54 protein-coding genes (2 of these 54 only partly in view) are annotated in these 57,082 nt (G+C 63.2%); 23 read left to right on the top strand and 31 right to left on the bottom strand.

Annotation, left to right across the window (positions count from 1 at the left end; genetic code table 11):
* The 4 genes from QN413_RS07125 to QN413_RS07110 form a co-directional block, all read right to left on the bottom strand.
* Window positions 1–731, bottom strand: partial view of a branched-chain amino acid ABC transporter permease gene (locus QN413_RS07125; protein WP_323495919.1) — the 5' portion only. Its footprint begins 565 nt before the window's first position; only the first 731 of its 1,296 coding nucleotides appear in the window; it begins with the start codon at window positions 729–731; its stop codon lies off the left edge, out of view.
* A 2-nt stretch (window positions 732–733) separates the two neighbouring features.
* Entirely contained in the window at window positions 734–1,681 is a 948-nt protein-coding gene (locus tag QN413_RS07120; protein ID WP_323495918.1) for a branched-chain amino acid ABC transporter permease, read from the bottom strand.
* A gap of 102 nt (window positions 1,682–1,783) precedes the next feature.
* Window positions 1,784–3,019: a branched-chain amino acid ABC transporter substrate-binding protein gene (locus QN413_RS07115; RefSeq protein ID WP_323495917.1), complete on the bottom strand. Its 1,236-nt coding sequence runs from the start codon at window positions 3,017–3,019 to the stop codon at window positions 1,784–1,786.
* Between the two features lie 182 nt (window positions 3,020–3,201).
* Window positions 3,202–4,845, bottom strand: a complete 1,644-nt coding sequence (locus QN413_RS07110) for a 3-(methylthio)propionyl-CoA ligase (protein WP_323495916.1) — start codon at window positions 4,843–4,845, stop codon at window positions 3,202–3,204.
* A gap of 163 nt (window positions 4,846–5,008) precedes the next feature.
* On the opposite strand from QN413_RS07110, the gene QN413_RS07105 reads away from it, so the two are divergent.
* The 5 genes from QN413_RS07105 to QN413_RS07085 are packed head-to-tail and all read left to right on the top strand — an operon-like array spanning window position 5,009 to window position 8,621.
* Complete coding sequence (locus QN413_RS07105) at window positions 5,009–6,577, top strand: protein adenylyltransferase SelO (protein ID WP_323495915.1); 1,569 nt, start codon at window positions 5,009–5,011, stop codon at window positions 6,575–6,577.
* Entirely contained in the window at window positions 6,574–6,990 is a 417-nt protein-coding gene (gene msrB, locus QN413_RS07100; protein ID WP_323495914.1) for a peptide-methionine (R)-S-oxide reductase MsrB, read from the top strand. The genes QN413_RS07105 and msrB overlap by 4 nt, the downstream gene beginning before the upstream one ends.
* Window positions 6,987–7,526 carry a septation protein A gene (locus tag QN413_RS07095; RefSeq protein ID WP_187051838.1) on the top strand — a complete coding sequence of 180 codons (540 nt, stop codon included), beginning with the start codon at window positions 6,987–6,989 and terminating at the stop codon, window positions 7,524–7,526. The genes msrB and QN413_RS07095 overlap by 4 nt, the downstream gene beginning before the upstream one ends.
* Entirely contained in the window at window positions 7,523–7,810 is a 288-nt protein-coding gene (locus QN413_RS07090; protein ID WP_323495913.1) for a BolA family protein, read from the top strand. The genes QN413_RS07095 and QN413_RS07090 overlap by 4 nt, the downstream gene beginning before the upstream one ends.
* A 25-nt stretch (window positions 7,811–7,835) precedes the next feature.
* On the top strand, window positions 7,836–8,621 hold the full coding sequence (locus tag QN413_RS07085) for a peptidylprolyl isomerase (protein ID WP_323495912.1): 786 nt from the start codon (window positions 7,836–7,838) through the stop codon (window positions 8,619–8,621).
* Between the two features lie 75 nt (window positions 8,622–8,696).
* Here QN413_RS07085 and purL read toward each other — a convergent pair whose 3' ends face one another.
* On the bottom strand, window positions 8,697–12,773 hold the full coding sequence (gene purL / locus QN413_RS07080; protein ID WP_416352151.1) for a phosphoribosylformylglycinamidine synthase: 4,077 nt from the start codon (window positions 12,771–12,773) through the stop codon (window positions 8,697–8,699).
* A gap of 133 nt (window positions 12,774–12,906) precedes the next feature.
* Between purL and map the strand changes: the two genes are divergently transcribed.
* Genes map through pgm form a run of 4 tightly spaced genes read left to right on the top strand, consistent with a single transcriptional unit; the run spans window position 12,907 to window position 18,756 of the window.
* Window positions 12,907–13,731 (top strand): type I methionyl aminopeptidase, encoded by an 825-nt coding sequence (gene map / locus QN413_RS07075; RefSeq protein WP_323495911.1) that lies wholly within the window; start codon window positions 12,907–12,909, stop codon window positions 13,729–13,731.
* Between the two features lie 29 nt (window positions 13,732–13,760).
* Entirely contained in the window at window positions 13,761–16,364 is a 2,604-nt protein-coding gene (locus QN413_RS07070) for a [protein-PII] uridylyltransferase (protein WP_323495910.1), read from the top strand.
* A 30-nt stretch (window positions 16,365–16,394) separates the two neighbouring features.
* Window positions 16,395–17,081, top strand: coding sequence for an HAD family hydrolase (locus tag QN413_RS07065; protein ID WP_323495909.1), 687 nt, complete (start codon window positions 16,395–16,397; stop codon window positions 17,079–17,081).
* Between the two features lie 13 nt (window positions 17,082–17,094).
* Window positions 17,095–18,756: a phosphoglucomutase (alpha-D-glucose-1,6-bisphosphate-dependent) gene (pgm, locus tag QN413_RS07060; RefSeq protein WP_323495908.1), complete on the top strand. Its 1,662-nt coding sequence runs from the start codon at window positions 17,095–17,097 to the stop codon at window positions 18,754–18,756.
* Between the two features lie 42 nt (window positions 18,757–18,798).
* Here pgm and QN413_RS07055 read toward each other — a convergent pair whose 3' ends face one another.
* Genes QN413_RS07055 through QN413_RS07045 form a run of 3 tightly spaced genes read right to left on the bottom strand, consistent with a single transcriptional unit; the run spans window position 18,799 to window position 21,877 of the window.
* A complete protein-coding gene (locus QN413_RS07055) occupies window positions 18,799–19,848 on the bottom strand; it encodes an amino acid ABC transporter permease (protein ID WP_323495907.1) in 1,050 nt (349 codons plus the stop codon).
* Window positions 19,845–20,837, bottom strand: a complete 993-nt coding sequence (locus tag QN413_RS07050; protein WP_187051831.1) for an amino acid ABC transporter permease — start codon at window positions 20,835–20,837, stop codon at window positions 19,845–19,847. The genes QN413_RS07055 and QN413_RS07050 overlap by 4 nt, the downstream gene beginning before the upstream one ends.
* On the bottom strand, window positions 20,834–21,877 hold the full coding sequence (locus QN413_RS07045; protein ID WP_323495906.1) for an amino acid ABC transporter substrate-binding protein: 1,044 nt from the start codon (window positions 21,875–21,877) through the stop codon (window positions 20,834–20,836). Before QN413_RS07045 ends, QN413_RS07050 begins: the two co-directional genes overlap by 4 nt.
* A 136-nt stretch (window positions 21,878–22,013) precedes the next feature.
* On the opposite strand from QN413_RS07045, the gene QN413_RS07040 reads away from it, so the two are divergent.
* Window positions 22,014–22,418: a DoxX family protein gene (locus QN413_RS07040; RefSeq protein ID WP_323495905.1), complete on the top strand. Its 405-nt coding sequence runs from the start codon at window positions 22,014–22,016 to the stop codon at window positions 22,416–22,418.
* An 18-nt stretch (window positions 22,419–22,436) separates the two neighbouring features.
* Here QN413_RS07040 and def read toward each other — a convergent pair whose 3' ends face one another.
* The 6 genes from def to smc form a co-directional block, all read right to left on the bottom strand.
* A complete protein-coding gene (def, locus tag QN413_RS07035) occupies window positions 22,437–22,976 on the bottom strand; it encodes a peptide deformylase (protein ID WP_323495904.1) in 540 nt (179 codons plus the stop codon).
* A gap of 19 nt (window positions 22,977–22,995) precedes the next feature.
* Complete coding sequence (locus tag QN413_RS07030; RefSeq protein ID WP_323495903.1) at window positions 22,996–23,406, bottom strand: hypothetical protein; 411 nt, start codon at window positions 23,404–23,406, stop codon at window positions 22,996–22,998.
* A 99-nt stretch (window positions 23,407–23,505) separates the two neighbouring features.
* Window positions 23,506–23,769: a hypothetical protein gene (locus QN413_RS07025; RefSeq protein WP_323495902.1), complete on the bottom strand. Its 264-nt coding sequence runs from the start codon at window positions 23,767–23,769 to the stop codon at window positions 23,506–23,508.
* A 165-nt stretch (window positions 23,770–23,934) separates the two neighbouring features.
* Window positions 23,935–26,043, bottom strand: a complete 2,109-nt coding sequence (ligA, locus tag QN413_RS07020) for an NAD-dependent DNA ligase LigA (protein WP_323495901.1) — start codon at window positions 26,041–26,043, stop codon at window positions 23,935–23,937.
* A 38-nt stretch (window positions 26,044–26,081) separates the two neighbouring features.
* The gene (locus tag QN413_RS07015) at window positions 26,082–27,179 is read right to left on the bottom strand and encodes a cell division protein ZipA C-terminal FtsZ-binding domain-containing protein (protein ID WP_323495900.1); all 1,098 of its coding nucleotides are present in this window, start codon (window positions 27,177–27,179) and stop codon (window positions 26,082–26,084) included.
* Between the two features lie 13 nt (window positions 27,180–27,192).
* A complete protein-coding gene (gene smc / locus QN413_RS07010; RefSeq protein ID WP_323495899.1) occupies window positions 27,193–30,708 on the bottom strand; it encodes a chromosome segregation protein SMC in 3,516 nt (1,171 codons plus the stop codon).
* Between the two features lie 94 nt (window positions 30,709–30,802).
* Here smc and QN413_RS07005 point away from each other — a divergent pair, with 94 nt between their 5' ends.
* Both QN413_RS07005 and QN413_RS07000 read left to right on the top strand, forming a co-directional pair.
* Window positions 30,803–31,561: a hypothetical protein gene (locus QN413_RS07005; protein ID WP_323495898.1), complete on the top strand. Its 759-nt coding sequence runs from the start codon at window positions 30,803–30,805 to the stop codon at window positions 31,559–31,561.
* 71 nt (window positions 31,562–31,632) lie between these two features.
* On the top strand, window positions 31,633–32,325 hold the full coding sequence (locus tag QN413_RS07000; RefSeq protein WP_187051812.1) for a mobilization protein: 693 nt from the start codon (window positions 31,633–31,635) through the stop codon (window positions 32,323–32,325).
* Here the strand turns inward: QN413_RS07000 and QN413_RS06995 are convergent.
* The 8 genes from QN413_RS06995 to QN413_RS06960 form a co-directional block, all read right to left on the bottom strand.
* Window positions 32,295–32,828, bottom strand: a complete 534-nt coding sequence (locus QN413_RS06995; RefSeq protein ID WP_323495897.1) for a disulfide bond formation protein B — start codon at window positions 32,826–32,828, stop codon at window positions 32,295–32,297. The two genes, QN413_RS07000 and QN413_RS06995, sit on opposite strands and share 31 nt — an antisense overlap.
* Window positions 32,825–33,922 (bottom strand): sulfate ABC transporter ATP-binding protein, encoded by a 1,098-nt coding sequence (locus QN413_RS06990; protein WP_323495895.1) that lies wholly within the window; start codon window positions 33,920–33,922, stop codon window positions 32,825–32,827. Before QN413_RS06990 ends, QN413_RS06995 begins: the two co-directional genes overlap by 4 nt.
* Before the next feature lie 16 nt (window positions 33,923–33,938).
* On the bottom strand, window positions 33,939–34,841 hold the full coding sequence (gene cysW / locus QN413_RS06985) for a sulfate ABC transporter permease subunit CysW (RefSeq protein ID WP_323495894.1): 903 nt from the start codon (window positions 34,839–34,841) through the stop codon (window positions 33,939–33,941).
* Entirely contained in the window at window positions 34,838–35,728 is an 891-nt protein-coding gene (gene cysT / locus QN413_RS06980; protein WP_187051808.1) for a sulfate ABC transporter permease subunit CysT, read from the bottom strand. The genes cysW and cysT overlap by 4 nt, the downstream gene beginning before the upstream one ends.
* Complete coding sequence (locus QN413_RS06975) at window positions 35,725–36,738, bottom strand: sulfate ABC transporter substrate-binding protein (protein ID WP_323495893.1); 1,014 nt, start codon at window positions 36,736–36,738, stop codon at window positions 35,725–35,727. The genes cysT and QN413_RS06975 overlap by 4 nt, the downstream gene beginning before the upstream one ends.
* Complete coding sequence (locus tag QN413_RS06970; RefSeq protein ID WP_323495892.1) at window positions 36,735–37,280, bottom strand: RBBP9/YdeN family alpha/beta hydrolase; 546 nt, start codon at window positions 37,278–37,280, stop codon at window positions 36,735–36,737. Before QN413_RS06970 ends, QN413_RS06975 begins: the two co-directional genes overlap by 4 nt.
* A 20-nt stretch (window positions 37,281–37,300) precedes the next feature.
* The gene (locus QN413_RS06965) at window positions 37,301–37,942 is read right to left on the bottom strand and encodes a peroxiredoxin (protein ID WP_323495891.1); all 642 of its coding nucleotides are present in this window, start codon (window positions 37,940–37,942) and stop codon (window positions 37,301–37,303) included.
* 123 nt (window positions 37,943–38,065) lie between these two features.
* Window positions 38,066–39,004, bottom strand: coding sequence for a LysR family transcriptional regulator (locus QN413_RS06960; protein WP_323495890.1), 939 nt, complete (start codon window positions 39,002–39,004; stop codon window positions 38,066–38,068).
* Window positions 39,005–39,151: 147 nt separating this feature from the next.
* On the opposite strand from QN413_RS06960, the gene QN413_RS06955 reads away from it, so the two are divergent.
* Window positions 39,152–39,781 (top strand): FMN-dependent NADH-azoreductase, encoded by a 630-nt coding sequence (locus QN413_RS06955; RefSeq protein ID WP_323495889.1) that lies wholly within the window; start codon window positions 39,152–39,154, stop codon window positions 39,779–39,781.
* 42 nt (window positions 39,782–39,823) lie between these two features.
* Here the strand turns inward: QN413_RS06955 and QN413_RS06950 are convergent, their stop codons facing one another.
* Window positions 39,824–40,378 (bottom strand): NAD(P)H-dependent oxidoreductase, encoded by a 555-nt coding sequence (locus QN413_RS06950; protein WP_323495888.1) that lies wholly within the window; start codon window positions 40,376–40,378, stop codon window positions 39,824–39,826.
* A 114-nt stretch (window positions 40,379–40,492) separates the two neighbouring features.
* Here QN413_RS06950 and QN413_RS06945 point away from each other — a divergent pair, with 114 nt between their 5' ends.
* Window positions 40,493–41,476, top strand: a complete 984-nt coding sequence (locus tag QN413_RS06945; RefSeq protein ID WP_323495887.1) for a ketopantoate reductase family protein — start codon at window positions 40,493–40,495, stop codon at window positions 41,474–41,476.
* A 79-nt stretch (window positions 41,477–41,555) separates the two neighbouring features.
* Here QN413_RS06945 and QN413_RS06940 read toward each other — a convergent pair whose 3' ends face one another.
* The 3 genes from QN413_RS06940 to QN413_RS06930 all read right to left on the bottom strand — a co-directional run bounded on the left by QN413_RS06940 (window position 41,556) and on the right by QN413_RS06930 (window position 44,574).
* Window positions 41,556–42,113, bottom strand: coding sequence for a DsbA family protein (locus QN413_RS06940; RefSeq protein ID WP_323495886.1), 558 nt, complete (start codon window positions 42,111–42,113; stop codon window positions 41,556–41,558).
* A 54-nt stretch (window positions 42,114–42,167) separates the two neighbouring features.
* Entirely contained in the window at window positions 42,168–43,106 is a 939-nt protein-coding gene (gene epsC / locus QN413_RS06935) for a serine O-acetyltransferase EpsC (protein WP_323495885.1), read from the bottom strand.
* Window positions 43,107–43,236: 130 nt separating this feature from the next.
* A complete protein-coding gene (locus QN413_RS06930; RefSeq protein WP_416352150.1) occupies window positions 43,237–44,574 on the bottom strand; it encodes an MFS transporter in 1,338 nt (445 codons plus the stop codon).
* A gap of 163 nt (window positions 44,575–44,737) precedes the next feature.
* On the opposite strand from QN413_RS06930, the gene cyoA reads away from it, so the two are divergent.
* The 9 genes from cyoA to QN413_RS06885 all read left to right on the top strand — a co-directional run bounded on the left by cyoA (window position 44,738) and on the right by QN413_RS06885 (window position 54,051).
* Window positions 44,738–45,817: a ubiquinol oxidase subunit II gene (gene cyoA / locus QN413_RS06925; RefSeq protein ID WP_323495884.1), complete on the top strand. Its 1,080-nt coding sequence runs from the start codon at window positions 44,738–44,740 to the stop codon at window positions 45,815–45,817.
* Between the two features lie 100 nt (window positions 45,818–45,917).
* Complete coding sequence (gene cyoB / locus QN413_RS06920) at window positions 45,918–47,921, top strand: cytochrome o ubiquinol oxidase subunit I (protein WP_323495883.1); 2,004 nt, start codon at window positions 45,918–45,920, stop codon at window positions 47,919–47,921.
* Window positions 47,922–47,949: 28 nt separating this feature from the next.
* Window positions 47,950–48,567 (top strand): cytochrome o ubiquinol oxidase subunit III, encoded by a 618-nt coding sequence (cyoC, locus tag QN413_RS06915; RefSeq protein WP_222620388.1) that lies wholly within the window; start codon window positions 47,950–47,952, stop codon window positions 48,565–48,567.
* The gene (gene cyoD, locus QN413_RS06910) at window positions 48,564–48,965 is read left to right on the top strand and encodes a cytochrome o ubiquinol oxidase subunit IV (protein WP_187051797.1); all 402 of its coding nucleotides are present in this window, start codon (window positions 48,564–48,566) and stop codon (window positions 48,963–48,965) included. The genes cyoC and cyoD overlap by 4 nt, the downstream gene beginning before the upstream one ends.
* Window positions 48,962–49,678, top strand: coding sequence for an SURF1 family protein (locus QN413_RS06905; protein ID WP_323496057.1), 717 nt, complete (start codon window positions 48,962–48,964; stop codon window positions 49,676–49,678). Before cyoD ends, QN413_RS06905 begins: the two co-directional genes overlap by 4 nt.
* Window positions 49,679–49,682: 4 nt before the next feature.
* On the top strand, window positions 49,683–51,023 hold the full coding sequence (locus QN413_RS06900; RefSeq protein ID WP_323495882.1) for an ATP-binding protein: 1,341 nt from the start codon (window positions 49,683–49,685) through the stop codon (window positions 51,021–51,023).
* A complete protein-coding gene (locus tag QN413_RS06895) occupies window positions 51,013–51,582 on the top strand; it encodes a response regulator transcription factor (RefSeq protein ID WP_323495881.1) in 570 nt (189 codons plus the stop codon). The genes QN413_RS06900 and QN413_RS06895 overlap by 11 nt, the downstream gene beginning before the upstream one ends.
* 40 nt (window positions 51,583–51,622) lie before the next feature.
* Window positions 51,623–52,891: a rhodanese-like domain-containing protein gene (locus QN413_RS06890; RefSeq protein WP_323495880.1), complete on the top strand. Its 1,269-nt coding sequence runs from the start codon at window positions 51,623–51,625 to the stop codon at window positions 52,889–52,891.
* 152 nt (window positions 52,892–53,043) lie between these two features.
* Entirely contained in the window at window positions 53,044–54,051 is a 1,008-nt protein-coding gene (locus tag QN413_RS06885) for a tripartite tricarboxylate transporter substrate binding protein (protein ID WP_323495879.1), read from the top strand.
* Window positions 54,052–54,078: 27 nt separating this feature from the next.
* On the opposite strand, the gene QN413_RS06880 is transcribed toward QN413_RS06885, so the two are convergent.
* The 5 genes in view from QN413_RS06880 to ssuD are tightly spaced (at most 34 nt apart) and all read right to left on the bottom strand, a layout consistent with a single transcriptional unit that may run on beyond the window.
* A complete protein-coding gene (locus QN413_RS06880; protein ID WP_187051788.1) occupies window positions 54,079–54,294 on the bottom strand; it encodes a TOBE domain-containing protein in 216 nt (71 codons plus the stop codon).
* 34 nt (window positions 54,295–54,328) lie between these two features.
* Window positions 54,329–55,150: an ATP-binding cassette domain-containing protein gene (locus QN413_RS06875; protein WP_323495878.1), complete on the bottom strand. Its 822-nt coding sequence runs from the start codon at window positions 55,148–55,150 to the stop codon at window positions 54,329–54,331.
* A 1-nt stretch (window position 55,151) separates the two neighbouring features.
* A complete protein-coding gene (locus QN413_RS06870) occupies window positions 55,152–56,129 on the bottom strand; it encodes an aliphatic sulfonate ABC transporter substrate-binding protein (protein WP_323495877.1) in 978 nt (325 codons plus the stop codon).
* 14 nt (window positions 56,130–56,143) lie between these two features.
* Window positions 56,144–57,028, bottom strand: a complete 885-nt coding sequence (gene ssuC, locus QN413_RS06865; protein ID WP_323495876.1) for an aliphatic sulfonate ABC transporter permease SsuC — start codon at window positions 57,026–57,028, stop codon at window positions 56,144–56,146.
* Between the two features lie 2 nt (window positions 57,029–57,030).
* A protein-coding gene (gene ssuD / locus QN413_RS06860; RefSeq protein ID WP_323496056.1) for an FMNH2-dependent alkanesulfonate monooxygenase crosses the window boundary here: on the bottom strand, window positions 57,031–57,082 show its final stretch. 1,130 nt of this gene lie beyond the right edge of the window; only the last 52 of its 1,182 coding nucleotides appear in the window; the start codon falls outside the window, past its right edge; it ends in the stop codon at window positions 57,031–57,033.

Raw genomic sequence — 57,082 nt, 5'->3', positions numbered from 1 at the left:
TTGACGGCTGCCAGCGAGCCACCGATACCGGCAAAGAAGCCGGCGACGACAAAACTGAGGTAGCGCACGCGCTGCGTGTTGTAGCCGATGAATTCAACGCGCTCGGGGTTGTCGCGTACCGCATTGAGCATGCGCCCGAGCGGCGTACCAGTGAAGGCGAACATGAGGCCGGTGGCAATGAAGCAGTAAACAGCGATCAGGTAGTAAACCTGGATCTGGGGACCAAAGTTCCAACCGAAGAAGGTCCCGTAGGTGCGGTTGGTGGTGATGCCCCCCTCGCCGCCGAAGAACCCAGGAAACATGAGCGACATGGCCGCGACCAATTCGCCTATGCCAAGGGTGATCATCGCGAAGGTCGTGCCGGACTTTTTAGTCGTCACGTACCCCAACAGCATCGCAAAGAACATTCCCGCGAATCCACCGATGAACGGAACCAGTACCAGCGGAATAGGGATCCTGCCTTGTGCGGCAAGATTCATTGCATGGACAGCGATGAATGCACCAAGACCTGTGTACACCGCATGCCCAAAGCTCAGCATGCCGCCTTGGCCCAGGAGGATGTTGTAGCTCAGGCAGATGATGGTCAGGTAGCCCATCTGCGACAGCATGGTGAGCGCAAGGCTGCTGCGAAACACCAGCGGTGCAACCAAAAGCACCAACGCGAACAACGTCCAGATGACCAGGCGCCCGATGTTCCAGGGCTTTAATCGATAGGAGGCAGGAGACACCATGATCAGCCCTCCCGCTTTCCGAGCAGGCCCTTGGGCCGGAAGATCAGTATCAACACCAGCATCAGGTACGGCAGGATCGGCGCCACCTGCGCAACGCTGAGTTGCAGCAGTTCATGCCCGAAAGTCTGGTCGGTTACTTGGATGCCGATTGCCTGCAGTCCGCTTGCCATCGACTGGTCTATGGCTACCGCGAAGGTCTGCAACGAGCCAATCAACAACGACGCGAGAAACGCCCCCGCCAGCGAACCCATCCCGCCCACTACTACCACCACGAAAACGATCGAGCCCACAGCGCCGGCCATGCCCGGCTCAGTGACGTAGGTGTTGCCGGCAATGACGCCAGCCAGGGCCGCCAGCGCCGCGCCGCCACCAAAAACCATCATGAAGACACGCGGTACGTTATGCCCGAGCGACTCAACCGTTTCCGGGTGGGTCAGCGCGGCCTGGATCACCAGACCGATGCGGGTGCGCGTCAGAAGCAGCCAGACCGACAGCAACATCAGCAACGCGAGCAGCATGATGAACGAGCGCGATCGTGGGAACTGCGTACCGAACATTGTGAAGAGCGGCCCCTGCAGTTGGGACGGCAAGCCGTAAGGCACGGTGGCCCGCCCCCATACGAGCTGTACCACTTCGAGAATCAGATACGACAAGCCGAAGGTCACGAGCAGTTCCGGGACATGCCCGAACTTGTGCACGCGGCGAAGGCAATAGCGCTCGAACGCAGCGCCGATCACGAAGACCATCAATGGTGCGATCAGCAGTGCCGGCCAGAAGCCGACGATGCCTGACAAGGTGTACGCGAAATATGCACCCAGCATATAAAAGCTGGTGTGCGCAAAGTTAAGCACACCCATCATGCTGAAGATCAGCGTAAGGCCCGAACTGAGCATGAAAAGGAGCAAGCCGTAGCTCAACCCGTTTAGAAGCGAGATAGTAAAAAATTCCATGAAGGCGTCGTTGGTGCCGGTTGCAGCGTGTAGATCCAAAAACAACGCCGGGAAGCGACTCGCATCGCTTGCCGGCGTTCTTGCGTCATGACAGCCTGACGATTACGGACGTTTCATCTGGCAGCTGGTGGGCGTGCTGGCAATGTAGGGCTCGAGGTACTTCACCGGCACGAAGGAGAAGCCCGTCTTCTCATCGTTGTAGGTGTGAGTGCCGCCGTTCTTTTCCCATTTGGAAATCCACATGCCCTGCTGCATCTGGTGATCGCTCTTGCGCATTTCAGCTTCGCCGTTGAAGCCATTGAACTTGAGACCCTCGAGTGCAGCCGCGACCTTGACCGGATCCGTCGACTTCGCCTTGGCCATGGCGTTACTCAGCATGACAAGGCCGTTATAAATCGAGAAGGTATAAAAATCGTCGTCGAACTTCTTCTGAAAGTCCCGCGCCAGTTGCCCCATACGGCCGGTGTATTCGGAGTGGTTGTAGGCAATCTGGTAGACCTGCAACGGCGTCTTGGCCGCTGCCAGTGCGGTCGGGGTGCCCGAGACGCCGGCGTAGTAGGCATACACGGGAATGGTCATGCCTGCGTCGTTCAACGCCTTGACGAACAGGGTCATGTCTTGACCCCAATTACCGGTGACGATGGTGTCGGCGCCCGACTGCTTGATTTTGGCGACGTAGGGCGCGAAGTCCTTTACTTGGCCAAGGGGCACGAGGTCATCACCGACGATCTGAGAATCGGGTCGCTTACGCGCCATGCCTTCCTTGAAGTACTTGGCGACCTGCTGGCCGTGGGAGTAATTCTGGTTCAGCAGATAGACTTTTTTGACCTCGGGTCGATCTTTCATGAACGAGGTCAGCGCCTCCATCTTCATACTGGTGTCGGCGTCGAGCCGAAAGTGCCAGTAGTTGCACTTATCGTTTGTCAGGCTCGGGTCCACAGCGGCGTAGTTAAGGTAAATCACCTCTTTGCCGGGGTTGCGATCATTGAATTTGCCAACCGCGTCGGACAGCGGCACTGCGACATTCGAGCCGTTGCCTTGCGTGACGTACCGGTATCCCTGATCAGTGGCCGATTTGAGCAGGCTGAGCGCTTCCTGCGGCGAGCTTTTGCTGTCGAAGCCTTCGATCTCGAATTTGATACCTGCTGGGTTTTCGGCAGCCGTCAAGTTCGCCGCGACGAATTGCCAACTTTTCAACTGGTTCTGTCCGACGTTGGCGAAAGGCCCCGAAAGACCTTCGATCATCGCGATCTTGACGGTTTCTCCCTTCTGGGCGAAAGCGCCGGCAGCGCTGACAAGCAGTACTGTGGCGGCAATGAGTTTGAGTGTGTACTTCAATCTGGTCTCCTGGTGTGGCCTGAGGGCGTGTTGCGCCGGGCAAGGTTACAAGCGTTTTCACCCCCATCCGTCAGGGAATGCCCGTAAGCGGGAAAGCACAAAGGGCCATTCTTATCACCCATGCGACATGCAAGTTCTACCGTTCGGTAGAAACGCGCGACACCCCCGCGCAAATCGCTTGCTCAGACGCTCGGCAGCTTGTAGTCCTTCAGTTGCTCCCGCAACTTCGTCTTGAGAATTTTCCCCGTAGCGCCCAGCGGGATCGCATCGATGAACACCACGTCATCGGGAATTTGCCACTTGGCAGTCTTGCCTTCATAGAACTTCAGCAACTCTTCGCGTGTGACCTCGCCCCCAGGCTTCTTGACCACGACAACGATCGGCCGCTCATCCCACTTCGGATGCGCCACGCCCACGCAGGCCGCCATCGCGATGGCTGGATGCGCGACGGCGATGTTCTCGATGTCGATCGAGCTGATCCATTCGCCGCCTGACTTGATGACATCCTTGCTGCGGTCGGTGATCTGCAAGTAACCGTCGGCGTCGATGGTCGCCACGTCGCCTGTCGGGAACCAGCCGCGGTGCTGGGCGTCGAGGATGAGCGGGTCACCGCCCTCGCCCTTGAAGTATTCCTTGACGATCCACGGACCCTTCACCAGCAAATCCCCATACGCCTTGCCGTCCCATGGCAGCTCCTCGCTTGCGCCGTCGACGATCTTCATGTCGACGCCGAAGATCGCGCGGCCCTGCTTCATGCGGATGAGGGTCTGCGCCTCGGGTGGCAGCGAAAGATGCTTGTTCTTCAAAGTGCACAGCGTGCCGAGCGGGCTCATCTCCGTCATGCCCCATGCGTGCAGCACCTCGACGTTGTACTGGTCCTGAAAGGCCTTGATCATGGCCGGCGGACAGGCCGAACCACCGATCACCGTGCGGTTCAGTTTGGAGAACTTCAGCTCGTTGGTCTGCATGTGGCCGAGCATCATTTGCCAGACCGTCGGCACGCCTGCCGCGAAGGTCACGCCTTCGGATTCGATGAGTTCGAAGATCGACTTGCCGTCCATCGCCGGCCCCGGAAACACCAGCTTGGCACCCACCAGCGCCGCCGAGTACGGAATGCCCCATGCGTTGACGTGAAACATCGGCACCACCGGCAATACCGAGTCGCGTGCCGAGATGCACATCACGTCGGGCAACGCCGCAGCGTAGGCGTGAAGGATGGTCGAGCGGTGGCTGTAAAGCGCAGCCTTCGGGTTGCCCGTGGTGCCGCTTGTGTAGCACATGCTCGACGCCGAGTTTTCGTCGAAGGTCGGCCAGTCGTAGACGGTCGAATGGGTACCCATCCACGCTTCGTAGCTCACCAGGTTCGGGATACCGGTATCGGCGGGCAGCTTGTCGGCATCGCACAGCGCGACGTATTTCTTGATCGATGGGCAACGCGCGTGCACCGCCTGCACCAGCGGCAGAAAGGTCATGTCGAAGCACAGGATCTGGTCTTCAGCATGGTTGGCGATCCAGGCGATCTGGTCGGGATGCAGTCGCGGGTTGATGGTGTGCAGCACGCGGCCGGTACCGCTGACGCCGTAATAGAGCTCCAGGTGGCGATACCCGTTCCAGGCCAGCGTGGCGACGCGGTCGCTGAAGATCAGTTGCTCTTCATCCAGCGCGTTGGCGACCTGGCGGGATCGGGATGCGATCTGGCTCCAGGCGCTCCGGTGAATGTCGCCTTCGACCCGACGAGAAACGATTTCGGCGTCGCCGTGGTGGCGCTCGGCAAATTCGATCAGCGACGAGATCGAAAGTGGTTGGTCTTGCATCAAACCCAGCATGGGGAAATTCCTTAAAGATCGAAAAGCGAAAACGAAAAATAGCAAAAGAAATCGTTGCGGGAGTATTGCGCAGTGCAGCAGCGCGCCGATGGGGGAATGCCCCATGTCGACGCTCGGGTCCGTGCGGCGCGTGCGGCCTTTTCAACTGCCGGACAATGGAAGCATGACTTCGTCTTCCATTGCCGAGCTTGCTGTCGTTGCCCCGCTGGCCGATTCAGACAGCGGGTTGCACTTCGACAATCGATTCGCCGCGCTCAGCTCGGCTTTCTTCACCCGGCTGCAGCCAACGCCCTTACCCGATCCGTACTGGGTTGGCCGCAGCGACGCGACCGCGCGACTGCTCGGGCTCGACGCCGACTGGTTCGCCTCCGACTCGGCCCTCGGCGTGCTCACCGGCAACGCCCTGCTTGCCGGGATGGCGCCGCTCTCGAGCGTCTACAGCGGCCATCAGTTTGGCGTGTGGGCTGGCCAGCTCGGGGACGGGCGCGCGATCCTGCTCGGCGAAACCGCTGCGAACCCCGAAACGTCGGGATTCGAATTGCAATTGAAGGGCGCCGGCCTCACGCCCTACTCGCGCATGGGCGACGGCCGGGCGGTGCTGCGGTCGAGCATCCGCGAGTTCCTCTGCAGCGAGGCGATGCACGGCCTGGGCATTGCGACCACGCGCGCGCTAAGCGTGACCGGCTCCGATGCCCGTGTGCGGCGCGAAGAAATCGAAACTGCCGCGGTGGTCGCGCGTGTCGCGCCGAGCTTCATCCGGTTCGGTCACTTCGAGCACTTCGCTGCCAATCAGAAAGAAGGCGAGTTGCGGACACTGGCCGACTTCGTGATCGACAACTTCTACCCGGCCTGCCGGACGACGGACCGATTCGGCGGCAACGCCTACGCCGCCTTTCTCGAGGCCGTCAGTGAGCGCACAGCCGCGTTGATGGCGCAATGGCAAGCGGTCGGCTTTTGCCACGGCGTGATGAACACCGACAACATGAGCATCCTCGGGCTCACGATCGACTACGGCCCGTTTCAGTTTCTCGACGGCTTCGATCCGCAGCACATCTGCAACCACAGCGACACCAGCGGCCGCTATGCCTTCAACCAGCAGCCGAACGTCGCTTACTGGAATTTGTTTTGCCTGGCGCAAGCGCTTCTGCCGCTGATCGGCGAGCAGGAGGTCGCGGTGGCCGCACTGGAGTCGTACAAAGCGGTGTTTCCAAGCGCGTTCGAAGCGCGGATGCGGGCCAAGCTCGGGCTCGAAGGCCTGTCGGAGCCGGCTGAAGGCGACCGCGCGCTGATCGAGGGAGTGCTGAAAATGCTGGCCGCAGAGAAAGTCGACTGGACGATCTTCTGGCGTCGCCTGTCGCACCATGTCGGCGCGGCCAATGGCGAAGGCGCCGCCGCTGCCACGGCTGAACCCGTGCGCGACCTTTTCATCGATCGCGAGAGCTTCGACGCCTGGCTGCTATTATTTTCGAGGCGTCACGCCGGCGTCGCGTCCGACGCGGCAGTCCACTTGATGCTCGCGACCAACCCGAAGTTCGTGCTGCGGAACCACCTCGGGCAGCAGGCGATCGAACTGGCGCAAGGCACTTCGCCCGGTGCCGGCAAAGACTTCAGCGGCGTCGAGCGCTTGTTCAGACTGCTTGAAACCCCATTTGAAGAACATCCCGGCTTCGACCAATATGCCGGTTTCCCGCCCGACTGGGCTTCCTCCATCGAAATCAGCTGCTCCTCATGACCACACCCGTCCAGAAAACCGACGCCGAATGGAAGGCCATCCTGGCCGAAAAAGGCGCTGAATCCGTCGCCTTCGAGGTTACGCGCCATGCGGCCACCGAGCGCCCCTACACCGGCAAGTACGAAGCCGAATGGGCCGACGGCACGTATCACTGCATCTGTTGCGGCGCCAAGCTGTTCGAAGCCGGCAAGAAGTTCGACGCCGGCTGCGGCTGGCCCAGCTTTTCCGAAGAAGCCGTGCCGGGCGCGATCAAGGACATCGTCGACCGTTCGCACGGCATGACGCGCACCGAAAACGTCTGCGCGAACTGCGGCGCGCATCTCGGTCACGTGTTTCCAGACGGCCCGACCGACACCGGCCTGCGCTACTGCATGAATTCCGCCTCGCTGGATTTCCAGAAAAAGCCTGAATGAAGCTCGTCCTCGACTTCTTTCCCATCCTGCTGTTTTTCGGTGCGTACAAGCTTTCCGACATCTACACCGCGACCGCCGTGCTGATGGGCGCGACCGCTCTGCAAATGCTCATCACCTACTTCAGGGAGGGCAAGCTACAGACGATGCAGAAGGCGACGCTGGTGTTGATCCTGCTGTTCGGCACGCTGACGCTGGTGTTGCACGACGACCGCTTCATCAAGTGGAAGCCGACGGTCTTGTATTCGGCCATGGCGGTTGCGCTGGCCATCGCCTACTGGGTCGCCAAGAAGAACTTCCTGCAGATGATGCTGGGCCAGCAACTGCAATTGCCCGACCGCATCTGGACGCACCTGAACATCGCGTGGATTTGCTATTGCCTCTTCATGGCGGCGATCAATGGTTATGTGGCGGCGTACTTCACGACAGAGGCTTGGGTCAATTTCAAGCTGTGGGGCTACGTGTTCCCGATCGCGTTTTTGGTCGCGCAAGGCCTCTACATTTCGCCGCATCTGAAATCGGACGAGCAGTCATCGTGAACACCGAGACGACCGTGACCATTGCGCTTCCGACCACTGCTTCGCTGGAGGCAGCATTGCGTGAAGCCTTGCAGCCCACATCGCTCGAAGTCCTCGATGAAAGCGCCTCGCATGCTGGCCACTCGGGCGCCAACGCCGAGGGCTACGGCACCCATTTCAGGGTGCGCATCGCTTCGCCGTTGTTCGACGGAAAGTCCCGTTTGGCGCGCCATCGCCTTGTGTATCATTCCTTGGAGAATTTCATCGCACAGGGCCTTCACGCCATTGCCATCGAGACCCTTTAGGGTCCTCACTTTCCCACCTTCTCCAATGAAAAAACAAATCCTGAAGGCCGTCACGGCCACGGTGCTGATCGGCACGTTTTCTTTTGCAGCACTGGCGCAAAACGCCGCCATCGTCAACGGCAAGGCAGTCCCTAAAACCCGCATGGACATGCTTGCCCAGCAACTTGCCGCCGCGGGCCGCCCGGTCACCCCCGAAATGCAGCCGCAACTTCGCGAGGAAGTCATCACCCGCGAAGTGTTCATGCAAGAGGCGCAAAAGCAGGCGCTCGATGCCAATGACGACTACAAGGCGCAGCTCGAACTGGCGCGCCAGGCCATCATGATTCGCCAGCTGTTCGAAAACTTCAAGAAGACACATCCGGTGACCGATGCCGAAGTGCAGGCCGAGTACGACAAGTTCGTCGCGGCCAACGGCGGCAAGGAATACAAGTCACGACATATCCTGGTTGAAACGAAAGACCAGGCCGACAAGATCATGGCGGACCTCAAAAAGGGCGGCAAGTTCGAAGACATTGCCAAAAAGCAGAGCAAGGACCCAGGTTCGGGCGCGAAGGGCGGTGACCTCGACTGGGCCAATCCGGGAAGTTTCGTTCCTGAATTCTCGGAAGCGCTGATCAAGCTCAAGAAGGGCGAGACCACATCGGAACCGATCAAGTCGCAGTTCGGCTATCACATCATCCGGCTCGACGACGTGCGCCAGGCGCAGTTGCCGAAGGTCGACGAAGTCAAGCCGCAGATCACGCAACAGTTGCAGCAGCAGCGCCTGCAGAAGTACCAGGAAGATCTCCGCGCCGCGGCCAAGATCGAGTAAGCGTCGAAAAGAGCGCCGCGGAACACTGCGGCACAAAGAAAAAGCGGCCCGCGGGCCGCTTTTTTTATGGGCCGTTCACCCAACCCACTTGCGCGCGTTGCGCCAAAGTTCCGACCACGGGCTCAGCGCACTTCGGTCGCCCGATGTCCAGCTCATTTGCACGTTGCGTGACACCCGCTCCGGGTGGGGCATCACTGCCGTGAACCGGCCGTCGGCCGTCGTCACCGCCGTCAATCCGCCGGCGCTGCCGTTCGGGTTGGACGGGTACTGCTCGGTCGGCTGGCCATGGTTGTCGACGAAGCGCATCGATGCGATGGCCTTGACTGCGTCGCCGCGGTGCTTGAAGTTGGCGTAGCCCTCGCCATGCGAAACCACGATCGGCAGCTTGGCCCCCGCCATGCCGGCAAAAAACAGGCTCGGCGATTCGAGCACTTCGACCATCGACAGGCGCGCTTCAAAGCGTTCGCTCTGGTTCGTCGTGAAGCGCGGCCAGGCTTCGGCACCGGGAATGATGTCGGCCAGCTCGGCGAACATCTGGCAGCCATTGCACACACCGAGTCCGAAAGTGTCGGTACGGCTGAAGAACGACTGGAACTGCGCCGAGAGCTTCGGGTTGAAGGTAATGCTGCGCGCCCAGCCGATGCCTGCACCCAGCGTGTCGCCGTAGCTGAATCCACCACACGCGACCACACCCTTGAAGTCCGCCAGGTCGGCACGGCCGGTCTGCAGGTCGGTCATGTGGATGTCGAACGCCTCGAAGCCGGCTTCGGTGAAAGCGTAGGCCATCTCGACGTGCGAGTTGACGCCTTGCTCGCGGAGGATGGCGACTTTGGGGCGAGTCTTCAGGTAAGCCGGTGCGGCGCTCAGGCTGTTGCCCTCACCCCAACCCTCGCCCACTGGAAGAGGGAGCGAGACACTGAGGCCGGGGTCCAGTGGGTCGCCGGCTGCGGCGTGCTCGGCGTCGGCGCAGGCGGGGTTGTCACGCTCCCGGGCGATCTTCCAGCTGACCGAGTCCCAGACCTGATGAAGGTCGTGCAGCGTCGCGCTGAAGACCGACTTCGCATCGCGCCAGACTTCGATTTTTCGCTTGCCGACTTCCATCGTCGACGTGGCCGGCCGCGTCTTGCCGACGAAGTGGCTGTGCGCACTCAAGCCATGCGTGCGCAGCAGTTGCATCACCTCGTTGCGCTCGGCGGTGCGCACCTGCAGCAACATGCCGAGCTCTTCGTTAAAGAGCGCCTTGAGCGTGAGCTCCTCGCGCCGCGCGCTCACCTGCGTCGCCCAGTTCTTGGCATCGCCGGTTTCCATGCGGCTGTCCGAAATGCCGTCTCCCTCGGTGATCAACATGTCGATGTTGAGTGCAACGCCTACATGGCCGGCGAACGCCATCTCGCAGGCGGACACGAACAGCCCGCCATCGCTGCGATCGTGCATCGCCAGGATCTTGCCGTCGGCACGCAAGGCGTTCACCGCGTTGACCAGTGCGACCAGTTGCGCCGGATCGTCCAGGTCGGGCACGATGTCGCCACTCTGGCCGAGCGTCTGCGAAAGGATGCTGCCGGCCATGCGGTGTTGGCCGCGCCCGAGGTCGATCAGCACCAGCGTCGTGTCGAGTTCGGTGGCATCGAGCTGCGGCGTCAGCGTGCCGCGCACGTCGGTCAGCGTGGCGAAGGCGGTGACGATCAGGCTTACCGGCGAGGTGACCTTTTTCTTCGCGCCGCCGTCACCGGAGGCGCCTTGTGGTTCGGTCCACTGCGTGCGCATCGACAGCGAATCCTTGCCCACCGGAATCGACACGCCGAGCGCCGGGCACAGCTCGAGGCCCACCGCCTTGACGGTTTCGTACAACGCCGCGTCTTCGCCAGGCTCACCGCACGCCGCCATCCAGTTGGCAGACAGCTTGACGCGCGACAGCTCGATCGGCGCCGCCAGCAGATTGGTGATGGCCTCGCCGACCGCCATCCGGCCAGAAGCCGGCGCGTCGTAAGTGGCCAGCGGCGTGCGCTCGCCCATGCTCATCGCCTCGCCGGCAAAGCCTTTGTAGTCGGCCAGCGTGACGGCGCAGTCGGCCACCGGCACCTGCCACGGACCGACCATCTGGTCGCGGTGCGTTAGGCCACCCACGGTGCGATCGCCGATGGTGATGAGGAAGCGCTTCGAGGCTACGGTCGGATGCGAGAGCACGTCGATCGCGGCCTTTTGCAGGTCGACGCCGGTAAGTTCGAGCGGCTTGAATCGGCGGGCGACGGACTTGACGTCGCGGTGCATTTTGGGGGGCTTGCCAAGCAGGACGTCCATAGGCATGTCAACCGGTGCGGTTGCTGCGCTTTCATCGGCCACGATCAGCTGCCGGGACTCGGTCGCCACGCCCACGACCGAAAACGGACACCGCTCGCGCTCGCAAAACGCCTGGAAGACCTCCAGCGATTCCGGGGCAATCGCCAGCACGTAGCGCTCCTGGCTTTCGTTGCACCAGATTTCCTTCGGCGCCATGCCGGACTCTTCGAGCGGTACCGCACGCAGGTCGAAGCGAGCGCCGCGGCCGGCATCGTTGGTCAGTTCGGGGAATGCATTGCTCAGGCCGCCGGCGCCTACATCGTGGATCGCAAGGATCGGGTTGGCCGCGCCCTGCTGCCAGCAATGGTTGATGACCTCCTGCGCGCGCCGCTCGATCTCCGGATTGCCGCGCTGCACGGAGTCGAAGTCGAGTTGCGCCGCGTTGGCGCCAGTCGCCATCGAGCTTGCGGCGCTGCCGCCCATGCCGATGCGCATGCCGGGGCCGCCGAGCTGGATCAGCAGCGAGCCAGCCGGAAACAGGATCTTCTTGGTCTGGATGGCGTCGATGCTGCCGAGGCCGCCGGCGATCATGATCGGCTTGTGATAACCCCGTTGCACCGTGTCGACGTCGCTGGCGATCGCCTGCTCGTATTCACGAAAGTATCCGAGCAGGTTGGGCCGCCCAAATTCGTTGTTGAAGGCGGCTCCGCCCAGCGGGCCTTCGGTCATGATTTGGAGGGGACTCGCGATGTGCGCGGGCTTGCCATAGGGGGCGGCATCCGGCGCGGGATCCGGCCAGAGCCTGGACACGGTAAAGCCGGTCAGGCCGGCCTTGGGCTTGGAGCCCCGGCCGGTCGCGCCTTCGTCGCGGATTTCACCGCCCGCGCCTGTCGATGCGCCCGGAAATGGCGAAATGGCTGTCGGATGGTTGTGGGTCTCGACCTTCATCAGCACGTGGTGCAGTGCGTCGTCCTTCTGGTAGCTACCGGAAGCGTCGGCCATGAAGCGCTCGATCTGCGAGCCTTCCATCACCGAGGCGTTGTCTGAATACGCCACCACCGTGTGCTGAGGGTTCTGCTTCTCCGTGTGGCGAATCATCGAGAACAGGCTTTGAGGCTGCGCCTTGCCGTCGATGGTGAAGTCGGCATTGAAGATCTTGTGGCGGCAGTGCTCGCTGTTGGCCTGCGCGAACATCATCAGCTCGACGTCGCTCGGGTTGCGCCCGAGCTTGGTGAAGGCGTCGACCAGGTAGTCGATTTCGTCGTCGGCCAGCGCCAGGCCGAAGGTCGTGTTGGCTGCGGCCAGTGCCGCCCTGCCCCCGACCAGCACGTCGACCTGCACCATTGGCTGCGCCGGCAGTTCCGCGAACAGTGCGGCAGCACCTTCGACGCCTGGCAGCACCGACTCGGTCATGCGGTCGTGCAGCAGCGCGGCGACCGCCACCAGCTTTTCGTCGCCGATCACCGGCGCCTTGCCGATGAGGGGTGATTTCAAACTCAAGTGGTATTGCGTGACGCGCTCGACGCGGCGTAGGGCGAGCCCGCAGTTATGCGCGATGTCGGTCGCTTTCGAAGCCCACGGCGAGACCGTACCGAGCCGCGGGGTGACGACCAGCGTGGTAGAACTTTTCGGCGCCAGGAAGGGCTCGCCGTAGGTCAGCAATGCGGCCAGATGCTCGCGCTCCGCGGCCGTCGGCGCGGTGTCGGTGACGACCAGGTGCACGAATCGCGCGGCAAGCCCGTCGATCTTCGGCTCGATGACCTGCAGCCGGGGCAGCAACTGGCGCGCTCGAAAGTCACTGAGTGCGGTCCCGCCCTCGAACAAGGTCACGACAGGAGTCACTAAAGAAGTGGCGGTGGGAACGGACTGCGTCACGATGATGGCCTGGGCCGGGAGACCGACCGGAGAAAAGGAAGAACAAAGAAGAACTTCAGACCGGATGGCCGCTGACTGGGGCCATCCGCATGAGCCTTCAAGTTTAACGGGGGGCCGATGGGATAATTGAGGCATGAGCATTACCTACAACAACGCCGAAGGCATTGCCGCGATGCGCGTGGCCGGCAGGCTGGGCTCCGAGGTGCTGGACTACCTCACGCCCTTCATTCAGCCCGGCATCACGACCAACGAAATCGACCGCCTGGCGGCCGAGTACATGGTCGAGCAAGGCACCACCTCCGCGACAGTCGGCTACATGGGCGCCAGCAGCGTGCCCTTCCCTAAATCGCTGTGTACCTCGGTCAATCACGTGGTCTGCCACGGCATCCCGAACGACAAGCCCCTCAAGAAGGGCGACGTCATGAACATCGACGTCACCGTCGTCAAGGACGGTTGGTTCGGTGACAACAGCCGGATGTTCGTGATCGGCGACGCGTCGATCGCGGCCAAGCGCCTGTGCGCCATCACCTACGACGCGATGTGGCACGGCATCCTGCAGGTGCGTCCCGGCGCGCATTTGGGAGACGTCGGGCACGCCATTCAGAAGTTCGCTGAAGGGCATGGTTTCTCGATCGTCCGCGAGTTTTGCGGACACGGTGTCGGCCGGCACTTTCATGAAGAACCGCAGGTGCTGCACTATGGCCGCCCCGGCACCATGGAAGAACTCAAGCCCGGCATGATCTTCACCATCGAGCCGATGATCAACGCCGGCAAGCGCGACATCAAGGAAGACGCCAAGGCCGGCCAGTACGACGGCTGGACCATCGTCACGCGCGATCATTCGCTGTCGGCCCAGTGGGAGCATTCGGTGCTGGTGACCGAAACCGGCTACGAGGTGCTGACTCTGTCGGCCGGCAGCCCGCCGCCGCCTTCGTTCGTCACCGCCACCAAAACCTGATCGATGACAGCCCGTTCGACCGACATGGTGTGATCGAAGCTCCGAACATCGACGTGGGGATGCTGCGCGAGTCGTATCGCGCAGACAAGCTCGCCCTGTTCGACACGCTGCGCTTTGCCCGTGCACCGACTCGCAGCGTGCACGGTGTGTTGCGCCAGCTGTCGGCATTGGCCGACGAGACGCTGCGCATGCTCTGGCAAGACGCTGATTTCGGCAATGAGCTGGTGCTGGCAGCCGTCGGCGGTTTCGGTCGCGGCGAGCTCTTTCCGTATTCCGACGTCGATGTGCTGTTGTTGCTGCCGGCCAGCCATGCCGACTCCATCGACCCCGGCCGCATCGAGGCTTTTATCGGCCGCTGCTGGGATGCCGGTCTCGAGATCGGGTCGAGCGTTCGCACCATCGACGAATGCTTGGGTGAGGCCGAAAAAGACGTCACGGTGCAGACGTCGCTGCTCGAATCGCGGCTGATCGCCGGCGACAAGAAGCTCTACACCAGCTTTCGCAAACGCTTCACGGCGGCCATCGACCCGCAGGCTTTCTTCGCTGCCAAGTCGCAAGAAATGCGGCATCGGCATCAAAAGTACGACAACACGCCCTACGCGCTGGAACCCAACTGCAAGGAATCGCCGGGAGGGCTGCGCGACCTGCAGACCATTCTGTGGATGACAAAGGCGGCCGGCTTCGGCAGTCGCTGGGACGACCTCGCCAAAAGCGGCTTGGCGACCGTTTTCGAAGTTCAGCAGATCAAGCGCAACGAGGCGCTGCTCAGCCTGATTCGCGCGCGCCTTCACGTGATCGCCAACCGGCGCGAAGACCGGCTGGTGTTCGACTTGCAGACGGCCGTGGCAGCCACCTTCGGCTACGAGGGCATTTCGCAGCGCAAGGCCAGCGAGGCGTTGATGCGGCGCTATTACTGGGCGGCCAAGGCGGTGACGCAGCTGAACCAGATCATGCTGCTCAACATCGCCGAGCGACTGCAGCCGCAGGCCGATCAGCCAACCCGTATCAACGACCGCTTCTTCGAGAAAGGCGGGTTGATCGAGATCGCCAGCGACGACCTGTACCAGCGCGATCCGCACGCGATTCTCGAAACGTTCCTGCTGTATCAGAAGACCATCGGAGTGAACGGCCTTTCGCCGCGCACGCTGCGGGCGCTGTACAACGCGCGCCGCGTCATGGACAGCAAGTTTCGCAACGACCGGGTGAATCACATCACCTTCATGCGCATGCTGCTGGAGCCGCGCGGCATCACGCACGCGATGCGGCTGATGAACCAGACGTCGGTGCTGGGCCGCTACCTGCGCGTGTTCCGGAGCATCGTCGGGCAGATGCAGCACGACCTGTTCCACGTCTACACGGTCGATCAGCACATCCTCATGGTGCTGCGCAACGTAAGGCGCTTTTTCGTGGCCGAGCACGCGCACGAGTACCCGTTTTGTTCGCAGCTCGCGGCCGGCTGGGACAAGCCGTGGGTGCTCTATGTGGCGGCCTTGTACCACGACATCGCCAAGGGCCGCGGCGGCGATCACTCCACGCTCGGTGCGCGCGACGTGCGGCGTTTTTGCCAGCAGCACGACATCGGCCGCGAAGACACGAAGCTCATCGAATTTCTGGTGACCGAGCACCTGACCATGAGCACGGTCGCGCAAAAGCAGGACCTGAGCGACGCGGAAGTCATCGGCGCTTTCGCCAAGCGTGTCGGCAGCGAGCGTTACCTGACCGGCCTCTACCTGCTGACCATCGCCGACATCCGCGGCACCTCGCCGCGTGTCTGGAACGCGTGGAAAGGCAAGCTGCTCGAAGACCTGTACCGCGCCACGCTGCGTACGCTCGGCGGCCACATGCCGGATGCGGGTGCCGAGATCGAAGCGCGCAAGCACGACGCCCTGGTGCAACTGGCTTTGTATGCGGAGCGTTTCGAATCGCACAAGGCTCTGTGGGAGACGCTCGACGTCGGCTACTTCATGCGGCACGACGCGTCGGAAATTGCCTGGCATGCCAAGCAGCTGTCGCGTCACGTGCCGATGCGCGGGGTGCCGATCGATCCGTCGACGCAGCCCATCGTGCGGGCTCGGCTGTCGCCCATCGGCGAGGGACTGCAGGTGGTCGTGTACACGCCCGACCAGCCCGATCTGTTCGTGCGCATCTGCGGCTACTTCGACCAGTCGTCGTTCAGCATCATCGACGCCAAGGTCCACACCACGAGCAACGGCTACGCGCTCGATACCTTCCAGATCGTGACCGCCTTCGCGCCGGAGCACTACCGCGACCTGATGAGCATGGTCGAGACGGGCCTCGCCAAGGCGCTCGAAGAAACCGGACCGCTGCCCGCGCCGAGCAAGGGCCGCGTGTCGCGCCGCGTGCGCAGCTTTCCAATCAACCCGCGCATCAGCCTGGTGCCGGACGACAAGGCGCAGCGCTGGGTTCTCAACATCTCGGCGAGTGACCGTGCAGGCCTGTTGTATTCGGTGGCACGGGTACTGGCGCACCATCACCTGAATCTGCAACTTGCCAAGGTTACGACCCTGGGCGAGCGGGTGGAAGACAGCTTTTTGATCAGCGGCCCCGAGCTGCAGGGCCAGCGCGCCCAGCTGGCCATCCAGACCGAGTTGCTCGAAGCGCTCGCGCCCTGATCAGCCACCGAACATTCCGGAGTTTTTTCGATGACCGAGCCCACCGACACCGTCTACCTCATCGATGTCGACAACACGCTGCTCGACAACGACCGGATCATTGCCGACCTGCGGCAACATCTCGAAGAGGCCTTCGGCATGGCCAGCGCCGATCGTTACTGGGAAACGCTGGAAACGCTGCGGACCGAGCTTGGCTACGTCGATTACCTCGGCGCGCTGCAGCACTATCGCAACGACGAGAGCCTGCGTGGCATGAAGGACTCGCGCTTGCTGCTGATGTCCGGCTACCTGATCGACTATCCGTTCGCCGACCGTGTGTATCCGGGCGCACTGGATGCGCTGAAGGCGCTTCGGCAACGCGGCCCTGTCGCCATCGTGTCGGACGGCGATGTCGTCTTTCAACCGCGCAAAGTGCAACAGGCTGCGCTCTGGGACGCCGTCGAAGGCCGCGTCCTGATCTACGTGCACAAAGAGCAGATGCTGGACGCCATCGCCGCCGCCTACCCTGCCCGGCACTACGTGATGATCGACGACAAGCTGCGCATCCTGTCGGCCATGAAGGCCGTTTGGGGTGCGCGCCTGACCACCGTTTTCGTGCGCCAGGGCCATTACGCGCTCGACACGCAAGCCCTTGCCGCCTATGCGGCCGCCGACATCACCGTCGAGCGCATCGGCGATCTCGTCGACTACCAGTGGCCGGCTTTGCCGGAGACATGACCGGAGACATGACATGAGCCAGAAGATCAGCCCCCTCGCCGGCCAGCCGGCACCGTACGCATCGCTGGTCAATGTGCCGCGGCTCATCTCGGCCTACTACAGCGGCCGGCCCGATGCGTCGGTGGCGGCGCAGCGCGTCGCCTTCGGTACTTCGGGCCATCGCGGCTCGTCTTTCGACGACTCGTTCAACGAGTGGCATGTGCTGGCGATCACGCAGGCCATCTGCGACTTTCGGAAGCAAAAGGGCATCGACGGCCCTTTGTTTCTGGGCATCGACACGCATGCGCTGTCGACGCCGGCTTTCGCCAGTGCGGTGGAAGTGCTGGCCGCGAATGGCGTCGAGCTGATGCTGTCGAAAGACGACGAGTACACGCCGACGCCGGCCGTGTCGCACGCCATCCTGGTGTACAACCGCGGTCGAAAAATCGGCCCGGGCAGCGGGCTGGCCGACGGTATCGTGGTGTCGCCCTCGCACAATCCGCCCGAGAGTGGCGGCTTCAAATACAACCCGCCGAACGGGGGACCGGCCGGCACCGACATCACGTCGGCGGTCGAGGCTGCAGCCAACGCGATGCTGGCCAACGGACTTGCCGGCGTGAAGCGGATGCCGCTGGCGCAGGCGCTTAAAGCATCGACCACGCATCGCCACGACTTCCTCAACAATTACGTCGAAGACCTCGCCAGCGTGATCGACATGGACGCCATCCGCGGTGCCGAAGTCGAGATGGGCGTCGACCCGCTCGGCGGTGCCGGCGTCAACTACTGGGCGGCCATCGGCGCGCGCTACAAGCTCAAGCTGACAGTGCTCAACCCCGAGGTCGACCCGCGGTTTCGCTTCATGTCGCTCGACTGGGACGGGCGCATCCGCATGGACCCGTCGTCGCCCTACGCGATGCACAGCCTGGTGGAACACAAGGAGCGCTTTCCGATCATCTTCGCCTGCGACACCGACCACGACCGTCACGGCATCGTCACGCGCACGTCGGGCCTGATGCAGCCGAACAGTTACCTGGCGGTGATGGTCGATTACCTCTTCACGCACCGCCCGCACTGGTCGGCATCGGCGTCCGTCGGCAAGACGCTGGTCAGCAGCAGCATGATCGACCGCGTGGCTGCCAGCGTGGGCCGCAAGGTGTACGAGGTGCCGGTCGGCTTCAAGTGGTTCGTCGACGGACTGGTCGACGGTTCGCTCGGCTTCGGCGGCGAAGAGAGCGCCGGCGCGACCTTTCTGCGTCGCGATGGCGCGGTCTGGACGACCGACAAGGACGGACTCATCGCCGCCCTGCTCTCTGGCGAGATCAAGGCGCAGACCGGGCGCGACCCGGGCGAGCGCTATGCCGAGTTGACCGCCGCGCTCGGCAAGCCGGTGTCTGATCGAGTCGATGCGGCCGCCACGCCGGCGCAAAAGAAGCGCCTGTCGACGTTGTCGCCAGCGCAGATCACCTCCACGCAACTGGCCGGGGAAAAAGTCGTGAACGTCTTGAGCAACGCACCGGGCAACGGCGCAGCGTTGGGCGGCGTCAAGGTCATGACCGAGAACGGCTGGTTTGCGGCGCGGCCTTCGGGCACCGAGAACATCTACAAGATCTACGGCGAGAGCTTCCTGGGTGAAGCGCATTTGCAGCGGATTCTGGGTGAGGCGCAGACGGTGGTGGACCAGGCGCTGGGCGACTGAACAGACCGAATCGGACGCCGCGCAGACACTGCGCCTGGCGCGTCAGTCGCGCCCCGTTGACAGCCGGCGTTCCAGCCACGCGCTGTAGCGCGACAGGCTGAAGCACAGCACCCAGTAGACCGCGGCCAGGAACAGGTAGCCTTCGAGGTAAAACGGCCGCCAGGTCGTATCACCGCCGAGCGCCAGGCCCAGCGCGCCGGTCAGTTCGAACAAGCCGACGATGGTCACGAGCGAGGTGTCTTTCAACGTGCCGACCACGCTGTTGGTCAGGGCAGGAACGACCAGTCGCAGCGCTTGCGGCAGGATGATGTCACGCTGTACCGGCCAGCGGCCGAAGCCCAGCGCCATCGCGACATCGGTCTGTCCGCGCGGCACCGCCTGCAGTCCACCACGGATGATCTCCGCCAAGTAGGCGGCGACGAACAACGCCAGGCCAGCCAGCACGCGCACCAGCACGTCGGGCTGCCATCCCGAAGGCCACAGCAGCGGCAGCAAAAACGACGCCATGAACAACACCGAGATCAACGGCACGCCGCGCACCAGCTCGATATAGGTAGCGCTCAAGGTGCGCACCACAGGCCATTGGGAGCGGCGCCCCAAAGCCAGCAGCAACGCCAGCGGAAATGCCAGCGCCAGACTGACGACCGCCAGGCTGATGGTCAGCGGAAGGCCACCCCAACGGCTGGTCGGCACGTAGACAAGGCCGAGCCAGCCACCGCGCATCAGCACCACGAAAACCACCAGCGTGACGACCCACAGCGGCAGCAGCCAGACGCGCCAGCTGCGCGGCCAGGCACTCAGCAGCGTCGTCGCGGTCAGCACGGCAACGGCGACAGCGGGACGCCACTGGTCTTCGTACGGATAGCGGCCGAACAGAATCGGGCGCCATTTTTCGGCGATCACGCCCCAGCAGGCACCGTGATGGCCGGCCGCTCTACAGGCCTCGGCGTCGGGTCGGAACACCGCGTGCAACACGGCCCAGTCGAACACGTATACGCCGACCCATGCGAACAACGCCAGCAGCACGACCGTGAACACGCTTCGCACCGGCGAGCCGAACAGTTCGCTGCGCCAGGCGATCCGGTCGTTCATTGCCACCCCCGCAACGCAACCCGCGCGTTGTAAAAATTCATTGCGCCCGAGATCGACAACGACAACGCCAGGTAGACCGCCATGATGATGGCGATGCATTCGAAAGTGCGGCCGGTCGAGTTGAAGGATGTGTTTGCGATCGACATCAGCTCCGGATAGCCGACCGCCACCGCCAGCGACGAGTTCTTCGTGAGGCTCAGCAATTGGTTTGTGAGCGACGGCACGATCACCCGCAGCGCTTGCGGCAGTACGACGATGCGCAGTTGCTGCAGCGGCGTGAGGCCGAGCGCCTGCGCAGCGAGCTTCTGACCTTGTGAGACCGAACCGATGCCGGCCCGCACGATCTCCGCGACGAACGCGGCCGTGTACGCCGCGAGCCCGATCACCACCGTGAGGTATTCCGGGCTGAGTGCCGCACCGCCAGTCACGTTGAAACTGCTGCGCTCGGGCCAATCGAAATGCGACGGCCACCAGGCGCCGGCCTCGCGCACCGGCCACGGGATCGTCAGGCCGTCCTTGCTGAGCCACACGCCGCGCACCAGCTCGATGGCTTCGGTCGAATCGGGCAGCAGCTGCGTGAGTGCGAAGTACAGCATCAGCATCTGTACGAGGAGCGGGATGTTGCGCAGCGTCTGCACGTACGCGCCGCAGATGCCGCGCACCAGCACGTGCGGCGCGAGCCGGCCGATGCCGATCAACGTGCCGAACACGACGGCCAGGATCGAGGCCGGCACCGCGGCGCGCAGCGTGTTGATCAGGCCCGCCAGAAAAGCGCGCCAGTATGGTTGCCCCGCCTCGAAATCGAGCCAGCCCTCACCGATGCCGAAGCCGGCCGGGTCGAGCAGAAAATCGAATCCCGACTGCACGCCGCGTGCGCGCAAAACGCCCAGCGCATGCAACACCAGCCAGACGGCACCGCCCGCGATGGCGGCGAGCAGCAGGGCCTGAACGACCCAGGCGATCCAGCGGCCGGACGCCGCCCCCTTCACCGGACAGGAGGGGCGTACATCAGGCCGCCCTTGCTCCACAGGTTGTTGACGCCGCGCGGCAGCTTCAACACCGACTTGGGTCCGACGTTGCGTTCGAAGATTTCACCGTAATTGCCGACCGCCTTGATGGCGCGGTACGACCAGTCCTTGTCGAGCCCGAGCAGCTTGCCGAGGTCGTCGCTGGTGCCGAGCAGCCGTTGCTGCGCCGGGTCTTTGCTGTCGGTTTTGAGGGTGTCGATGTTGGCCTGCGTGATGCCGACCTCCTCCGCCTCGATGAGCGCGTTGGGCACCCACTTGGCGATGGCGAACCACTCGTCGTCGCCACGGCGCACCAGTGGCGCGAGCGGTTCCTTGGAGATCAGTTCCGGCAGGATCAGGTAGTCGTCGGCATTGGGCGCCTCCTTGTTTCGCAGGCCGGCAAGGGCCGAGGCATCGGTCGTGAAGGCCTGGCAACGGCCTGCGAAGAAGGCCTTGAACGAGGCCTCGAAGCTTTCGAACACGACGGTCTTGATCGGGATGTTCTGCGCCTTGAACCAGTCCGACACGTTCTTCTCGTTGGTGGTGCCCGACTGCGTGCAGATGGTCGCCCCCTTGAGTTGCTTGGCGCTCGTCACCTTGATCTTCTTCGGCACCAGGAAGCCCTGCCCGTCGTAGTAATTGATCGTCGTGAAGTTGAAGCCGAGCGAGGCATCGCGCGTCAGGTTCCATGTCGTGTTGCGCGCCAGGATGTCGACCTCGCCGGCCTGCAGGGCGGAAAAGCGCTGCTGCGAATTGAGCGGCACGAAGTCGACCTTCTTGGGATCACCCAGCACCGCCGCCGCAATGGCGCGGCAGCTGTCGACGTCGAGGCCCGACCAGTTGCCTTGCGTGTCCGGTGCCGAAAAGCCGGCGACGCCGTTGGTCACGCCGCACTTGACCGTGCCTCGCGCCTTCACCGCATCGAGCGTCTTGCCGGCAAAGGCTGGCACCGAGGCGGCCAGCGCCAGGATGGAAAGCGCTGCAGCGGCAGCCGATACGAGCGTCGGACGAATACTTTTCATGGTGTTGCGATCAGTGCCTAAAAGTGCGAATGAGTGCGCCAAAGCGTGCGCGAGAGCGATTTTTCGCAGTGTACGCAGGATGCGGCCCACAGTTCATTAACATCCTCGCACCTCAACCTGATAACGGAGAAACCCAATGACCCGAAGCGATGACACCGGCAAACTGATCCTCCGCCTTGCCCTTGGGATCCTCATCCTGCTGCATGGCATCGCCAAACTGAAAGGGGGCGTCGGTTTCGTCTCGAGCCAGCTGACGTCACACGGCTTGCCGCCGTTGCTGGCTTATGGCGTCTATATCGGCGAAGTCATTGCGCCGGCGCTCATCCTCATCGGGTTCTTCACACGACCCGCCGCCTGGATCATTGCACTCAACATGTTGTTCGCCATCTATCTGGTGCACATGGGCGACCTGAGCGCGCTGAGCAAGCAAGGCGGCTGGCAACTCGAGTTGCAAGGCATGTTCCTGGCGGCGGCGGTAGCGGTCGGTTTTCTGGGCGCAGGCGGCTTGAGCCTCGGCGGCCGCACCGGCCGTTTCAACTAGTCTCCTGCGCTGGCACAGTCAGTCGTCTTCGCTTGCATCGAGGCCTGGAAACAGAACCTCGGTGAAACCGAAGCGAGAAAAGTCGCGCACGCGCATCGGGTACAGCTTGCCTAGCAAGTGATCCACCTCATGCTGGACGACCCGCGCATGAAAGCCGCTCACGGTGCGGTCGATCGGGTCGCCATACTGATCGAACCCGGTGTAGCGGATGTTGGCAAAGCGCGGCACCACTCCGCGCAAGCCCGGCACAGAAAGGCAGCCCTCCCAGCCCTCTTCTTCTTCATCGCCGAGCGGTGTGATGACGGGATTGACAAGGACGGTGCGCGGCACGATCGACGCGTCCGGGTAGCGTGGATTCACGGCGTCAGTGCCGAAGATCACCAGCTGCTGATCGACGCCGATCTGCGGCGCGGCCAGGCCGGCGCCACTCACCGAGTGCATGGTCTCGAACATGTCGCGCACCAACAGGTGCAACTCGTCGGTATCGAATGCGTCCACCGGCAGCGCGATGCGCAGCAAACGGGGGTCGCCCATCTTCAAAATTTCGTGTGTGGCCATGCCGAGATTATCGCGAGGCTCAGCGCCTGAAGCCGCCGCCGCCGCGCCCGCCGCCATAGCCCGGCCGGCCACCACCACCGTAACCGGGTCGGGGTGCGAAGCCTGGACGCGGCGTGAAGCCTGGCCTTGGACCATACCCCGGTCGGCCATACGCGCCGGGACGGTTCCAGTACCCCGGACGCCCACCGTAGTAGCCGCGACCGCCGTAATAGCCGGAATATCCGTAGTTGCCATAGAGGCCCAGATACACCGGCGGCGCGACGACAAATGGGTCGGCGTAATACGGAGCGGAGTACGGAGCGGAATAGGCCGGATAGCCCGCGTCGGTGTACACCACGGAGCCGGCCGGTGCGACCGCACAACCGCTCAAAGCCAGTGCGCCTGCGATACCCGCAGCCCAGGCAGCTGCAATACGAACACTTGTTCTCATCAGGAATTCCTCATGCACCAGACGGTGGCGACAGTGCTTCGTGAGGCTGTGCAGACGCCATCAGCGGATGCTCGCATGTGCGATCAACCAAACGGGACGTCAGCGCCAGCCGCCATGGCCGTAGTACCCGCCTCGGCCGCCGTAGTAACCCCGGTCATAGCCGCCGCCACGATAGTAGCCCCCGATGCCGATAGAGATGGCCGGCGCTGGAGCGACCACCGGGCCCGGCTGGGCATAAACCGCCTGCCCGTATTCGTTGTAGCCCTGGTAGCCGGGATAGCCCGGAGGCGCGACCACGCAGCCGGTGAGAAGCAACATGGTGCCGGCTGTAGCAGCCATGGCGATCGAGCGCAGATATTTCATGAGGGTTCTCCTGGTCAGAATCATCCAACGCGAGCGCTGCGCCGTTGTTGACCCGAGTTTTGTGAAGCTGGGTAACGTTGCGTAAAGCAGCCGTAACATCCGCGCTCTCACATCCGCGGCCCTCACATCCGCGCCCCTCACATCCGCGTCATTCGAACGCCAACGTCATGCCGCGCTTGTCAACAGCGCGAGCATCGCCGCTTCGTCGATCACCGCGACACCGAGCGTATGCGCCTTTTCAAGCTTGCTCCCCGCCTCTTCGCCGGCGACGACATAGTCGGTTTTCTTGCTCACCGAGCCCGCCACTTTGGCGCCTGCGGCTTCGAGCTTGTCCTTGGCCTCGTCTCGGCTCAGCGTCGGCAAGGTCCCGGTGATGACAAAGGTCTTGCCAGCCAGCGGCAGCGCAATGCGCGGCGCGGGCTCGCCCTCTTTCCAGGTCAGGCCACAAGCGCGAAGCTGCTCGACCACTTCGCGGTTGTGAGGTTGGTCGAAAAACGTTCGCAAACTTTGTGCGACCACCGGGCCGACATCGTTCACTTCAAGCAGCTCAGCTTCGGTGGCGTCCATGATCGAGTCGAGCTTGCCGAAGTGCTTGGCCAGATCCTTCGCGGTGCTCTCGCCGACGTGCCGCACACCCAGCCCGAACAAAAAGCGCGGCAAGGTCGTCTCTTTCGATTTTTCGAGCGCATCGACGATGTTCCTGGCCGACTTTTCCGCCATGCGATCGAGCCCGACCAGCGTGGTGAAACCGAGCTTGTACAGATCGGGCAAGGTACGGATGAGGTTGGCGTCGACCAGCTGCTCGACCAGCTTGTCGCCCAAGCCTTCGACCTCGACCGCGCGGCGGGCCGCGAAGTGCAATATCGCTTCCTTGCGCTGGGCTGCGCAGAACAAGCCGCCGGTGCAGCGGTAGTCCACTTCGTCCTCTTCGCGCACCGCGTCGGAGCCGCAGATCGGGCACTTGTGCGGCATGGTGAAGACAGGGCCGCGTTGGTCGTCCGGCAAAGCAGCGCTGTCGGGCGCCAGTCCCACGACTTCCGGAATCACATCGCCCGCGCGGCGCACGATCACCGTGTCGCCGACACGCACATCCTTGCGCCGCGTTTCGTCTTCGTTGTGCAGCGTGGCATTGGTTACCGTCACGCCGCCGACGAACACCGGCGCCAGCTTGGCGACCGGCGTGAGCTTGCCGGTGCGCCCGACCTGGATCTCGATCGCCTGCACTGTCGTCAACTGCTCCTGTGCCGGGTACTTGTGCGCCACGGCCCAGCGCGGCTCGCGCGATACGAAGCCCAGCCGCCGCTGGAGCTCGACGCTGTCGACCTTGTAGACCACACCGTCGATGTCGTATGGCAAGGCATCGCGCTGCCGCCCGATGTTCTCGTGAAACGCGATGAGTTCGGCGGCACCGCTGGCACGCGTCGTCTGCGTCGCGACCGGAAATCCCCACGAATGAAACTGCTGCAGCCAGTCGAATTGCGTCGGGCAATCGGGGCCGCCTAGTTCGGGTGGCGAAACCTCACCCAGGCCGTACGCGAAGAAGCTCAACGGCCGGGCGGCTGCGATGGCAGGATCGAGTTGCCGCACCGCCCCGGCCGCGGCGTTGCGCGGATTGACGAACACTTTCTCGTTCTTCTGACCGGCCGCGATCTTCCCGCGCTGGCGCTCGTTCAGCGCGTCGAAATCGGCGCGCTTCATGTAGACCTCGCCGCGCACTTCGACCACCGGTGGCGGGGGCGCCTCGCCGGCGAGCCTCAGAGGAATCTGCTGAACCGTGCGGATGTTCTGCGTGACCTCTTCACCCACTTCGCCGTCGCCGCGCGTCGCGGCCTGCACCAGCACGCCGTGTTCGTAGCGCAGGTTGATGGCCAGGCCGTCGAACTTGAGCTCGCACACATAAGCAATCTGCGCCGCGTCTTCGGCCAGGCCGAGTTCGCGCCGCACGCGCGCGTCGAAAGCGTTGGCGCCTGTCGAGGTGATGTCGGTCTCGGTGCGAATCGACAGCATCGGCACGCTGTGGCGGATCTTGACGAAGCCTTCGAGCACCTTGCCGCCCACGCGCTGCGTTGGCGAATCGGGCGCTCGGAGCTCGGGATGTTCGGCTTCGATCGCTTGCAGCCGCTGGAACAGCTTGTCGTACTCGGCGTCGGGCAGCTCGGGCGCATCCAGCACGTAGTACAGGTGCGCATGATGGCGTAGCTTTTCAGTCAGCGCTGCGGCTTGATTCGCGGGGTCGCGTTCGGCCTCCTTTGCGGCCTGATCGCGCTTCGTCATCGTATGTCTCCGGGAGTCGTTCGAAAAAGTCCGTGGGCTTAGCTGAACAGCCTGCGTGCTAACGGCGTGCCGGCCGCCAAGTCGCGCGATTCGAGCGTGTCGTACAGCTGCTCGAGGTCGGCGCCGATCACGTCCATCGTGTCGTCGCGCAGCAGCTGGCCGTCGCCATCGGTGACCACACCGTCCATCTCGCGCGCCAGCGTCGCTGCAGCTTCCCGCATGCGTTCGAAGGGACGCTCGCCGCGGTCGACCTGGGGCACGTCGAGGCTCAGTGTCAGTTCGCGAATGGCCGACTGCGCCGGGTCGTCGGCCAGGGCGGCTTGCGTGTCGAATGACAGGCCGAGGATCGGCGGCAAGCCGACTTCCGACGTCGGCAACACCATGCGCCCGGGAATCATTCCGGCAACGAAACCGAGCCGCGCCGCGTTCTGCTGCACGTAGCCGGGGCTCCACGCAGCATGCAGCGCACGCAGCACGAAGCCGAGTTGGGCGTCGTGCGCGCTGGCGAACTGGTCGAGCTCGCGAGCGCGCGCCACCTCGTCGAGCATTTCCGGAAATTCCGGTGCGCCGTTGAGCGCGTCGGCGAAAGCCTGCGCCTTGACGACGAACTCCGAATACTCGATCTCGTTCAGCGCCCCTGTGCGGTTGGCCAATTGCACGCCGACCTGGAAAGCGCCGTAGCGCTGGCCCGGCGCCGGCAGCTCCCATTCGCCGGTGTGTTCGTTGAGGCCCTCGACGGCGACCGGCTTGCTGCCGGCACGGCGTGTCGATGGCATCGCGGCAATAGCGGCATCGCCGGACGCCAGCCCATCGAGCGACACCGGCGCGATGACGTCGATCAGCGGATCGAGCCCTCCGCGGCGGTCCGCGGATGGAATCGGTAACGCGGCCGGCGCTGGTAGATCGGGGTCGAACAACGGCTCGTGCCGCTCGTTGCCAGGCACCTGATGCGGTTCGACATAGCGCACCGGGTCTTCCGGCGAGAGCGACGCCGGCATCGTCGCGCGGTACGGCTCGCCATCGACGTTGTCGGGTTGCCTCGGAGAATTGCGGCGCGACATCCAAGCGTCATAGCCGATGACGGCCGCGAGAAACAAACCGCCGAGAATCGCCAGCGCGATCGTGAGACTGCTCATGGTCTGTTCGCTTTCAAGCCGCTTCGACCATGGACACCGCAGCGTCCATATCGACTGCCACGATGCGCGACACGCCCTGCTCCTGCATGGTCACCCCGATCAGTTGCTCGGCCATTTCCATGGCGATCTTGTTGTGGCTGATGAAAAGGAACTGGGTCTCGCGGCTCATGGCGGTAACGAGTTTGGCATAGCGCTCGGTGTTGGCGTCGTCGAGCGGTGCATCGACTTCGTCCAGAAGGCAGAACGGCGCCGGGTTGAGCTGGAAGATCGCGAAAACCAGCGCGATCGCTGTCAGCGCTTTCTCGCCGCCCGACAACAAATGGATGGTCTGGTTCTTCTTGCCTGGCGGCTGCGCCAGCACCTGCACGCCCGCATCCAGAATCTCGTCGCCGGTCATCACGAGGCGCGCATTGCCGCCGCCAAACAGCTCGGGGAACATGCGGCCGAAGTGCTCGTTGACGATCTTGAACGTACCGCCGAGCAGTTCGCGCGTCTCGCCATCGATCTTGCGGATCGCATCTTCGAGCGTGCCGATGGCTTCGTTCAGGTCGGCCGATTGCGCATCGAGAAAAATCTTGCGCTCGCTGGCCGTCGCCAGCTCGTCGAGTGCTGCCAGATTGACCGCGCCGAGGGCAGCGACTTCGCGATGCAGCCGATCGATTTCGGCCTGCATGCCGGGGATGCGCACCTTGTCGGTTTCGATCGACAGCGCGATGGCATCGAGGTCGGCTTCGGCATCGGCCAACAGCTGCTGATATTGCTCGGAGCCGAGGCGCGCCGCCTGTTCCTTCAGCTGGAATTCGGTGATACGTTGACGCAGGGGATCGAGCTCGCGTTCGAGCGTCAGGCGCCGTTCGTCGCTGGCGCGCAGCTTGAGCGTGAGGTCGTCGTACTGGCTGCGCGTGGCGCCGAGGGATGTCTCGCGTTCCAGCTTGAGCGACAGCGCGTCCTGCAGGCCGGCCTGCGCCGCCGCATCGGAAAGCCGGCCGAACTCGGCCCTGGCGCGCTCTTCTTCGTCGGCCAGCGCAACGTTCTGCTGCGCCGCCGTTTCGATCGCGCGATTGAGTTCGCCGCGCCGCGCTTCGAGCGTGCGCTGCGAGAACGTGGCTTCTTGTGCCTGGCGCTCCAGGCTGCGGTGCTGCTCCCGCGCAGCGGTGAGCGCCCTGCCCGCCTCTATCACGTACTCGTCGAGTTGCGCATGCCGCTCCTGGCTGTCGGCCAGCTGCATGTCGAGTTCCTCGAAGCGCGACTCGGCCGTCACGCGCTTTTCCTGCAGTTCATCGAGTTGCGCATCGACTTCGCCGAGGTCGGTGGCCAACTGCTCGCTGCGCGCACGGGTCTGCTCGGCAAGTTGCGACAGGCGCAGCGTTTCGACCTGAAGCTCGTGTGCGCGCGATTGCGTCTCGGCGGCTTCGCGGCGCGCGGTGACCAGTCGGGAAGCGGCGTCGGCATAGGCGGCTTCGGCCCGGACCAAAGCGGTGCGTGCGTCTTCGTTGATGAGCGTCTGGGCGCGCAACTGCCGCTCCAGGTTCTCGATCTCCTGCTGGCGCGCGAGCAAGCCGGCCTGCTCCGAATCCTGCGCATAAAAGCTGACGCTGTGCAGCGAAACGGAATGGCCGCTCTTCACGTAGACCACGTCGCCGGGCTGCAGCTTTTCGCGCAAGGCGAGCGCTTCTTCGAAGCTCTGCGCGGTGTAGCAACCGTGCAGCCATTCGACCAGCAAGGCCTGCAATCCTGCATCGTTGAGGCGCAGCAGCTCGGACAATCGGGGCAACGTGCCCTGCCCTTGCGGCACGCCGGCCGACGGCGGGCTGTAGAAGGCCAGCTTGGCCGGCGGCGCATCCGCACCAAAGGCGCGAACCATGTCGAGCCGGCTGACTTCGAGCGCGCCCATGCGCTCGCGCAACGCGGATTCGAGCGCGTTTTCCCAACCCTGTTCGATGTGGATGCGACTCCACAAGCCCTGCATGCCGTCGAGGCCGTGCTTGGCGAGCCACGGCGCGAGCTTGCCATCGGTCTTGACCTTCTCCTGCAGTGCGCGCAACGCTTCGAGGCGCGCCGAAAGATCGGCTTGGCGCGCGCCCTCGGTGTTGACGGCTTGCTGCCGCGTGCGGCGGTCGTCGTCGAGCTGCGGTACGCTGTCCTGCAGATCCTGCAAGCGAGCATCGGCTTCGGTCGCGGCTTCTTGTGCGCTCTCGTGTTGTGCTTGCAGGTCGCCCAGCTTCGCCTCGTCGGGCGCTGCGAGCGCGTTCTTGTCGGTGCGCAGTTTTTCGCTGCGCAGCGTCAGTTGGCGGGACTGGTCTTCGATGTTGCGTTGGTCTGCGGCCAGCACCTGAATCTGCTGCTGGACCTGCACGACAGTGGCGCGCTGCGCGTTGGCTTCGGCCTGTGCACGCTGCTGTGCCTCTTCAAGCTCCGGCAGGCGCGTGTCGTGGTCTTCAAGTTGCGCCGCCAGCGTGATGGCCTGCTCCTCGGCCGCCACACCCTGGTCGGCCAGCGTTTCTATTTCGGCCGCCGCATCGGCGCGGCGCGTGCCCCATTGCCCGATCTGCTCGCGCAGTTGAACGAGCCGCTGTTCGACGCGCTGGCGGCCTTCGACAACGAAGCGGATTTCCCCTTCGAGCCGGCCGACTTCGCCGCTTGCTTCGTAGAGCTTGCCCTGCGCCTGGTTGACCTGGTCGCCGGCCGCATAGTGCGCTTGCCGAACGGTTTCGAGTTCGGCCTCGATGTGCCGCAAGTCGGCCATGCGCGACTCGAGATCGTTGACTGCCTTGGCCGCGTCGGCCTTGACCTTGGCTTGGTCCGCTTCGCTTTCGGTTCGCTTCAAAAACCACAGCTGATGTTGCTTTCGGGTGGCATCGCCCTGCAGCTGGTTGTAGCGCGCCGCGACCTCTGCCTGCTTTTCGAGGCGCTCGAGATTGGCATTGAGTTCGCGCAGGATGTCTTCGACACGAGTCAGGTTTTCTCGCGTGTCGCCCAGGCGGTTCTCGGTCTCGCGGCGGCGCTCCTTGTACTTAGATACACCGGCAGCTTCTTCGAGGAACAGGCGCAACTCTTCGGGTTTCGACTCGATGATCCGGCTGATCGTGCCCTGGCCGATGATGGCGTAGGCACGCGGTCCGAGCCCGGTACCGAGGAACACGTCCTGCACGTCGCGCCGGCGCACCGGCTGGTTGTTGATGTAGTAGCTGCTGGTGCCGTCACGGGTGAGCACGCGCTTGACCGCGATCTCGGTGAACTGCGCCCACTGGCCGCCGGCGCGATGGTCGGCGTTGTCGAACACCAGCTCAACGCTCGAACGGCTGGCCTGCTTGCGGGTCGTGGTGCCGTTGAAAATCACGTCCTGCATCGATTCGCCGCGCAACTCCGACGCACGCGATTCGCCGAGCACCCAGCGCACCGCATCCATGATGTTCGACTTGCCGCAGCCGTTGGGACCGACGACGCCCACGAGTTGGCCTGGCAGCAAAAAGTTGGTGGGTTCGGCGAACGACTTGAAGCCTGAAAGCTTGATTGAATTGAGACGCACGACGTGTTGGCCTGGGTGCCAAGGTGTTGATTTGTAAGGAAAAACGCGAGGTTGCGCGCTGCTACCCGGAAGGTCGATGATAACGTGCGCACCCATGAGAGAACTCCCAAAGACACCCCTTTCAGCGCGTCGCTCCGCGATGCTGGCCGTCACGGCGTTGTCGCTGGTTCTGGCCGGTTGCAGCAGCTTCAATTCGACCCAGCGCGCCGAGCCGTACGGCGGACAGGAGTGGATGCAGACCGGCGCCAATCGCGTCGCCAACCTGGCGCTGCGCGACAACCTGCAATCGATCCGTCGCGTGCAACTCAGCCTGTACCGTCGCAACCCGCGCGAGTGGCGCAAATGGGCGCCGAGCGCCGACGACGCCATCCAGCGCACATGGGACGCGGTGATGCAGGACAAGCCGTTGCCTGAGTTGAAAGGCGCAAGAGGCATCGACGCGATCCGGCTCGGCTTCGAGACCACGCCGCAGCCTTACACGGGCGACCGGGTGGCGGCGTTGGTGATTGGCTGGGCCTCCATGTTGAAGCAGGCCAACGGCGACACCTGGGAACAAACGATGATCGATGGCGTCAATGCCGAGAACGCCTACCGAGCAGCCCGCAACATCGAAATTTCGCTGTGGTTACTCGGCTCGAAGACCGGTCCGGACGGCCAGCCTTTGCTGCTTGCCACCGAGATCAGCGAGCGTGGTCGCAACCTGGTGGCCGACCGTGAGCTCTCCAAGGTGACGGCGCGACTCGACCTGATGGCGGCGCAGGCCGACGAGAAGTACCGACGTGCCGCGCTCGACTTCAGCCAGAACTGGATTCTCGGCAGCCTCGGGCCATTCTTTGCGATGGCCAGGCCCTGAAGCCATGTCGCTTCGGCCTCTAAAATAAAGCCTTGCTCCACCCCCTAACCCCAACTTTTCCAGGCACACCCATGAGCTCCATCAATTTCATCGGCGGCGAAAAAGGCGGCGTCGGCAAGTCGGTCACGGCACGGGTGCTCGCGCAGTACTTCATCGACCACAGTCGCCCCTTCGTCGGCTTCGACACCGACCGCTCCCACAGCTCATTCACCCGCTTCTACGAAGGCTTTGCGTCGCCCGTCGTGGTCGACAGCTTCGAAGGCCTCGACACGGTGGTCAACGGCTTCGAGCACAACCCGAAGCAAAACGTGATCGTCGACCTGGCGGCGCAGACGCTGGCACCGCTGTCACGCTGGATCAAGGAATCGGCGCTTTTCGATGTCTTCAAGGACATCGGCGTGACCGTCAACTTTTGGCATGTGCTGGACGACGGCAAGGACTCGACCGACCTGCTCGGCACGCTGATCGACACCTTCGGCGACCGCCCCAACTACATCGTGGTGCAGAACTACGGCCGCGGCAGCGACTTCGGCATGTTGCTGGCATCGCAGTCGCTGTCGAAGGCAAGGCAGCACAGCGCCTTGGTCATCGCGATGCCACGCCTGCACGACGCGAGCATGCGCAAGATCGACGCGCAGAACAGCAGCTTCTGGAAAGCGGTCAACGACCGCGAAGGCCCGCACGCGCTGGGCCTGCTGGAACGCCAGCGCGTGAAGGCGTGGCTTGCGACGGCTTACGCCGCCTTCGACACCCTGCCGCTGTAAGCACGCGGCCCGCCGCGGCGGGCCAGCAATATCAGGGCAAGCACCGTGAAGCCCACGAACGCGATGAACGACCAGTTGGCGATCGACAGCTTCAGAAAGGTCCAGTCGATCTGCGAGCAATCGCCACCGCCGCGAAAGATCATCGGCAGTGCGCGCTTCAGCGGAAAGGTCTCGATCATTCCGTAGAAGTCGCGGCCGCAGGAAACCACTTCGGGCGGATACCACTGCAACCAGCTCTGTTGCGCCGCGGTGTAGCCACCGGCCAGCGTAGACAGCAGCATCAACAGGCCGCCGGCGACCTGCACGCCCTTCTTGTTCGTCGCGGCCGCCAGCGCCGAGAACAACGCCACCAGCACCAGCGCGTATCGCTGCACGATGCACATCGGGCACGGCTCGAGGCCGACCACGTGCTGCAGGTACAGGCCAAAGGCCAGCATCGCAACGCAGGCCAGGCAAATCAGCGCATAGGCGCGGCGCGGTGCGCCGAAGTACCAATCGATCAAGGGGAAACCCAGTCTTCTTCAACGAACACCTTGGCCTTGCGCGGCGTGGCGACGACCGTGTCGCCCTCTTGCAAACCCAAGTCCCGGAACTGTTGCGCAGGAAGTTGCGCTTCGATGATGGTTCCGGAGCCCGGATTATCCGGATTCGATTCGACGGGTTCAAGTTCCAGCCGCGCGGTCGGTCCGACCACGATGGCTCGCGTCAGCGTCGCGACGATTCCAGCGGCACCCGGCGTGTAGCGCGCGACGCTCAGGTCATGCGGCCGGACATACGCCAGCGCCTTGGCATCGCGGGCGCCGCTGTGTTCGGGCGCATCGAAGCGCATGCCGTCGAGCTGAACTTCGCCGTGGTCGGCGCGGCCATGGAACAGATTGACGTCACCGAGAAAACCGTAGACGAAGGGGCTGGCGGGCTTGTCCCAGACGTCCTGCGGCGAGCCGACCTGCTCGATCTGCCCCTTGTTGATGACCACCACGCGATCGGCCACTTCGAGCGCTTCTTCCTGATCGTGCGTCACGAAAATGCTGGTCACGTGCAGCTCGTCGTGCAGGCGGCGCAGCCAGCGGCGCAACTCCTTGCGCACCTTGGCGTCGAGCGCGCCGAAGGGTTCGTCGAGCAGCAGCACCTTGGGTTCGACCGCGAGCGCACGGGCCAGCGCAATGCGCTGGCGCTGGCCGCCCGACAACTGCGACGGATAGCGGTCGGCCAGCCAATCGAGCTGCACCAGCTTGAGAAGGTCCATCACCTTCTCCTTGATCTTGGCTTCGGCCGGGCGCGTGCTGCGCGGCTTGACGCGCAATCCGAAGGCCACGTTCTCGAAGACCGTCATGTGACGGAACAGCGCGTAATGCTGAAACACGAAGCCGACCTGCCGCTCGCGCACATGCACGTCGGTGGTGTCTTCGCCTGAAAAGAGGATGCTGCCGGCGTCGGCCGTTTCCAGGCCCGCGATGATGCGCAACAACGTGGTCTTGCCGCAGCCCGACGGGCCGAGCAGCGCGACCAGTTCCCCCGATTCGACGTCGAGGTTGACGTTGCGCAGCGCCTGGAATTCACCGAATCGCTTGCTGATGTCGCGGATTTCAATACTCATGCGTTTCTCTTTTTTGTCAGCCTGCTGCGGGCTGCTCGGGCCGCTCGGGCGGCAACTCGGCAATGGCCTTCATCTCGCGCTCGTGCCGCCATTCGATCACCGTCTTGATGACCAGCGTGACCAGCGCGAGGATGGCCAGCAGCGACGCGACGGCGAAAGCCGCCACCGACTGGTACTCGTTGTAGAGCACTTCGACATGCAGCGGCATCGTATTGGTCTGCCCGCGGATGTGGCCCGAAACCACCGACACCGCGCCGAATTCGCCCATGGCGCGCGCGTTGCAGAGGATCACGCCATACAGCAGGCCCCACTTGATGTTGGGCAGCGTCACGCGCCAGAAGGTCTGCCAGCCGGTCGCGCCGAGCACGATGGCCGCCTGCTCTTCGTCGGTGCCTTGAGCCTGCATCAGCGGCACGAGTTCGCGCGCGATGAACGGGAAGGTCACGAACACTGTCGCCAGCACGATGCCAGGCACCGCGAAGATGATCTTGATGTCGTGCGCTTGCAGCCATGGCCCGAACCAGCCCTGCGCTCCGAACACCAGCACGTAGATCAGCCCCGCAACGACCGGTGACACCGCGAACGGCAGGTCGACCAGCGTCGTCAGCAACGACTTGCCGCGGAACTCGAACTTGGCGATGGCCCAGGCTGCGGCCACCCCGAAGACGAGATTCAGCGGCACCGTGATGGCCGCCACGATGAGCGTCAGCTCGATCGCGCTCCACGCGTCGGGCTCTTTCAGCGCTTCGAGATACGCGCCGAAGCCTTTGCGCAACGCTTCGGTGGCGACGGCGGCCAGCGGCAACACCAGGAAGAGAAACATGAACGCCAGCGCAATGGCGATCAATGTCCACTTGACCCATGGCGACTCGGTCGTGCCGGCCTGCGCCCTGCGAATCACCTTGGCCGGCGCGCTCACAACGGCGCTCCCGCACGCCTGCGCTGCCACGTCTGCAAGCCATTGATGACCAGCAACAACAAGAACGACAGCACCAGCATTACCAACGCGACCGCGGTTGCCCCCGCGTAGTCGTATTGCTCCAGCTTGCCGATGATGATGAGCGGGGTGATCTCCGAGATCATCGGCATGTTGCCGGCGATGAAGATGACCGAACCGTACTCGCCGATGGCGCGGGCGAACGCCATCGCAAAGCCGGTGAGCAGCGCCGGCATGATGGCTGGCAGGATCACCCGCATGAAGGTTTGCAGGCGCGTTGCACCCAGCGATGACGCGGCTTCTTCTAGTTCTTTCTCGGTGTCTTCGAGCACCGGTTGCACGGTGCGCACCACGAAAGGCAAGCCGATGAAGATCAGCGCGATGACGATGCCCGCGGGCGTGAAGGCCAGCTTGATGCCGTGCGGTTCGAGGAACTGACCGACCCATCCGTTGCCCGCCAGCAAGGCGGTCAGCGAAATACCGGCCACCGCGGTAGGCAGTGCGAAGGGCAAGTCGACCAGCGCATCGACGATTCGCTTGCCCGGAAACTTGTAGCGCACCAGCACCCACGCCACGAGCAGACCGAACACCAGATTGACCAGCGCGGCGATCAGCGACGCACCGAAAGTCAGGCGATACGACGCCATGACGCGCGGCGCAGTGACCGCCACCCAGAACTGGTCCCAGGTGAGCGTGAAGGTCTTGAAGACCAGTGCCGACAGCGGGATCAGCACGATGATGCTGAGATACATCACCGTGTAGCCGAGCGTCAAGTTAAAGCCCGGCAGCACCTTTCTGGAAGTGCCCCGGGCCGTCGCTGGCGCGAGAGGCGTTGCCGCAGATGGCAACGCTGGAGACACGGCGGTCACTTGCTGCCGGGCGTGTAGAGCTTGTCGAACTGGCCGCCGTCGTTGAAGTGCACTTTCTGTGCGTCGCCGAGGCTGCCGAAGAGTTCCTGCACCGTGAACAGCTGCAACGGCTTGAAGGTGTCGGCGTACTTCTTCAGCACGGCTTGCGAGCGCGGGCGCAGCGCATGCTTGGCAGCGATCTCCTGCGCCTCGTCGGAGTACAGCCAGTCGAGGTAGGCCTTGGCAAGTTCGCCGGTGCCCTTCTTGGCCGTCGTGCGCTCGACGATAGCGACCGGGTTCTCGGCCACGATGCTGATCGAGGGATATACCGAATCGACCTTGCCGGCACCGAACTCGCGGTCGATGGAGATCACCTCCGATTCGAAGGTGATGAGCGCGTCGCCGATGTTGCGCTGCAGGAAAGCGGTGGTCGCATCGCGGCCACCGCGGGCCAGCACCGGAGTGTTCTTGAACAGCTTGCCGACGAACTCGGCCGCTTGCGCGTCGGTACCGCCCTTCTTCTTCACATAGCCCCAAGCCGCGAGGTAGGCATAGCGCCCGTTGCCGCCGGTCTTGGGGTTGACGATGACCACCTGCATGCCCGGCTTGATCAGGTCGTCCCAGTCCTTGATGCCCTTCGGGTTGCCTTTGCGCACCAGGATCAGCATGGTCGATGTGGTCGGCGACGCGTTGTCCGGAAACTTCTTCGGCCAGTCCTTGGCAACCACGCCGACACCGGCCAGAAAGTCGATGTCGGTGCTGGTGTTCATCGTGACCACATCGGCGTCGAGGCCATCGGCCACGCTGCGGGCCTGTGCGCTCGAGCCGCCGTGCGACTGGTCGATCTTCACGTCCTTGCCCGTGACCTTTTTGTAATGCGCGATGAAGGCCGCGTTGTAGTCCTTGTAGAACTCGCGCGCCACGTCGTAAGAAGCGTTGAGCAAGGTGTTGCTCTGGGCAAAGGCCGGTGCGGCCAGCACCGAAGAAGCGAGCGCGAAAGTCGCGACGAAGGCCTTGAATCTGAAAGTCATGAGATTGCCAAAAGTTCTTCTGAATACAACGACTGGAAGAGTGCCAGGCCGAGCGCCCAGGGCCCGTGCCCGGAGTCGCTGTTGATATGGCCCGCATTCTGCATCCGGACGAATTCGCTACCCCATGCGCGGGCATACGCGCCAGCCAGTCGCACCGGACAAAACGGATCGTTGCTGCTCGCCACCACGATGCTGCGATATGGCAAGGTCGCATACGGCACCGGTGCGAAGTCATGCAGCACGGCGCGGCGTTCCGGGTCAGCCGGCGCCACCAGCAGAGCGCCCTGCACCTTCGCGGCGGCTTCGGGCGGCAGGTGCGCCACCGCGATGCAACCGAGGCTGTGCGCTGCAATCACCACCGGCTCGTCACCCTCGAGCACGAGCTTGGTCAGAGCACCGACCCAGGCTGCGCGCGTTGGCGAAACCCAATCGTCCTGTACGACGCGCTGGGCGCCCGGCATGCGCTCTTGCCACAGCGTCTGCCAATGGCCTGCGCCGGAGTCGCGCCAGCCAGGAACGATAACGATGCGAGGATGCTTCACGCGTGAGAGTGCGCCGCGGTTTATTTGTTCGGCTGAGGCGTGAGCCGCAGATAAGGCCTGACCGCCTTGAAACCCTTCGGAAAGCGCTCTGCGATTTCGGCCGGGTCTTGAATGCTCGGGATGATGACCACGTCGTCGCCGTCTTTCCAGTTCACCGGCGTCGCGACCTTGTAGCCATCGGTGAGCTGCAGCGAATCGATGACGCGCAGGATCTCGTCGAAGTTGCGCCCGGTGCTGGCGGGGTAAGTGAAGGTGGTGCGCACCACGTGCTTGGGGTCGATGATGAACACGCCGCGCACGGTGGCCGTGGCCGATGCGTTCGGATGGATCATGTCGTACAGGTCGGACACCTTGCGATCGGCGTCGGCCAGGATCGGAAAGTTGACGGTCGTGTTCTGCGTCTCGTTGATGTCGGCGATCCATTCCTTGTGCTTGCCGACAGGGTCGACACTCAAGGCGATCGGCTTGACGCCACGCTTGGCGAACTCGGTGGCGAGCGCCGCGGTCTTGCCAAGTTCGGTCGTGCACACCGGCGTGAAGTCCGCAGGATGCGAGAACAGCACGACCCATGAATTGCCGGCCCACTCATAGAAATCGATCGGGCCTTCGCTGGAGTCTTGAGAGAAATTGGGGGCGGTGTCGCCGAGTCGCAAAGTTGCCATGGTCGCTCCTTGGGGTGCTGGATTCAGCGGTTAGCCGACGATTGTCCGGAGCTTTGACCCCTCGACAAACGACTGTCTACTTGTTTGTTTATGGTGTTTTTCGCATAAGGGCAGCTGCACTGGTCACGGTCGACGCATCAGTTCATGTCCGAAAAGAGCATGCGGCTCGTCACCATTGATGTTTTCGGACAAAAAGTCGATCAGCGCCCGAATCGCCGGTACCAACGCCCGGCGCGCCGGAAACACGGCGTGCGAGATCGCAGGCGCCGGGCCCCATCCGGGAAGCACCTCGATGAGGCGACCCGACACCACAGCCGCGCGGCACATGTAGTCGGGCAACACGGACGCGCCGACACCGTCGAGCACCGCGAACTGCAGCGTGGCCAGGTCGTCAGCCAGATAGCGGGGCGAATGCGAGTGGTCGTACACCGCGCCCTTCGGTCCTTCGAGATGCCAGTGCGCCCGACCCTCGCCCGCGGACATCGCCACGGTATCGAGCCGAGCCAGATCGGCCGGTACGACCACCGGACCCTGCTGCGCCAACAACTTCGGCGTGGCGACCAGCAAGCCACGGCTCACACCGAATGATTTGGCGACCAGCGTCGCGCTGTCTTCGATGGTCGTTCGCACGCGCAGGGCCACATCGATACCTTCCTCGACCAGATCGACGGGCCGGTTAAGCACGCGCAGATCGATACGGACCGCCGGGTAGCGCTTCAAAAACTCCGGCAACAACGGACCGACGCTGCTGTGCGCCATCGTTACCGGGCAACTGATTCGGACCGTGCCCCGCGGCTCGGTCTGCACCTGTGCCACAGCATCGGCGGCGGCCTGCGCGGCATCGCGCATTGCCGCGCAATGACGCAGATACACCTCGCCTGCTGGCGTAAGCGACAGGCGGCGCGTGCTGCGCTGCATCAGCTGCACGCCGAGTTGGGTCTCGAGGTCGGCTACGCGGCGCGAAAGCCGCGACTTGGGAACACCGAGCGCGCGGCTGGCTGCGGCAAAGCCGCCCCGTTCCGCCACCTCGGCAAAGAACACCATGTCGTTGAGATCTTGCATTTCATCGTCCTGTTTTCAGAACGATATAAGCCAATTTTGGCTGCTTATCAATCAATCGACTCAAAAATAGAATTCTGCTAGGCCGACAAAACCGTGTCGGCAGACCGAACAACAACGCGATTCACCGTCGCACATCGAGGATTGATCATGAAATTGCTGCACATCGACTCCAGCATCCTGGCTGCCGGCTCTGTGTCGCGCCAGCTCAGCGCCCAAACGGTCGCTGAATTCCGCAAGTCCCACCCCGACACCACCGTCGAGTATCTCGACTTGGCCGTCGACACCCCCAACCATTTCAACGCCGACGCGCTTGGCATCAAGATCGGCGTGCAAGCGCAGCCGACCGAAGCGCAGGCACGCGAAAACGCAGTGTCGGAAAAGCTGGTGAGCCAGTTTCTGGCCTCGGATGTCATCGTCATCGGCGTGCCGCTCTACAACTTCACTGTGCCGACCCAGCTCAAAGCGTGGATCGACCGCTTGGCCCAACCCGGCCGCACTTTCAAGTACGGCGAAAAAGGACCAGTCGGCCTTGCTGGCGGCAAGCAGGTGTTCGTGCTGATCTCGCGCGGCGGCGTGTATTCGACGACCGAAGGCGGCCAAGCCCTGGAGCACCAGGAGTCGTACCTCAAGGCGATCTTCGGTTTCTTCGGCATCAGCGACGTCAAGTTCATTCGGGCCGAAGGGCTGGCGATGGGCGATGCGGTGAAGGCCGCGGCCATCGCGACAGCGCAAAAGCAGATCGAAGAAGCTTTTCAAGGCGAAGCCCTGGCGGCCTGAGCGTTCGGGCGCGCCTGCGTCTCGGTTCTCCGGCGCGTGGCTTCAACCGTTGTGCGTCTTGACCCAAGCCGCGAACTTGTCCATCCAGGTCTGCAAGAACTTCTCGGTCGACTCGATGCCGATGTGGCCCTTGTCGTCGAACATGCCGTCTTTCATCTGGATGAACGCCTCGGGCTGGCCCAATGTCGGCACGTCGAGATAGGCCAGCACATTGCGCAGATGCTGCTGCGCTAGCGCGGTCCCAATGGCGCCGCCGGCAATGCCGATCACGGCCGCCGGTTTGCCCCCCCACGCACTCTGGCCATAGGGTCGCGATGCGTGATCCAGCGCGTTCTTCAGGACACCAGGGATCGAGCGGTTGTACTCGGGCGTGATGAAGAGCAGCCCTTGCGTGGCCGCAATCTCGGTCTTCAACCGCTTCACCGACGCGGCTTGGTTGCCGTCGTCGTCCTGGTTGTAGAGCGGCAGATCGTCGATGCGCAAATGCTCCAGCGTGAAGTCGGGAGGGGCAAGGTGCGCAAGCGCCAGTGCCAGCTTCCGGTTCATCGAATCCTTGCGCAGACTGCCGATGACGACACCGATTTTGGTTTGACTCATGGATCTCCAGGGTTTGGTTGGACGAGTCGCAAACATTAACCGAAGCGCGCATCATCGATCGCTTTCATGGCCACTTCACTGGCCGCGTCATGGTCTGATTCTGGAGCAGTGCAAATGCGTTTTCTCGTAGTGGGTGCCGGCGCACTCGGCGGTTATTTCGGCGGCCGATTGCTCGAGGCCGGTCGCGACGTCACCTTTTTGCTGCGACCGCGCCGCGCGACGCAAATAAAGAAGACCGGATTGGTCATTCGAAGCGGCATGGGCAACCTGCTTCTGCCGAATCCGCCGCATGTTCTCGCCAACGAGATCAACGCGCCGTACGACGTCGTCATCGTCGGCTGCAAGGCTTACGACCTGGCCGAGACGATGGAATCTTTCGCGCCCGCGGTCGGTCCCGACACGGTCATCCTGCCGCTGCTCAACGGCATGCGCCACATCGACGCGCTGGCATCGCGCTTCGGCGATGAGAGAGTGCTTGGCGGCCTTTGCATGATCTCGGCAACGCTCGACGACGAAGGCACCGTGCTGCATCTTGCCGACCTGCAAGTGCTGGCGTTCGGCGAGCGCGACGGCACACGATCGGCAAGGGTCGACGCCATCGCAGCGCAGTTTGCCGGTGCGAAGTTCGATGCCCGCGCCACGCTCGACATCCTGCAGGAGATGTGGGAGAAGTGGATCTTTATCGCGACGGTGGCGAGCCTCACGAGTTCGATGCGTGCACCCATTGGCGACATCGTGAGTGCGGGCGGCCAGGATGTGGCGCTGGCGTTGTTCGAAGAGTGCAGTGCCATCGCGGCGCACAACGGCTTCGCGCCACGCGCCGGCGCCATCGAACGGGGCCGCACGATGGTCACGACGGCCGGGTCGTCCATCACCGCGTCGATGTACAAGGACATCGTGCGCGGCGCCGCGATCGAGGCCGATCACATCGTGGGGGACTTGCTTGGGCGCGCTGCCACGGGGAGCAGGGTTGGGGCGCGGACAGGGCCTGATTCAGATGTCTCGGCACCGTCCGCTTTGCGCACGGCCTATGTGCACCTCAAGACTTACGAAGCGCAACGCGGTCGCCTTGCGGTGTCCGCCACTGCCGCCATGTAAGCGAGGAAGCAGCGTCGAAGCAAGGGCCAGGAAGCTCCGGCAAATGGTCCGGCCTGCCAATGTGATGACGCGACACAGCTCAGGCCCCCGATAGCGCCTTTTCGATAGCCTGGTGCAAATGTTCCAGGCCGAACGACACATCGGTAAAAACGCCGTTCACGTAAAAAGTCGGCGTGGCGCGCACGTGCAGCCGCTCCGCACCAGCCACCTGCTCCTGCACACGCTGCAGGTAGACGTGGTCGCGCATCTCGTTTTCGAAGCGGGGTATGTCGAGCTCCAGCTCTTTCGCGTACTGGTGCAGGTGCTTTTCATCGAGGTGCTGCTGGTGGGCGAACAGGAGGTCATGCATCTGCCAGAACTTGCCCTGTGCGCCGGCAGCTTCGGCGGTTTCGGCCGCCAGCTCCGCATGGGAATGCACCTCGCGCTGCGGAAAATGACGATAGACGAAACGCAGGTTCGGCCCGAAATGCGCCAGCATGATCTTCAGCGCGGCATGCGCCTGACCGCACGAAGGGCACTCGAAATCTCCGTATTCGACCAGCGTGACGCGAGCCGATTTCGAACCATGAATGTGGTCGGTGGCGCTGTCTGGCGCCAACAAAGGATTGGCCTTGGTGGATGCGGTGTGTGCGTTCATGGAAGTTATTGTGAACCTCCCTCCACGCCGCCGCATCTCCCCGAAAATTTCGTTTCAGCTCGTGACGAGTCCGGGAGGCGCGACGTTCGGTTCACGCGTAACTTCTCGGGATTGCGCCTGCGTCAAGCTGCAGCCCGGTGGGACGTCTTGCGTCACCCACACGTTGCCCCCGATGGTCGCGCCCTTGCCGATCGTCACCCGCCCGAGGATGGTCGCGCCGGCGTAGATGACGACCTCGTCCTCGAGCACCGGATGCCGTGGCAAGCCTTTCTTGAGATGCCCTGCGCTATCGGTCGGAAAGCGTTTGGCCCCCAAGGTAACCGCCTGATAAAGACGCACGCGTTCGCCGATGACGGCCGTCTCGCCGATCACGACACCCGTCCCATGGTCGATGAAAAACCCGGCGCCGATCTGCGCGCCCGGGTGAATGTCGATCCCGGTCTGTGCATGCGCCCGTTCGGCGACGATGCGTGCCAGCAAGGTCAGGCCCAGCTTGTACAGCGGGTGCGCCATGCGGTAGTGGATCATCGCCAGCACGCCGGGGTAGCACAGCAGGACCTCGTCGACGCTGCGCGCAGCCGGGTCGCCGTGAAAGGCCGCCATCACGTCGGTGTCGAGCAACGTGCGAATGCCGGGCAACTCGGCCGCGAAGGCGCGGACCCGCTCTTGCGCATCGGCGCTCAATTCAGCCAACTCGGCTGCTGAATGACGCCGCGTGTGCCGCAACTCGAGAGTCGCCTGTGCATGAAGTTGATGCAACGCGGCATCGAGCGTGTGGGCGACGTAGAAGTCTTCGCTCTCCTGCCGAAGATCCGTGGGGCCGAGCCGCATCGGAAAGAGCGCGCCCGTGAGCGCCTCGACCACTTCGGCCATCACGTCGCGCGACGGCAATTCGCGCTCACCGCCCTCTTGCGATCGCTTTTGAGATTCACGCCAATTGCGCCGCACCTGATGCAGGCCGCTCACGATCTCGTCTACCTGAAACCCTGCCATACGCTGCCCCCGTACATGTTTTTGATGGACGTCGATTCTGAATGCGCAGAGCATCCCACTATTGGCCGGCCCCCGCTGTCGTGGGCCGAATGAGCCCACGAGAGGCAGACCCATCGGGACCAGGTCCCTGTCAGTCCCGGATTTCGAGCGCGCGATTCACCCGCAGGGCGATCAACGTACAAATCGCACCGGACAGCAGGTACACGCTGACGGCGACCAGTCCAAAACGGGCCGACAAACCGAGCGCCACCAGCGGCGCGAAAGCCGCGCCAATAAGCCACGCGAGATCGGATGTGAGCGCGGCGCCGGTGTAGCGGTATTGCGCCTCGAAGTTGGCCGTGACCGCGCCCGCCGCCTGGCCGTAGGACAAGCCGAGGAGCCCGAAGCCGACCAGGATGAAGAGGTCTTGCAACATCGGACCGCCACCGAGCAGCCAGGGCGCGAACAGACTGAATGCGCCGATGAGGATGGCGAGCGTACCGAGCGTGTTTCTGCGCCCGTAACGGTCCGCGATCCAACCGGAAACGACGACAGCCGCAACGCAGATCACCGCGCCGTACATCTGGATCTTGAGCACGTCTTCGACTGTTTGGGTCGAGTACAACGTCATCCAAGAAAGCGGAAACACGGTCACCAAATGGAAGAGCGCATAGCTCGCCAGCGCGGCGAAGGCGCCGATGAAAAGATTGGGGCCGCGCGCCTTCAACAACGCACCGACCGGCACCGGCTCCAGTTTGTTCTCTTTCAGCAGATGCTCGTACTCGTTGGTCACTACGAGCCGCAGCCGGGCAAAGAGTGCCACGACATTGATCGCAAACGCCACATAGAACGGGTAGCGCCAGCCGTAATCCAGAAAGTCCATCGCCGAAAGGTTGGCATACAAAAACAGGAACAGTCCGCTGGCGATGATGAAACCGATGGGCGCACCGAGCTGCGGAATCATGGCGTACCAACCGCGACGGCTGCGCGGCGCGTTAAGGGCCAACAGGGACGACAGGCCGTCCCACGAACCGCCCAACGCCATGCCTTGGCAAAACCGCAGAATCGACAACAGCACGATGGAAGTAAAACCGAGGCTCACGAAGCCTGGCAAGAAGGCCATCCCCGCCGTCGAAAAACCGAGCAGGAACAAAGCAGCCGTCAGCTTGATGCCCCTTCCATAGCGCTTCTGGATGACCATGAACGCCATGGTTCCGATCGGCCGCGCAATGAAGGCGAACGAGAACACTACGAACGAGTACAGCGTGCCTTCGAGGCGCTGGGCAAAAGGAAAGAAGACCGCCGGGAAAACCAAAACCGAAGCAATACCGTATACAAAGAAGTCGAAGTATTCCGAAGCACGACCAATGATCACTCCGACCGCGATCTCGCTCGGCGCGATGCCCGAATGGTTGGCCGTCACACGGCGGGTGTCTTCCTCCATGCCCTGTGGCGAAAGATCGTTATGTTGCTGACTGACGCTGGACATCGTTCTTGCTCGTGTTTAAGGATGGATTTCGTTCGCTTGAATGCGACAGGTTCGCACTGGTTGGGGAAAGTTGCCATAGGACAAAACGTCCAATGCCAAGAATAGCCCGATCGGCGTAGATTCTGCGAATTATCAAGACCGAGTCCACTTTAAATTGTCCGGTATGACCCAGCTCAAGAAACTTCGCGGATTACTTTTCCTACCCGCCATTGCACTCCTGTCGGCTTGCAACATGGTGTCCATGAACCCTTCGGGCGACATCGCCGTCCAGCAGCGCAACCTGATCATCACGTCGACGCTGCTGATGCTGCTCATCATCGTTCCGGTGATCGTGCTGACGGTGGTTTTCGCGTGGCGCTACAGAAAATCGGCCGCCAACGCGCATGCCGATTACCGCCCTGACTGGAATCACTCGACCCAGCTCGAGTTGGTCATCTGGGCAGCGCCGCTGCTGATCGTGATTGCCTTGGGCGCGCTGACCTGGATCAGCACTCACACGCTCGACCCCTACCGCCCCCTGGCGCGGCTGGACGCCGAGCGAAGCATTCCGGCAGACGTCAAGCCGCTCGTCGTCGAAGTGGTGGCACTCGACTGGAAGTGGCTGTTCATCTACCCCGAACAAGGAATTGCCATGGTGAACGAGATGGCCGCGCCGGTTGACCGGCCCATCAGTTTCAAGATCACTGCATCGTCGGTCATGAATTCATTCTTCATTCCTGCACTGGCTGGGCAAATCTACGCCATGCCCGGCATGGAGACCAAGCTGCACGCGGTGATCAACAAGCCAGGTGCCTTCGATGGTTTTTCAGCCAACTACAGCGGCGCCGGCTTTTCCGGCATGCGCTTCAAGTTCCACGGCATGAGCACGGCCGAGTTCGACAAGTGGGTCGAAACCGCCAAGGCCGACAAAACTGAATTGACCCGCGATGGCTACAAGCAGCTCGAACAGCCCAGCGAGCGCGACCCGGTACGTCGGTATTCCACCGTAGCAACCGGGCTCTACGAAGCCATACTGAACCGCTGCGTCGAGAACAACAAGATGTGCATGAAAGACATGATGGCAATCGACGCAAGGGGTGGCCTCGGCGTTCCTGGCGCCGTCAACTTGGCCTCGAGTGCTTCTGCAGCGCGCCCGACACCCGGCGTCGACCCGAAGCCCGCACGGCTGTACGTCGGTGCGATGTGCACCGCCCGCGACTACCCGGCAGACATCGCGCTGTCTTCCGCGGACCGTCCGCTCTGACGAGCGTCCGCATCGCGCGACTGCCCGCAAAGCTGCTTCAACCCGACTGCCCCTCACTGCGCCACATTGCGCAGCCTAATTTTCGTCACCCGGACCCACGATGTTCGACCATCTAGATATTACGAAGCTCGTCTTCGGCCGCCTTACTTGGGACGCGATCCCTTTTCATGACCCGATCTTGCTGGTGACCTTCATCGCCATCGGCCTCGGTGGCGCAACGATGCTTGGCGCCCTGACCTATTTCCGCGTATGGGGCTACCTCTGGCGCGAATGGTTCACCAGCATCGACCACAAGAAAATCGGAATCATGTACATCATTCTGGGTCTGGTGATGCTGCTGCGCGGCTTCTCCGACGCGATCATGATGCGCTTGCAACAGGCCGTCTCCTTCGGAGATTCGGTGGGTTACCTGCCGCCCCATCACTACGACCAGATCTTCACCGCGCACGGCGTGATCATGATTTTTTTCGTCGCCATGCCGCTGATCGCGGGGTTGATGAATTTCGCAGTGCCGCTGCAAATCGGCGCACGCGACGTTGCATTCCCGTTTCTCAACAACCTGAGTTTCTGGATGACGGCCAGTGGCGCCGTGCTGGTCATGATGTCGCTGTTTTTCGGCGGCTTCGCGCGCACCGGCTGGCTGGCCTATCCACCGCTCTCGGGGATTGCCTACAGCCCAGACGTAGGGGTCGATTACTACATCTGGTCATTGCAGGTCGCGGGCATAGGCACGTTGTTGTCGGGCATCAACCTGATCGCGACGATCGTCAAGATGCGCGCACCGGGCATGGGTCTGATGAAGATGCCCATCTTCACCTGGACCGCGCTCTGCACCAACGTGTTGATCGTCGCCGCCTTCCCGGTGCTGACCGCCGTCCTCGGGTTGTTGGCGCTCGACCGCTACGTAGGCACTGCGTTCTTCTCCAACGACTTCGGTGGCAACGCCATGATGTACGTCAACCTGATCTGGATCTGGGGTCACCCGGAGGTTTACATCCTGATCTTGCCGTTGTTCGGCGTGTTCTCCGAAGTGGTCTCGACCTTCTCGGGCAAGCGCCTGTTCGGCTACGCCTCGATGGTCTACGCGACGATCGTCATCACGATCCTGTCCTACCTGGTCTGGTTGCATCACTTCTTCACCATGGGTTCGGGTGCCAGCGTCAACTCGTTCTTCGGCATCACCACGATGATCATCTCCATCCCGACCGGGGCGAAGATATTCAACTGGCTGTTCACCATGTACCGCGGCCGCATCCGCTTCGAGGTGCCCATGTTGTGGACCATCGGTTTCATGATCACCTTCACGATCGGCGGCATGACCGGGGTGCTGCTCGCAGTGCCTCCAGCCGACTTCGTGTTGCACAACAGCCTGTTCCTGGTGGCCCACTTCCATAACGTGATCATCGGCGGCGTGGTGTTCGGTGCGTTTGCCGGCATCAACTACTGGTTCCCCAAGGCGACCGGCTACAAGCTCGATCCGTTCTGGGGCCGGGTGTCGTTCTGGTTCTGGATCACCGGCTTCTGGTTCGCGTTCATGCCGCTCTACGTGCTGGGCCTGATGGGCGTGACGCGCCGTATGAGTCACTTCGACGACCCGTCGCTCCAGATCTGGTTCCAGATCGCCGCCTTCGGCGCGTTCCTTGTCGCCCTCGGCATCCTGTCGATGTTGATCCAGTTCTACGTGACCTTCCGCGACCGCGCAAAACTGCGTGACACCACCGGCGACCCGTGGGATGGCCGTACGCTCGAATGGTCGACCTCGTCACCACCACCGGCATACAACTTTGCCTTCACGCCGCAAGTTCACGACGGCGACGCCTGGACCGACATGAAGAAGAGGGGATACGTGAGGCCGCTGCAAGGTTTCATTCCCATCCACATGCCCAAGAACACCGGCGCCGGCATCATCCTGGCCGGGCTCAGCGCGGTATTCGGTTTCGCGGCAATCTGGCACATGTGGCCACTCGCCGCCCTGTCCTTCCTTGCCATCGTGGTCGTCGCCATCGGGCACACCTTCAACTACAAGCGCGAGTTCTACATCGGCGCGGACGAAGTCTTCCGCATCGAAAGCGAACGTACGCAACTGCTGGCCAGCCATGTCTGAGTTCACTGTCTCCCCACCGCCCGGTACCATGGCTGAAAAAGTCAGCACACCCGCCAATCTGCGATTTTTCGTAGCCGAAGAGGTCCACCCGGAAAACGGCACGCTGCTCGGGTTCTGGCTCTATCTGATGAGCGACTGCCTCATCTTTGCCGTGCTGTTCGCGGTCTATGCGGTGCTGGGCCGGAACTACGCCGCCGGCCCCTCGGGTGCAGACCTGTTCGACCTGCCGCTGGTGGCGCTGAACACTTCGATGCTGCTGCTGTCGTCCATCACCTATGGCTTTGCCATGCTCGAGATGCAGCGCAAGCGACTGCGACCGGTGTTGGCATGGCTCGCGGTGACCGGTCTGCTGGGCGCCGCCTTCATCGGCCTGGAGCTGTATGAATTTGCGCACCTTATCCACGAAGGCGCTGGACCCCAGCGCAGCGCATTCTTGTCGTCGTTCTTCACGCTGGTCGGCACGCACGGCTTGCACGTGGCCTTCGGTATCGTGTGGCTCGTGACGCTCATGGTCCAGGTATCGCGCGGCGGCCTGATCCTGGAGAACCGTCGGCGACTGATGTGCCTTTCGATGTTCTGGCACTTCCTGGACGTCGTCTGGATCGGCGTCTTCACCTTTGTCTATCTGATGGGATCCCTGCAATGAGCGCACACATCGAAGCAACTTCACCTCACGGACCGCACGACGGACATCACGAAGACGACGCTGGTGGTCCGCACAGCACATTCAACGGGTACATGACCGGATTCGTGCTGGCGGTCATCCTCACTGCGATCCCGTTCGCGATCGTCATGGGCAAGGTATTCGACAAGTCGAGCACCACGGCATTCGTCATCCTTGCATTGGCTGCGGTTCAGATCGTCGTTCACATGATTTACTTCCTGCACATGAGCACCAAGACAGAAGGCGGGTGGTCGTTGCTGGCGCTGGTCTTCACGCTGGTGTTGGTCGTGATCACGCTCAGCGGCTCGATCTGGGTGATGTACCACCTGAACTACAACATGATGCCGCCGTCCATGCAGGAAATGAAGAACATGCCTTGAAGCGAATTGCACTGGCCAGTTGCGCGTTTCTGGTGTTTTCCGGATTCATTGCGCTCGGCATCTGGCAGATAGAGCGATTGGCCTGGAAGCTCGATCTGATTGCACGGGTCGACCAGCGTGTTCACCTCCCTGCCACCTCACCGCCGGCAATGGCGCAGTGGGCGGAAGTGAACAATTCCGATGACGAGTACAGGCACGTGAAGCTTAGAGGGGAGTTTCTGTACGAGCGCGAGACTTTGGTTCAGGCCAGTACCAAACTCGGAAGCGGTTTTTGGGTGCTGACGCCTTTGCGCCGCACCGACGGTAGCGCGATCCTCGTCAATCGCGGGTTCGTGCCACCCGACGAAGTCGATCGTGCAAAGCGCAAGACCACCGAATCCGTCGGCGAGGTCGATGTCACGGGCCTGCTGCGCATGACCGAACCCCGCGGCGGTTTCCTGAGACACAACGACCCTGCCGCTAACCGCTGGTTCTCGCGCGATGTGGCGGCCATCGCGACTGCGCGCAACGTGGCCGATGCAGCACCTTTTTTTGTCGACGAAGATGCCCCGTCGACAGAGACTGACCTTCAATGGCCCCGCGCGGGTCTCACCGTGATCGCGTTCTACAACAACCATCTGGTCTACGTGTTCACCTGGTTTGCGCTGGCGCTAATGACCGCTCTCGCTGCCTGGTGGTTCGTCCGCGAAGAACGCAAACCACGCCTCGGCTGATCTCATGACGAGCCCCATGGAAGCTGTCGGTGCCGGACGTTTCGACGATGCCAGCGGCTTGAAGAACATGCAGCAGCTGATCCAGTTGCGCTGGATCGCGGTGGTCGGCCAACTTGTCACGATCGAAGTCGTGTACTACGGCTTCGGCATCAGTCTGCCGATTAACCTCATGCTCGCCGTGCTGGCCGGCCTCACCGCGTTCAACCTTGCGAGCCTGTTGCGCTGGCGTGTGCCGCGAGCGGTCACCAAGACCGAACTCTTCGTCTCACTGCTGGTCGATGTTGGCGCCCTGACTGCGCAGCTCTACCTGAGCGGCGGTGTCACCAATCCCTTTGTTTTTCTGTACCTGCTGCAGGTCACCCTGGGAGCCGTACTGCTCGATGCGTGGTCCGTCCGCACGATGGTCGGCATCACCACTGCGTGTTTCGTCGGCCTTGCGGTGTTTGGCCGGCCCCTGCCGCTTTCCTCCGACCTGAGCCACGGTCTGTCCAGCCCGTACCTGCAGGGCATGTTGATCTGCTTTGCGCTGAATGCGGGCTTGCTAGTGGTCTTCATCACACGCATCAACGGCAATTTGCGCGAGCGCGATGCGCGGCTGTCAGACCTGCGCCAGCGTGCCACCGAAGAAGAGCACATCGTGCGCATGGGCCTGCTCGCATCGGGTGCGGCGCACGAACTCGGCACGCCGCTGGCCACGCTGGCCGTGATCCTCGGCGACTGGCGGCGCATGCCGGCTTTCACAGCCGATGCCGAGCTGTTGCAGGAGGTCGGCGAAATGCAGGCACAGGTGCAGCGCTGCAAGACCATCGTGAGCGGCATCCTGCTGTCGGCCGGCGAAGCGCGTGGCGAGTCGTCCGTTAAGACGACCATCTGCACCTTCCTCGACGACCTGGCCGAAGAGTGGCGCACCACGCGCAACAGCCGCGTCTTCGTCTACCGCAACCTCTTCGCGCCCGACATGCCGATGGTGTCGGACTCGGCCCTGAAGCAGATGGTGTGCAACGTCCTCGACAACGCCATCGAGGCTTCGCCGCATGGCGTGGGCCTGGACGTGATGCACGATGTCGAAGCCAACGCGTTGACGTTGACGGTCACCGATGCGGGTCCCGGGTTCCCGCGAGAAATGCTGGCCCAGTTCGGCAAGCCTTACCAGTCGAGCAAGGGACGTACCGGCGGCGGACTCGGGCTGTTCCTCGTCGTCAACGTGGCGCGCACGCTGGGTGGCAGCGTGGTGGCGCGCAACCGGCCCGAAGGCGGTGCCGTGGTGACGATCACCTTGCCCCTGGCAGCGATCACCCTCGAAGAAGAAGACGAAGAAGATCAGGACGATGAAGATGGAAACTGAACGCCTGCTGCTCATCATCGAAGACGACGCCGCCTTCGCCCGGACGCTCGGCCGCTCGTTCGAGCGGCGCGGCTACGCTGTGATGCTCGCGACGAGCCTCGATTCGGCGCTTGCGCTGGTGGAAGGCGATGGTCAGGAGGGCAACGAAGAAACGTCGGGCCGAACGCCCGGCTACGCCGTGGTCGACCTCAAGCTGAACGGCGAAGCATCGGGCCTGGCCTGCGTTCGCGCACTGCATGCGCACGACCCCGACATGCTGATCGTGGTGCTGACCGGCTTTGCCAGCATCGCGACGGCCGTCGAGGCCATCAAGCTCGGCGCCTGCTACTACCTGGCGAAACCGTCGAACACCGATGACATCGAGGCCGCCTTCGGCCGAGCGGCGGGCAATGCCGAAGTCGAACTGACCAACCGCTCATCGTCGATCAAGACGCTCGAATGGGAGCGCATTCACGAGACGCTGGCACAGACCGGCTTCAACATCTCCGAGACCGCGCGGCGGCTGGGAATGCACCGCCGCACGCTGGCGCGCAAGCTCGAGAAGCAGCAGGTCAAATAGGCACGCCGCGGAACGATGCAATCCTGGCGATACTTCGGGCATGTCCGACACCCCTACTGACGTACTCACCTTCCAACAGGTGCGCGCCCGCTTGATGGCACGCGACGAGATTGCCTTGCTCGACCTGCGCGAAGAACATCCTTTCGCGCAGGAACATCCGCTGTGGGCGGCGAACCTGCCGCTCGCATGCATCGAAGCCGATGCGAAGCGGCGTATCCCACGACTCGACACCGTCATCGTCCTGTACGGCGAACAGGACGGCGAAGACCTGGTGGCAGACGCCGCCGGCCGGTTCGGCGCTCTCGGCTACACGCAAGTGCATCGACTCGAAGGCGGCCTCGACGGCTGGCGCAATGCCGGCGGCGAGCTGTTTCGCGATGTCAACGTGCCAAGCAAATCGTTCGGTGAACTCGTCGAGCACGAGTGCCACACCCCTTCGCTTTCCGCCGAAGAAGTGAAGGCGCTGATCGACGCGAAAGCCGACGTCGTCGTACTCGACGCGCGCCGCTTCGACGAGTACCAAACCATGAGCATCCCGACCGCGACCAGCGTGCCGGGTGCCGAGCTGGTGTTGCGTGTGCGCGAACTGGCGCCCGACCCGGCCACGCGCGTGATCGTGAATTGCGCGGGACGCACGCGCAGCATCATCGGCACGCAGTCGCTGGTGAATGCGGGCATTCCCAATCCGGTGACCGCGCTGCGCAACGGGACGATCGGCTGGAAGCTGGCCGGCCAGGTGTTGGACCAGGGCGCGCAGAGACGAGCGCCAGACGTGGTCAGCGATGCGCATCGCGCGCAGGCCCGCGCAGACGCGAGGCGCGTCGCCGATCGCGCTGGCGTGCGCCGGATTTCGCTCGATGCCATCGACTCGCTCGAAACACTCGACCGCACGCTCTATCGATTCGACGTGCGCACCCCCGAGGAATATGCCGTAGCGCACCTGCCGACCTTCGCCAGCGCACCCGGCGGTCAGTTGGTGCAGGAAACCGACCACCACGTGCCGGTGCGCGGTGCCCGCATCGTGCTGGCCGACGACGACGGTGTGCGTGCGCCCATGACTGCTTCGTGGCTCGCGCAAATGGGCTGGGATGTCTACGTGGTCGCTGCGCCTGCGGCAGACGCGTTCAGTGAAGCCGGCCCGCCGTTCGATGCAGCCGCCGCCCGCCCTGCGCCCAACCCGCATCGCTACCAACGCCCCTACGAAGGCACCGATGCGCCGCCCGAAGCCATGCAGGCATATCTCGATTGGGAGTACGGCCTGGTCGCGCAACTCGCACGCGATGGCACGCACCATTTCAAGGTGATCTGACGCCAATCGAAGGGCGCTGCCGCTGCTTCTGCTTCTGCCTCTGCCTCTGCTTATGCCGCTGGCAACTATGCATCTGACGAAACGGTCGTTTGCCGATCGCTCTCGCACCACGAGAATCGCGCCCTTTGCTCTCTTCGACCAAAGGCTCCGCGATGCGCGCTCACCCTGTCTTCAAACCTGTCCTCACGAAGCTCGCAACCTTCGCCTCCGCACTTGCGCTCGCATTCGCAACGACAACGCTCGCTCTCCCCGTCCAGGCGCAGACCTTCCCGACCAAGGCCGTCCACATCACAGTCGCCAACACGCCCGGCAGTTCACCCGACGTGCTGGCGCGCTCGCTCGCGATGCGACTCGCCGAGCAGTGGAAGCAACCCGTGGTCGTGGACAACCGCGCCGGCGCCGCCGGAATCCTCGCGGCCGACGCGTTGACCAAGTCCCCGGCCGATGGCTACAGCCTGCTGGTCGGTGCCGACGGGCCGATCACCATCCTGCCGAACATCCAGCACGACCTGCCCTACGACGCACAGCGCGATCTGTTGCCGGTGGTCTCGCTCGGCCAGATCGACTTCGTGCTGGTGGCCAATCCGAAGACCGGTTTCTATTCGCTCGCCGACTTCGTGCGTGCCGCCAAGGCGCAGCCCGGCCGCTACAACTTCGCTTCGGCCGGCAATGGCAGTCCGCAGCAGCTGGCCATGGAAATATTGAAGGCGCGCGCCGGCATCTATGCGACGCACATTCCTTACCGCGGTGGGCCGCTGGGCTTGCAGGACGTGCTGGGCGGCCAGGTCGACGTGATGTTCATCGCGGTCGGGCCGGCGCTGCCGCACATCCGCACCGGTCGGCTGGTCGCGTTGGGTTCCACAGGCGAGCGTCGGCATGCATTGCTGCCCGACGTGCCGACCGTTGCGGAAAGCTATGCGGGCTATCGCGCAGGGACGTGGTTCGGCCTGTTCGCGCCGGCGCACACGCCGCAGGTCGTGATCGATGCCATTGCTGCCGACGCCGGTCGCATCGTGCAGTCTCCTACGGTGCGCGCCGAGTGGGCGGCGCAGGGTATCGAAGCGACCGGCCAACCGCAACGCGAGTTTCAGAAGCAGGTCGCCGCGGAATACGGGCGCTATGCGCAGATCGTGAAAGCGGTCGGCATCAAAGCGGAGTAGCCCGCGAATGACAGACCGTCTTGCGCATCAGAGCTTGGCGATCGACACCTCGGTCGACTTCACCAGCGCCACCACATCGGAACCCGGCTTGAGCTGCAGTTCGTCGACCGAACGCGTCGTGATGACCGAGGTCACGATGCCCCAGGCCGTTTCGACATCGACCTCGGACACCACGTCGCCGCGGATGATCTCCTTGATCTTTCCCTTGAACTGGTTGCGTACGTTGATGGCTTGAATGGACATGAAAGACTCCTTGGAAATTGAATGAACGCCGGGGCTAGACAGCCCACCTGAGCGCGTGCGCTGGACCATCGGCCCAGCGCGTGTCGTTGGCCGGATCCGACGGTTCGGCGATCTCTGCATCGGGCTTTTGCAGTACGCGATCGAGGATGCGTTTCTCGATGGCTGCAAACGCCGGGTCGCCCTGCGAGCGCGGCCGGGCCAGCGCGATGTTCTCGTCCAGCGCAATGCGGCCGTCTTCGATCAGGATGACGCGATCAGCCAGCGCCACCGCCTCCTGCACATCGTGCGTGACCAACAGCGCGGTAAATCGATGCTGCTGCCACAGGTTCTCGATGAGCCGGTGCATTTCGATGCGGGTCAGCGCGTCAAGCGCGCCCAGCGGCTCGTCGAGCAGCAGCAAGCGCGGGTGATGCACCAGCGCGCGCGCCAATGCGACGCGCTGCCGCTGCCCGCCTGAAAGGCGCGCCGGCCATTCGTGCTCCCGATCGGCCAGCCCGACCTGCGCCAGCACTTCGCGGCCGCGCGAGCGCAAGGCCGCTGGCAGCCCGAGCGTGACGTTGTCGAGCACGCGACGCCACGGCAACAGACGCGCCTCCTGAAACATGATGCGGGTGTCCTCGTGCAGCCCGTCGATCTTTCGGCCGTTGGTGCTGAGCGTGCCGTCCGAGGCCGGCTCCAGTCCAGCGACCAGCCGCAGCAGCGTGCTCTTGCCGCAACCGCTGCGCCCGACGATGGCGATGAACTGGCCAGGCGCGATGTCGATCTGTGTATTGCGCAGCACTTCACGCGCGCCGTAGCGCTTGTGCACGCCACGGATTTCGAGCCGCACGCCGCCAGCATTGGTTCTTGCATTCATCTCAACCCCTTGGTTTGAAGATCGGCACATCGAGTGCATCGAGCTTTTTCGGCAACAGCTTTTCGGCGAAGAACGCATCGGCGATGCGTTGCTGTTCCGTCAGCAGCTCGGGCACGAAGGGGCGCACGGCATAGCTGCGACGGCCATTCGCGCGTCCGACGATGGCGGCATCGATGCCCCACACGGGCGCCAGCAAGGCCGCCGCTTCTTTCGGGCTTTGCTTTACCCATTTGCCGGCCTTTTCGAGCTCGACGTACAGCACTTCAAGCACATCGGGTCGCGCGTCTGCAAAGCGCGTCGCGGCCAGGTAGTAGCGCTGGTAAGACGCGATGCCGGTGCCATCGGCAATCACCCGCACGGACGACTGCTGCTGCGCGGCGGCGAGGAACGGGTCCCACACGACCCAGGCGTCGATCGCGCCCTTCTCGAAGGCGGCGCGGCCATCGGCCGGCGTGAGGTAGGCGGGCTCTATGTCCTTGAAAGACAGGCCGGCTTTGGCGAGCGCGGCGATCAGCAGGTAGTGCACGCCGGCCGCTTTTGCGAAACCAACTTTCTTGCCCTTGAGATCGGTCACCGACTTGACCGCTGAATTGGCCCGGACAACGATGGCTTGCGCCGCCGGCGACGGCGCCTCTTGCGCTACGAAAGTCAGCTTGGCGCCAGCCGCCTGCGCGAACACCGGCACCGTGTCGGCCACGTCGGCGCTGACATCGAGGTTGTCGAGATTGAGCGCTTCCAGCAGCGGCAAGCCACTGGTGAACTCGTGCCAGCTGACCCTGACACCCAGTGGCGCCAGCCGACGCTCCAGCGTGCCCTGGGTCTTGAGCACGACGATCAACGTCGACGACTTTTGATAGCCGATGCGGACCGTGGCGGATGTGGTTTGCGCAAATGCCGATGTCGATGCAGATGCAGCTGCAGCGAGTGCTGCCAGCGTGCCGAGTGCGCTTCTGCGCGTAAATGAAAAAGATGCGGTCATGGTTTGTGGCTCGATCACTTGGCTTGGTAACCCGGATGCCATCTCAGCCACCAGCTTTCCAGCCCGCGCGCGAACAAATCGGCAGCCTTGCCCAGCAGCGCATAAAGAAGGATGCCGACCAGCACGATGTCGGTCTGCAAGAACTCGCGGGCATTCATCGTGAGGTAGCCGATGCCGGACTGCGCCGAGATCGTTTCGGCCACGATCAGGATCACCCACATCAAGCCGAGCGAAAAGCGCAGGCCGACCAGGATCGACGACAGCGCGCCCGGCAGGATCACCTCGCGGTACAGCTGCCAGCGGGTCAGGCCATAGGTGCGGCCCATCTCGATCAACTGCGGATCGACGTTGCGGATGCCGTGAAAAGTGTTGAGGTAGATCGGAAAGAACACCGACACCGAGATCAAGAACAGCTTGGCCGTCTCGTCGATGCCGAACCACAGGATGACGAGCGGGATCAATGCCAGCGCAGGGATGTTGCGCACCATCTGGATGGTCGAGTCGAGCAGTGTCTCGAAGAACTTGACCGAACCGGTGAGCAGGCCCAGCCCGAGGCCCAGGCTGCCGCCGATGGCGAGCCCACCGAGTGCGCGGCCGGCACTCACCTTGACGTGCGTCCACAACTCGCCCGATGCGGCCAGCGTCCACGCGGCCTGCAGCACGGCGAGTGGCGCGGGCAGCACGCGCGTCGACAACCAGCCGAGCGACGAGGCGATCTGCCAGACCACGATGAGAGTGACCGGCACCAGCCAGGGAATCAGTCGTTGTGCCACGGCGCCGGCGAATTCGGAGATGCGTTGAATACCGCGTACCCGGCTTCCCCGGGCTGCTGGTGTTGCGCCCTGCAAGGGGGTTGGCGAAGCGACACGCAGTGCACGAAGACTTGGGGGGTGCGACATTTTTAGCTTTGCGATTGCAAACGCGATGGCGCGTCGAGATTGGCGACCACCTCG

This window comes from Variovorax sp. LG9.2, assembly GCF_035018885.1.
Taxonomy (GTDB): Bacteria; Pseudomonadota; Gammaproteobacteria; order Burkholderiales; family Burkholderiaceae_C; genus Variovorax.
This window is presented reverse-complemented; position numbering and strand designations above follow the sequence as displayed.

Excerpts from the sequence above, each read along its gene's own strand:
- QN413_RS07120 (WP_323495918.1), bottom strand. The coding sequence starts at position 1,681 with ATGGAATTTTTTACTATCTCGCTTCTAAACGGGTTGAGCTACGGCTTG.
- QN413_RS07110 (WP_323495916.1), bottom strand. The coding sequence starts at position 4,845 with ATGCTGGGTTTGATGCAAGACCAACCACTTTCGATCTCGTCGCTGATC.
- QN413_RS07105 (WP_323495915.1), top strand. The coding sequence starts at position 5,009 with ATGACTTCGTCTTCCATTGCCGAGCTTGCTGTCGTTGCCCCGCTGGCC.
- msrB (WP_323495914.1), top strand. The coding sequence starts at position 6,574 with ATGACCACACCCGTCCAGAAAACCGACGCCGAATGGAAGGCCATCCTG.
- QN413_RS07095 (WP_187051838.1), top strand. The coding sequence starts at position 6,987 with ATGAAGCTCGTCCTCGACTTCTTTCCCATCCTGCTGTTTTTCGGTGCG.
- QN413_RS07085 (WP_323495912.1), top strand. The coding sequence starts at position 7,836 with ATGAAAAAACAAATCCTGAAGGCCGTCACGGCCACGGTGCTGATCGGC.
- map (WP_323495911.1), top strand. The coding sequence starts at position 12,907 with ATGAGCATTACCTACAACAACGCCGAAGGCATTGCCGCGATGCGCGTG.
- QN413_RS07065 (WP_323495909.1), top strand. The coding sequence starts at position 16,395 with ATGACCGAGCCCACCGACACCGTCTACCTCATCGATGTCGACAACACG.
- pgm (WP_323495908.1), top strand. The coding sequence starts at position 17,095 with ATGAGCCAGAAGATCAGCCCCCTCGCCGGCCAGCCGGCACCGTACGCA.
- QN413_RS07055 (WP_323495907.1), bottom strand. The coding sequence starts at position 19,848 with ATGAACGACCGGATCGCCTGGCGCAGCGAACTGTTCGGCTCGCCGGTG.
- QN413_RS07045 (WP_323495906.1), bottom strand. The coding sequence starts at position 21,877 with ATGAAAAGTATTCGTCCGACGCTCGTATCGGCTGCCGCTGCAGCGCTT.
- QN413_RS07040 (WP_323495905.1), top strand. The coding sequence starts at position 22,014 with ATGACCCGAAGCGATGACACCGGCAAACTGATCCTCCGCCTTGCCCTT.
- def (WP_323495904.1), bottom strand. The coding sequence starts at position 22,976 with ATGGCCACACACGAAATTTTGAAGATGGGCGACCCCCGTTTGCTGCGC.
- QN413_RS07030 (WP_323495903.1), bottom strand. The coding sequence starts at position 23,406 with ATGAGAACAAGTGTTCGTATTGCAGCTGCCTGGGCTGCGGGTATCGCA.
- QN413_RS07025 (WP_323495902.1), bottom strand. The coding sequence starts at position 23,769 with ATGAAATATCTGCGCTCGATCGCCATGGCTGCTACAGCCGGCACCATG.
- ligA (WP_323495901.1), bottom strand. The coding sequence starts at position 26,043 with ATGACGAAGCGCGATCAGGCCGCAAAGGAGGCCGAACGCGACCCCGCG.
- QN413_RS07015 (WP_323495900.1), bottom strand. The coding sequence starts at position 27,179 with ATGAGCAGTCTCACGATCGCGCTGGCGATTCTCGGCGGTTTGTTTCTC.
- QN413_RS07005 (WP_323495898.1), top strand. The coding sequence starts at position 30,803 with ATGAGAGAACTCCCAAAGACACCCCTTTCAGCGCGTCGCTCCGCGATG.
- QN413_RS07000 (WP_187051812.1), top strand. The coding sequence starts at position 31,633 with ATGAGCTCCATCAATTTCATCGGCGGCGAAAAAGGCGGCGTCGGCAAG.
- QN413_RS06990 (WP_323495895.1), bottom strand. The coding sequence starts at position 33,922 with ATGAGTATTGAAATCCGCGACATCAGCAAGCGATTCGGTGAATTCCAG.
- QN413_RS06975 (WP_323495893.1), bottom strand. The coding sequence starts at position 36,738 with ATGACTTTCAGATTCAAGGCCTTCGTCGCGACTTTCGCGCTCGCTTCT.
- QN413_RS06965 (WP_323495891.1), bottom strand. The coding sequence starts at position 37,942 with ATGGCAACTTTGCGACTCGGCGACACCGCCCCCAATTTCTCTCAAGAC.
- QN413_RS06960 (WP_323495890.1), bottom strand. The coding sequence starts at position 39,004 with ATGCAAGATCTCAACGACATGGTGTTCTTTGCCGAGGTGGCGGAACGG.
- QN413_RS06955 (WP_323495889.1), top strand. The coding sequence starts at position 39,152 with ATGAAATTGCTGCACATCGACTCCAGCATCCTGGCTGCCGGCTCTGTG.
- QN413_RS06950 (WP_323495888.1), bottom strand. The coding sequence starts at position 40,378 with ATGAGTCAAACCAAAATCGGTGTCGTCATCGGCAGTCTGCGCAAGGAT.
- QN413_RS06945 (WP_323495887.1), top strand. The coding sequence starts at position 40,493 with ATGCGTTTTCTCGTAGTGGGTGCCGGCGCACTCGGCGGTTATTTCGGC.
- QN413_RS06940 (WP_323495886.1), bottom strand. The coding sequence starts at position 42,113 with ATGAACGCACACACCGCATCCACCAAGGCCAATCCTTTGTTGGCGCCA.
- epsC (WP_323495885.1), bottom strand. The coding sequence starts at position 43,106 with ATGGCAGGGTTTCAGGTAGACGAGATCGTGAGCGGCCTGCATCAGGTG.
- QN413_RS06930 (WP_416352150.1), bottom strand. The coding sequence starts at position 44,574 with ATGTCCAGCGTCAGTCAGCAACATAACGATCTTTCGCCACAGGGCATG.
- cyoA (WP_323495884.1), top strand. The coding sequence starts at position 44,738 with ATGACCCAGCTCAAGAAACTTCGCGGATTACTTTTCCTACCCGCCATT.
- cyoB (WP_323495883.1), top strand. The coding sequence starts at position 45,918 with ATGTTCGACCATCTAGATATTACGAAGCTCGTCTTCGGCCGCCTTACT.
- cyoC (WP_222620388.1), top strand. The coding sequence starts at position 47,950 with ATGGCTGAAAAAGTCAGCACACCCGCCAATCTGCGATTTTTCGTAGCC.
- cyoD (WP_187051797.1), top strand. The coding sequence starts at position 48,564 with ATGAGCGCACACATCGAAGCAACTTCACCTCACGGACCGCACGACGGA.
- QN413_RS06900 (WP_323495882.1), top strand. The coding sequence starts at position 49,683 with ATGACGAGCCCCATGGAAGCTGTCGGTGCCGGACGTTTCGACGATGCC.
- QN413_RS06895 (WP_323495881.1), top strand. The coding sequence starts at position 51,013 with ATGGAAACTGAACGCCTGCTGCTCATCATCGAAGACGACGCCGCCTTC.
- QN413_RS06890 (WP_323495880.1), top strand. The coding sequence starts at position 51,623 with ATGTCCGACACCCCTACTGACGTACTCACCTTCCAACAGGTGCGCGCC.
- QN413_RS06885 (WP_323495879.1), top strand. The coding sequence starts at position 53,044 with ATGCGCGCTCACCCTGTCTTCAAACCTGTCCTCACGAAGCTCGCAACC.
- QN413_RS06880 (WP_187051788.1), bottom strand. The coding sequence starts at position 54,294 with ATGTCCATTCAAGCCATCAACGTACGCAACCAGTTCAAGGGAAAGATC.
- QN413_RS06875 (WP_323495878.1), bottom strand. The coding sequence starts at position 55,150 with ATGAATGCAAGAACCAATGCTGGCGGCGTGCGGCTCGAAATCCGTGGC.
- QN413_RS06870 (WP_323495877.1), bottom strand. The coding sequence starts at position 56,129 with ATGACCGCATCTTTTTCATTTACGCGCAGAAGCGCACTCGGCACGCTG.
- ssuC (WP_323495876.1), bottom strand. The coding sequence starts at position 57,028 with ATGTCGCACCCCCCAAGTCTTCGTGCACTGCGTGTCGCTTCGCCAACC.